Origin of the sequence: Thermobacillus sp., assembly GCF_003390775.1 — a bacterium.
GTDB lineage: Bacteria > Bacillota > Bacilli > Paenibacillales > Paenibacillaceae > Thermobacillus > Thermobacillus xylanilyticus.
Window position 1 is genome coordinate 1 of the sequence record NZ_QEWA01000058.1, and the last position, 46131, is coordinate 46131.

Consider the following 46131-nt stretch of genomic DNA (forward strand, 5'->3'; position numbering starts at 1 on the left):
GGCTTATCCTAAATTTACCCCACAAAGTGACGATTCGCTTCGAAGCGTAGTCCGATTACTTTGCGGGGGCCCCGGAAACGGGTTCAGCTTGAAGCAAATCATTCGCATCCGGTTTTCAGGGTGCAAGGCGGGGGAACCGCAGCCGCTGACAGCGGCAACGCCCCTGTAACGCGGCGGCATAGCTCAGTTGGCTAGAGCGTACGGTTCATACCCGTGAGGTCGGGGGTTCGAGGCCCTCTGCCGCTACCATACCTGGAGGCTTAGCTCAGCTGGGAGAGCATCTGCCTTACAAGCAGAGGGTCGGCGGTTCGATCCCGTCAGCCTCCACCATTCAAGTTCATTACCTATCGCGGAGCCGTGGTGTAGAGGCCTAACATGCCTGCCTGTCACGCAGGAGATCGCGGGTTCGAATCCCGTCGGCTCCGCCATTCAAATCAAGGCTCGGTAGCTCAGTTGGTAGAGCAGAGGACTGAAAATCCTCGTGTCGGCGGTTCGATTCCGTCCCGAGCCACCATGGATTGTTCATCGTGGAGGGCTAGCGAAGTGGCCAAACGCGGCAGACTGTAAATCTGCTCCCAGTCGGGTTCGGTGGTTCGAATCCATCGCCCTCCACCACTTTCACGAATGAAGCCTCTTGCGCACAGACGCAGGAGGTTTTTTGCATTTCATCAAAGTCCTCCCTTGGGTTTAGCGGTGCGGCAATAGGGAAAACTATAACCCAAACCGTGGAATCGGGGTGGGATGATGTTGCTTGCGGTCATCAGCGCATTGTTCGCTTTCTTCGCAGTGCTCCTGGTCGTGCCGTATGTTACGCGGTTCGCCTTGCGGCACGGCTACGTGGACATGCCGGGACCGCGCAAAGTTCATGCCGCTCCCGTGCCGCTGCTCGGAGGCGCCGCGATCTACGCCGCCACCGCAGCGGCGATGCTGCTCTTCGGCGGCAGATCATCGCTGTCCGTCGCCGTCGCAGTCGGCGGACTGCTCATCGTGTTCATCGGTCTTCTGGATGACACGGCGAAGGCCAAGGGGTATGAATTTCCGATCTGGCCGCGTGTGATCGTCTATCTGACGGCCGCATTCGTGCCGGTGCTGCTCGATATCCGCATCATCGGCGTATCCTCGCCCGGACCGGGCGGCATGATCATGCTGCCGGAATGGGCATCCGTCGTCTCGACCGTGGTGTGGATCTTCGCGCTTACGAACATGATCAATTTCATCGACGGCGTGGACGGGCTGGCAGCCGGCGTCTCCATGATCTCGTCGCTGACGCTGTTTCTGACCGCCGTCATTCGGCATCAGACGGATACGGCGATGCTGGCGCTCATCCTGTTCGGAGCATGCGCCGCGTTCCTCGCTTTCAACTTCTATCCCGCCCGCATTTTCATGGGTGACGCCGGGGCGGCATTCCTCGGCTATGCTTTGTCGCTGATCGCCGTGGAAGGCTCGCTCAAAAGCGCTACGCTCATCACCATTTTGATCCCGATGCTGGCGCTCGGTGTCCCGATCATGGATACCATCATCGTCATGGCGAGGAGGCTCGCCGAAGGCCGCGGGCTGCACAAGGCGGACAATCTCCATACGCATCATGCGCTGATGCGATGGGGGCTCACCCAGATCCAGACCGTATCGTTCCTCTATCTGCTGTCCATCGTATTCGCCCTGCTGTCCATCGTGCTGCTGCTCGCATGGGGCGCATGATCGACGCCGGAAGGCACCGCCTGTCCGAATTGTGCTACAATAACAGTATTCGGGTGCGGATAGGAGCGTTGCGATGGAGTTGTCCTGGAGATCGAAACTGGAATCGCTGCTGGGCGCGCCGATTATGACGGCGGGATTGCCGCTCGGCGAACGGGAATCCGCATGGCAAGACATCGGTCTGAAACCGGGTGACCGGATTCGCTCCGGAGATCGGTTCAGGCTGCCGGACGGCACGATCCGATTGATCGTCAGTGCCGACGATGAGAAAGTGGAGTATGTCGACCTCCAGCCTGGCGACCTTACCGGGCGGGAAGAGCAGCTGCTCGAATGGCTGCTGCTGGAACTGGAGCGCGACAGCCATGCCGAAGAAGGCCGGGAACGGCCGCTGAACCGGGAAATGCAAAGGCTCGGCGAATGGATTCAGGAACAGATCGGCGCCGGCCGTCTGCAGGCGGCTGTCCCGGATGAGTTCAACGCGGGCGGACGGCTCAACATCGAATGGATCCCGTTTCTTCTGCTCGCCGATCATGCGGCCAAGGCGAACGATGCGGAACTGGAGAAGCTGCTGCAGACGTATCTCGAAACGGACGTGCTGCTCGTGCCGCTCCGCGAGCAGGAGTGGCTCATTCTCGCTCCGGATTCGCTGCTCTATGAGGAGGTCGGCAGCAGGGGGGAAATCGAGGAGACGCCGGAGGAACTGCTGGAGAGCGTGGCGCGGGGCATGCACGACATGCTCACCAGCGAATGGCTCGGCGAGAACCATATCGCGGTCGCCCATCCGATCGTGCCGTCCGCTGCATTGGTCGATACGGTATACCTCCTGCGCGAGACGGTTGCTCTCGGGCGCCGGTTCCATCAAGGCGACACGGTCCATCTTCCCTGGAACATCCATCTGGAGCGGCTGCTGAACAGCATCCCGGATGAGCAGCGGCTCCGGTTCATCGAACAGGCCGCGAGCCGAACCGATTTGCTGCTTGAGCCGGAGATCGTGACGACGCTGGAGACGTTTTTCGCCATGAACTGCAATGTGAGCGATACGGCGAAGAAGCTGTTCATCCACCGCAACACGCTGCTGTACCGGCTGGACAAGCTGAAGCAGGAGACGGGGCTCGATGTGCGCCTGTTCCGGGATGCCGTGCTGGTGAAGATCATTCTGCTATTGTATAAAGTAACGAAAAGAAAGTAGTTTTTTTTGTATGGTTTGTGCATTTTCTTAGGCGGCTGCTGTACGCTAAGATGGTAATAAGCACTCCAATAAGAGCTTAGGGGGAAGAAACGCATGGCAGGCGTACGCTTGGAACACGTATACAAACGGTATCCCGGCTCCGATGTCGCATCGGTCAAGGACTTCAACCTCGATATCAAGGACAAGGAATTCCTCGTTCTCGTCGGTCCGTCCGGCTGCGGCAAGTCAACGACGCTGCGGATGATCGCCGGACTTGAAGAGATCACGGAAGGGAAGCTGTACATCGGCGACCGCCTCGTAAACGACGTTGCCCCGAAAGACCGGGACATCGCGATGGTCTTCCAATCCTACGCGCTGTATCCGCACATGAACGTCTATCAAAACATGGCGTTCGGCCTGAAGCTGCGGAAGTTCAAGAAAGCCGACATCGACAAACGCGTCCGCGAAGCTGCCAAGATCCTCGACATTGAGCATCTGTTGGACCGGAAGCCGAAAGCGCTCTCCGGCGGTCAGCGTCAGCGCGTCGCGCTGGGCCGCGCCATCGTCCGCGAACCGCAAGTGTTCCTGATGGACGAGCCGCTCTCCAACCTCGACGCGAAGCTGCGTACGCAGATGCGGGCGGAAATCTCGAAACTCGCGAAGCGGCTTGAGACGACGGTTATCTACGTCACCCACGACCAGATCGAAGCTATGACGATGGGCGACCGGATCGTCGTAATGAAAGACGGCGTCATCCAGCAAGCGGATTCGCCGGAAGTGCTGTACAACCATCCGGTCAACATGTTCGTTGCAGGCTTCATCGGTTCGCCGGCGATGAACTTCATCAAAGGCGGCCTGTACGAGCGCGACGGCGCCGTTCACTTCAAGGCGGACGGCCTCGACATCGAGCTGACGGAAGGCAAGGCGGCAATCGTCCGCGAGAAAGGCTATGTCAATAAGGAAGTCATCCTGGGCGTTCGTCCTGAAGACTTCCATGACGAGCCGGTCTTCCTGGAAGCATCGCCGAAGAGCATCGTGTCGGCGCTCGCGGAAGTCGTGGAAAACCTCGGCCACGAGAAGAACGTATATCTTGCCGGACTCGGCAACGACACCGTCATCGCCCGTCTGGACGGCCGTTCCGACGTGAAGGAAGGCGCGAACATCAAGCTGGCGATCGACATGAACAAGATTCATCTGTTCGATCCGGAAACGGAACTGAACATTTTCGAGACCTGATCCGCTGGATCAGCGCACAAGTCAACCGGGCCGCCTCATCGAGGCGGCTTTTCTGTTGTCCGCGGGTGCCGCGCGTCATCCCCGCGTTGCGCAAACCGCATCCGATCGGTTACGATGGTAACAAGCGGAAACCGGGAGCCGTCCATGGCTTTCGGTCAGTCATCAGCGCCGCGAAAGCAGGCGGCAAGGAGGCAAGACGTTGGCAAAAGCCGTTAAAGTGTCCGTATTGGTCAAGCAATATCAACTGGAGGTCGTGGCGGGTGCGGAAGGCTTAAGCCGCAGCATTACGGTGGACGACCTGCATCGTCCCGGCCTCGAGATGGCGGGATATTTCGATCATTATCCTGGCGAACGCATTCAAATCCTCGGCCGCACCGAGCTGACATTCTTCCAGACGCTCGAGCCGGATGTCCGGAAAGACCGGGTGAGCCGGCTCTGCCGGGACGAGACGCCGTGCATCATCGTCACGCGCGGCCTCGCGGTGCCCGAAGAACTGATCGAGGAGGCCGGCCGGAAGCAAATCCCCGTGCTTCGTTCCTCCATGGCGACGACCTATCTGATCAGCAAGATGACCGGCTTCCTCGAGCAGCGGCTGGCGCCGACGGCGACGATCCACGGCGTGCTGGTCGATGTGTACGGCATCGGCATGCTCATCACGGGTTCCAGCGGCATCGGCAAGAGCGAGACGGCGCTGGAGCTGGTGAAGCGCGGCCATCGGCTTGTCGCCGACGATGCGGTCGAGATCATCCAGACATCGGACGGTCATCTGTACGGGTCGGCTCCGGAACTGATCCGGTATCTGCTCGAAATCCGCGGCCTCGGCATCATCAATGTGATGACGCTGTTCGGCGCCGGCGCCATCCGGACGCAGAAACGGATCGAGATGGTCATCCGTCTGGAGAACTGGCAGCAGGAGAAGCAGTATGACCGCCTCGGGCTGGATGAGGAAATGACCCGCATCATCGAGACCGATGTGCCGCTCGTCACCGTGCCGGTCCGGCCGGGCCGCAACCTGGCGGTCATCGTCGAAGTGGCGGCGATGAATTACCGGCTGAAGCGGATGGGATACAATGCCGCGCTCCAATTCACGAACAAGCTGACGGAATCCATCGCGGAAGATATGGATGATTTCGAATAAGGGGGCGGACGGGCGATGCGTGTTTTTGAACTGGCGATTGATCCGGTCCTGCTTCGGCTCGGTCCGATCAATCTGACCTGGTATGGCACGATCATCGGCTTCGGAGCGCTGCTGGGCCTGCTGCTCGCCATCCGGGAAGGGCGCAGGTTCGGCATCTCTTCGGATTTCTTCATGGATCTGATGCTGATCGGCACGCCGTCGGCGTTGATCGCGGCGCGCGCCTACTATGTGGCGTTCCAATGGGAGAACTACAAGGACAACTTCCGGGAGATCTTCGCGATCTGGCACGGCGGCATCGCCATCTATGGCGCGCTGATCGGCGCCGTCATAAGCGGCGCCATCTACATCAGGGTGAAAGGGTATCCGTTCTGGCGGATTGCCGATATCTGCGCGCCTTCGTTTCTGGTCGGTCAGATGATCGGCCGCTGGGGCAATTTCGTCAACCAGGAAGCGTACGGAGGCCCCGTCGAAGAGTCGTTCCTGCGGGACACGCTCCATCTGCCGGACTTCATCGTCAATCAGATGTACATAAACGGAACATACTATCACCCGACATTCCTGTACGAGTCGCTCTGGAATCTCGCCGGATTGGTGCTGCTGCTCGTCCTGCGCCGCCAGTCGTTCATGCGCGCGGGCGAAGTGTTCCTCGGCTACCTCATCTGGTATTCGGCCGGGCGGTTCTTCATCGAAGGACTGCGCACGGACAGCCTGGCCTTCCAGGGGCCGGAGTGGCTGGCGTCGCTGCTGAACGGCCTGTGGTCGCCGATGACCGCCCTGTTCGAGCAAGGCTATCTGGATCCGAATTACGGCAATGTGCGCACGTCGCAGCTGCTCGCCGTACTGCTCATCGCGGCGGGCATTGCGCTCGTGATCTACCGGCGCCTCAGCGGCGCGTCGTCGGAGCGGTACGCCGATCCGATCATTGTAAGACGTCCCGATGGCGCGGCCGCATTGCCGCTCAAGGGTGATCGGATGGCCGATGAGGCGGATGAACCGGCGTCGGATGCATCGCGCGATGCGAATGCTCCCAATGAGCGCAACATTTCACGTGAGTCGGAGGCGGCGGACGAGACGGAAGCGGACAAGCCGTCAGAGGACAAGGCGCAGGATGCGGGAGATACGAAACCCGCTGACAGCACCGGGGCGAAAGGACTGCAGCACGATGACGACAGCGGCCGTACTGTTTGACCTGGACGGGACGATTCTCGATACGAACGAACTGATCATCCGCTCGTTTCTCCATGCGCTGCGCGGCGTGACGCCGCCGGAATTCGGCCGGGAGCACATCATTCCGCACATGGGCAAGCCGCTGAAGGATCAGCTCAGGCATTTCACCGGACGGGACGATGTCGACGATCTGCTCGCGGCATACCGGGAGTACAACCTGCGCGAGCATGACGCGCTGGTAAAGCCTTTCCCGCATGTGGCCGAGGTGCTGGAGCGGCTCAAGGCGGCCGGGCTCAAGATCGGCGTCGTCACGACGAAGATGCGGCTGACGGCGTCGCGCGGCATGAAGCTCGCGGGCATCGACGGCTTCATGGACGCGGTCGTCGCGTTCGACGACGTGGAGCACCCGAAGCCGCATCCCGAGCCGGTGCTCAAGGCGCTGGAGGCGCTGGACGTCCACCCGGAGCGGGCGCTCATGGTCGGCGACAGCCCTGCCGACATGCAGTCGGCCTTGGCCGCCGGCTCCGTGCCGGTCGGCGTCGCCTGGTCGCTCAAGGGCGAGCGGGTGCTGCTGGAGACGGGCGCGCGGCACATCATCCATGACATGCGCGACCTGTACGAACTTGCGGGATTGGAGCGGAGGACGCCGTGAGGAACGTGGAGCGCTATCCGGTGGAAGGACCGAATTCGCTGTGGCAGGTGTACAAGACGGTCAGCCGGATGAAGGTGGTGCGGAATTTCATTTTCATCCAGCTGGCCCGCTACTGCCCCTCGCTGCCGCTCAAGAACTGGATCTACCGGCATGTGCTCGGGATGAAGGTCGGACGGAACACGGCGTTCGCCCTGATGGTGATGGTGGATGTCTTTTTCCCGGAGCGGATCCGGGTCGGGAGCAACACCATCATCGGCTACAACTCGACGATTCTGGCGCATGAATATCTGATACGCGAGTACCGGCTCGGCGACGTCGTGATCGGCGACAACGTGATGATCGGCGCGAACGTAACGATTCTGCCCGGCGTAACGATCGGCGACGGCGCCGTCGTGGCGGCGGGCTCCGTCGTGCACAAGGATGTGCCGCCCGGCGCGTTCGTCGGGGGCAATCCGCTGCGGGATCTGCGGGTGGACAAGTGGCAGCCGGAGTAATAAAAAAATGCCGGTCGGAACGCAACGTTTGCCGGCCCCTCCGCGTCATATGTAATGAAAGCGTAAGGACGGGGAGGGGTGCGGGATGCACCGGGTTCGGACACCGGGACGGCGCGCCAAGGCGGTCATGATGGTCCTGTTGGCCGTATGGACGGCAATGCTCTTCGCGGCTCACGCATCCCGCGAAGTGGAAGCGCTTAATTTCCCAATTGAATCCCTGGATGAGCTCTCGGTTCACGCGGATATCGTGTTCGTGGGCACGGTGACGGACAGGATGAAAGACAGCGATACGGAGCATCGGTACACGTTCCGCATCGACATTCCGCTCAAGGGCGGGTTGGAGAAGAAATCGGAGTTGACGGCGCGCGTCCTGCAATTCGGCGATGAGGGCGTCCTCGACAAAGGTTCGTCCTACCTGGTGCTGCTCCAGAAGACGGCGGACGGCGGTTATACGATCGCCGGCGTTCATCAGGGCTTCATCAAACTGAAGAACGGCCGGGCCGAATCGAGATATTACAGCCAGGAGGAAGTGGACCGGTATCTCGCCCGGTACGGCCTGAAGGTGAAGACGATCTATGAACGGCTCGTGCCGCAGGACACGCCGGCCGCGACGCGCCATTCCGTGCGGGATGCGACGTCGCCCGCGGTGCTGTGGACCGGCGGCCTCGCGCTGGCGGCGCTGCTGGCCTGGCTGTTCGCACGGGCCTTCCGGCAGCGGCGGAATCGAATATGACGGTTTAGTGGTGTAATGCGGGCGGCCTCGGCTTGACGGGGCCGCCTCGTCGTGTTACGATACGGTCAATCCCTTTATTTTGGCAGTATGGTAACATATTAACGCTTTAACGAGATAAAGTAACTGCAGGTGACCCGTGCTATGGCCAAACCGAGAGGTTTCGAGAAACCGGCCGGCGTCAAGGATTATCTGCCCCATGTCGTGGCGAAACTGCGGCATATCGAGCAGCAGGTGCTCGAATGCATGAAGCGGTGGGGCTACGAGCAGATCATGACGCCGACAATGGAATATTACGATACGGTGGGCGTCGCCAGCGCGACGTCCGACAGCAAGCTGTTCAAATTGCTCAACAACCGGGGCACGACGCTCGTGCTCCGTTCCGACATGACGGCGCCGATCGCGCGCGTCGCCGCGTCGCTGCTCAAGGATGCGCCGCTGCCGCTTCGGCTTTCCTATCACGCGAACGTCTTCCGCGCCATTGAAGAGGAAGCCGGGCGGGAAGCGGAGTTCTTCCAGACCGGCGTCGAGCTGATCGGTGATCCGACGCCCGAGGCCGACGCCGAGGTCGTCGCGCTCGCGATCGCTTCGCTGCAGGCGGCGGGCGTGAGCCGGTTCAAGATTGCCATCGGCCACGTCGGCTTCCTGAACGGGCTGCTGGAGGAGAAGCTCAGCGAGAGCGCGGAGGCGCAGCGCGAGCTCAAAGCCTACCTGCTGAGCCGCGACCACGTCGGCTATCGCGAACGGCTCCGTTCACTCGGGCTGCCGGAGCAGGCGGAGAGGGAGCTCGAAGACATTCTGCGCTTGCGCGGCGGTCAGGAAACGTGCCGGCAGGCGAAGAGTCTGAGCGGCGATCCGGCGGCGCGGGCGGCGATCGACCATCTGTGCGCGATCTGGGACGTGCTGGACGCGTACGGCGTGACGGAACACGTGCTGATCGACCTGACGATGATCGGCGATTTCTCTTATTATACCGGAATGACATTTGAAGGCTACGCGGCGGATCTCGGATTCCCCGTCGTCAGCGGCGGCCGGTACGACAATCTGCTGGCGCAGTTCGGCCGGCCTTCGCCGGCGACGGGCTTCGCGCTGAAGACGACGCGCATCCTCGATCTTGTGGACGGCGGCGCGGACGAATCGGGCAGAGGCCGGACGCTGATCGGCTACGACGCTGCCGGACGAGCCGCCGCGCTGGCCGAAGCGGGCCGGCTGCGCGCCGAGGGCCTTGTTGCCGTGACGGCGCAGATGTCGGCCGAAGAAGCCGAGATGCTGGAGCGGGCGCTGCAGGCAGGCGGCCCGATCCTGCACAACGGCGCGGCTTACGAACGGTTCGAGCGCTTTGTCGGATCGGCGGGCAAAGGCGCGGGCGGAGGCGGTAAACATGCGTGACACGTTGATGGTCGCGATGCCGAAAGGGCGGATTTACAAGCAGGCGTCGCAGTTGTTCCGGGAGGCGGGACTGCTGATTCCGGACGATTTCGACGACAGCCGCAAGCTGATCTTCGATGTGCCCGATGCGGGGATGTCGTTCATCATGGCCAAGCCGGTCGACGTGCCGACCTATGTCGAATACGGCGTGGCCGATATCGGCGTCGTCGGCAAGGACGTGCTGATGGAAGAGAACAAGGATGTGTACGAGCTGCTGGATCTCGGCATCGCGAAGTGCCGGATGTCGGTGATCGGGCTGCCGGACTGGAAGCCCGTCATCCACCCGCGGGTGGCGACGAAGTATCCGAATGTCGCATCGCAATATTTCCGCGAGCGGGGGCAGCAGGTCGAGGTGATCAAGCTCAACGGCTCGATTGAGCTGGCGCCGCTCGTCGGCCTGGCCGACCGGATCGTCGACATGGTCGAGACCGGCGCGACGCTGCGCGAGAACGGCCTCGTCGAGATGGAGACGATGTTCGACGTGACGAGCCGGCTCATCGCGAACCGGGTCAGCTACCGGATGAAGAACGAAGCGATACAGGCCTTGTGCGACAGGCTGCAGCAGACGCTGCAGCGCGGTGCCCGATCGTAAAGTGTGCAAGAGGCGGACAGGAAGCGGGATGACCGGTGACCGTGGATGCAATATAGTGCAGATCTGCACTATATTGGGCGCACTCGGCGTTTCGCATGCGAATCTGGTGCATTTTTGCACTGCATCGCTGGTGACGAATTCATCGGCAGCCATATGATCTGCCTGTGCACAGTAAATGGAAAGCTTCCAGTGAGGAGTGACAGCCATGCGCATCATGGCGGCGAGCGCATTCAATCTGAAGCGCGAAGTCGAATACGGCAGCCCGGAGCAGAACGCGGCGGTCCGGGAGATCGTCGCGGCGGTGCGGGCGAAAGGCGACGCGGCGCTGCTTGAGTTCACCGAGCGGTTTGACGGCGTGAAGCTTGAGGCGTCCGGGCTGAAGGTGACGGCAGAAGAGATTCAGGCGGCATACGGCCAGGTGGACGAGGAGTTCCTCGCGGCGATCCGGGAGGCTGCCGCCAACATTCGCGCGTTCCACGAAAAGCAGAAACAGAAGTCGTGGATGGAGCCGTCGCCGGACGGCACGCTGCTCGGCCAGATCGTCCGGCCGCTGCGGCGGGTCGGCGTCTATGTGCCGGGCGGCAAGGCGGCTTATCCGTCCTCCGTCCTGATGAACGTCATTCCCGCACAGGTGGCCGGCGTGGCCGAGATCGTCATGGTGACGCCGCCGGCGACGGGCGGCCAGGCGGGGATCAACCCTTACATCCTCGTGGCGGCCGCCGAGGCGGGCGTGAAGGAGATCTACCGGGTCGGCGGGGCGCAGGCGATCGCCGCGCTCGCCTACGGCACGGAGACGATCGCGCCGGTCGACAAAATCTGCGGTCCCGGCAACATCTATGTGGCGCTGGCGAAGCGCGAGGTATACGGCGCGGTCGATATCGACAGCATCGCCGGGCCGAGCGAGATCGTCGTGCTGGCCGACGGGTCTGCCGACCCGGTCTATATTGCGGCCGACCTGCTGTCGCAGGCGGAGCACGACGAGATGGCGTCCGCGGTGCTCGTGACGTCGTCGGCCGGGCTGGCGAAGGCGGTGTCGGACGAGGTGGAGCGGCAGCTGGCCGATCTGCCGCGGGCGGCGATCGCGCGCAAGTCGATCGACGACTACGGCGCGATTCTGACCGTCGATTCGCTGGATGAAGGAATCGCGGTCGTCAACCGGCTCGCCCCGGAGCATCTCGAGATCATGACGGCGGACCCGATGGAAGTCGTGGGGCGGATCGAGAATGCCGGCGCGATTTTCCTCGGTGCGTACAGCACGGAGCCGGTCGGCGACTATTTCGCCGGACCGAACCACATTCTGCCGACGAACGGCACGGCGCGTTTCGCGTCGGCGCTCGGCGTTGACGACTTCGTGAAGAAGTCGAGCCTGATCCGCTACAGCCGGGAAGCGCTGCTCAAGCACGGCGGCAAGATCATGGCGCTGGCCCGCCGCGAGGGGCTGGAGGCTCACGCCCGCGCCGTCGAGGTTCGGCTGATGAAGGAGCAAGTCAAAGATATTGGAATGAAAGAAGGCTGAAGCGATGACGGAACCGGTCAGACGCGCGGCGGACATCGCCCGCAAAACAGGCGAAACGGACATCAAGCTGAGCTTCGCGCTCGACGGGACGGGGGAGACGTCGATCGAGACGGACGTGCCGTTCCTGGGTCACATGCTCGAGCTGTTCGCGAAGCACGGCCACTTCGAACTGAAGGTGGAGGCCAGCGGCGACGTCGATGTCGACGATCATCATACGGTTGAGGACATCGGCATCTGCCTCGGGCGGGCGATCCTCGAGGCGCTCGGCGACAAGCGCGGCATCCGGCGCTATGCGAACGTGTTCATTCCGATGGACGAGGCGCTGGCGCAGGTGGCGGTCGACATCAGCAACCGCCCGCACCTCGAGTACCGGGCGGAGTACCCGGCGCAGACGGTCGGCAGCTTCCACGTCGAGCTGGTGCACGAATTTCTGTGGAAGCTGGCGCTGGAGGCGCGCATCACGCTGCACGTGATCGTGCATTACGGGCGCAACACGCACCATATGATCGAGGCGGTGTTCAAGGCGCTTGGCCGGGCGCTGGATGAAGCGTCGAGCATCGATCCGCGCGTGCAGGGCGTCCCGTCGACCAAGGGAGTGCTGTAACATATGATCGCGATCATCGACTACGGCATGGGCAATCTGCACAGCGTCAGCAAGGCGGTCGAACGGCTCGGCTTCGAGGCGCGTGTGACAAGCGCTCCCGGTGAAATCCTCGCCGCGGACGGCGCGATTCTGCCCGGTGTCGGCGCGTTCGGCGACGCGATGCGCAATCTGCGCGAGACGGGGCTGGATGAGGCGGCGAAGGCGTTCGCCCGCTCGGGGAAGTCGATGCTCGGCATCTGCCTCGGCATGCAGCTCCTGTTCAGCGAGAGCGAGGAGCACGGCCGGCATGAAGGGCTCGGGCTGCTGCCCGGCCGCGTCGTCCGGTTCCAGGGGCCGTTCAAGGTGCCGCACATGGGCTGGAACCGGCTGAAGTTCGAGCGGGAGAATCCGCTGACGGATGGGCTTGATGCCGGCCACGTCTATTTCGTGCATTCCTACCATGTGCTGCCGGAGAATGAAAGCGATCTGCTGGCGACGACGGACTACCACGGTCCGGTCACGGCGATCGTCGGCCGCGGCGGGCTGTACGGCATGCAGTTCCATCCGGAGAAAAGCGGCGAGCTGGGCATGCGGCTGCTGGGCCGTTTCCTGTCGCTGACGATGAAAGTGCAGAATGAATAGTCGTGAGGCGGATCACAGCCTGGGGGACAGTGATCGGTCCGCGGACTGTGGACGCCCGGGGGCTGTGATCGCCCGGCGGGCTGTGAACGCCCGGGATGGGCGCGTGAGCAACCGCGGATCGAAAGGGTGCAATGCGATGCGCGGTCCGGACGGATGAGGATGAAAACCGCGATCCGGACGGGCCGGCATGCGGAAAGGAGCCATCATGTTAGCGAAACGGATCATCCCGTGCCTGGATGTGAAAGACGGCCGCGTCGTGAAAGGCGTCAACTTCGTCAATCTGCGCGACGCCGGCGATCCGGTGGAGCTTGCGGCGGCGTATGACCGGGAAGGAGCGGACGAGCTGGTCTTCCTCGACATCTCCGCTTCCCACGAAGGGCGGAAGACGATGGTCGATGTCGTGCGCCGGACGGCCGCCGAGATTACGATTCCGTTCACCGTCGGCGGCGGGATCGCGCATGTCGACGACATGAAGACGCTGCTTCGCGCCGGCGCGGACAAGATCGGCATCAATACGGCGGCGGTGCTGAATCCCGATCTGATCGCGGAAGGCTCGCGCGTCTTCGGCGCGCAGTGCATCGTCGTCGCGATCGACGCGAAGTTCAATCCCGAATGGGGAGAATGGGAAGTCTACACGCACGGGGGCCGAAAGGCCACCGGCATCCGCGCGCTGGAGTGGGCGCAGCGGGCCGAAGCGCTCGGCGCCGGCGAAATTCTGCTGACGAGCATGGACAAAGACGGCACGAAGGACGGCTTCGACATCGCGCTGACGCGGGCCGTGTCCGAGCGGGTGTCGATTCCGGTCATCGCGTCGGGCGGCGCCGGCAAGGTCGAGCATTTCCACGAGGTGTTCGCGGAAGGGTTGGCGGACGCCGGGCTGGCGGCTTCGGTGTTCCATTACAAGGAAATGACGATCGGCGAGGTCAAGGAAGATCTGCGCCGCAAGGGAGTGGAAGTGCGATGAGCGGATCAGGTTCGTTGTCGCCAGAGGCCATCCGCTGGAACGATGACGGGCTCGTGCCGGCCGTCGTTCAGGATGCGGTCAGCAAGGAAGTGCTCATGCTCGCGTACATGAACCGCGAGTCGCTGGCGAAGACGCTGGAAACGGGGGAGACGTGGTTCTGGAGCCGCTCCCGCGGGGAGCTGTGGAACAAGGGCGCGACCAGCGGACACAAGCAGAAGGTCCGGTCGATCGCTTACGATTGCGACGGCGACGCGCTGCTCGTCCAGGTGGAACAGATCGGACCGGCTTGCCACACGGGCCGGTACACCTGTTTCCACCACGAGATCAAGCCGGACGGGAACGCCGAACGAGAGCCGTCGGCGGACCGGTTCCGGATGATCGGGGAGCTGGAGAGGGTCGTCGCGAATCGTTACGCGGAGCGGCCGGAAGGCACCTATACGACGTATCTTTTTGAGAAGGGCATCGACAAGATTCTGAAAAAAGTCGGCGAGGAAACGGCGGAAGTGATCATCGCGGCGAAAAACCGGGACAACGACGAGCTGCGGTACGAGACGGCGGATCTCATTTTCCACATGATGGTGCTGCTGCGGGAGCGCGGGCTGCCGCTGGATGACGTCATGGCGGAACTTGCGAGCCGCGAAGGCAAGCCGACGACGAATAAAATGCGATGAAGATCGACTATCATACCCACCATGCGCGGTGCGGACACGCCGAGGGCTCGCTCGAGGATTATGTGAAGCGGGGCATCGGGATCGGGCTCGATCACATCGGCCTGTCCGACCATATGCCGCTCATCCATGTCGATCCGGCATCCTATTATCCCGGGATGGCGATGCCGATGGACGAGCTGCCGCGCTATGTGGAAGAAGCGTTCGCGCTGAAGGAGAAGTACAAGGGTGTCATCGAAGTCCGCGTCGGGCTCGAAGGCGACTACATCGAAGGGTACGAGGAAGAAATCGAGCGGATCGTCCGGGGATACCCGTGGGATTATGTCATCGGTTCGGTGCATTTTCTCGGCGAATGGGACATCACGGACTACCGGCAGACGGACGGTTGGAAAAGCCGCGATCCGATGGCCGTGTACGAGCAGTATTACGACGCGGTGTGCAAGGCGGCGGCGACCGGCTTCTACGACGTGATCGGCCACATCGACGTCATCAAGCGGTTCGGCGTGCAGCCGGGCGGCGATGTGACGCATCTGGAGGACATGGCGCTTGCGGCGGCGGCGAAAGCGGGCGTCGCGATCGAGCTGAACGCCTCGGGGCTCCGGATGCCGTGCGCGGAGATGTTCCCGTCGCGGCGGATGCTGGCAAAGGCGCGCGAGCTCGGCATTCCGGTCACGCTCGGTTCGGACGCGCATCAGCCGGAGCGGCTGGGGCAGTATCTCGACGAGGCGAGGGCGGCGCTGAAGGATGCGGGGTACGCGCAGCTTGCGACGTTCGAAGGACGCAGGCGGATTCTCGTCGATTTTTGAAAAAGGCCGTCGCCGATGTATAATGAAGTTGGCATGCGGCTCGAAACGGATTCGCAAAATTTCAGGAGGGTGTCATGTTCAGCGATAAGGTGCGTATTTTCTCGGGGTCGTCGAACCAACTGCTGGCGGAGCGCATATGCGCGGAGCTCGGCTGCACCCTGGGCAGAATCAAGATTTCGCGCTTCAAGAGCGGCGAAGTCTACGTTCACTACGAGGAGTCGGTCCGCAACTGCGACGTCTTCCTCGTCCAGTCGTTCTCGCATCCGATCAACGAGCATTTTGTCGAATTGCTCGTCATGATCGACGCGGCGAAGCGGGCGTCCGCGCGGACGATCAACATTATGATCCCGTATTACGGATACGCGCGGCAGGAACGCAAATCGGCGCCGCGGGAGCCGATCTCGGCGAAGATGGTGGCGGACGTGCTGACGACGGTGGGCGCAGACCGGATCATTACGCTCGATCTGCACGCTCCGGCGATCCAGGGATTCTTCAACATTCCGGTGGACCATCTGACCGCACTTGACCTGATCAGCGACTATCTGAAATCGAAGAACATCCGCAATCCGGTCGTCGTTTCGCCGGATGCCGGACGGGCGTCGACGGCGGAGAAGCTGGCAAACTACCTGCACGCGCCTTTCGCCATCATGATCAAGAAACGGCCGAAGCACAACGAATCCGTCATTACGCATGTCATCGGCGACGTCGAGGGACAGACGCCGATCATCATAGAGGACCTGATCGACACCGGCTCGACGATCATCAACGTCGTGGAGAGTCTGAAGGAACGCGGGGCGGAAGACGCGATCGTCTGCGCGACGCATCCGCTGTTCTCGAATCCGGCCATCGAGAAGCTCGGCCATCCGAACATCCGCGAAGTGATCGTGACGGACTCCATTTTCCAGCCGGATCTGTCGGAGGACCGGTTCCGCGTCATCAGCGTCGCGCCGATGCTGGCGGAAGCGACCCGAATCATCATCCAGGGCGGTTCGATCAGCACGCTCTTCAAAAATGCGGGCGTCTAGATCCCGAAAGATAAGAATGTATAAGTTTCACGCTTATCATCGGCTTATCTTTCACCGCAAAACGGACGCGCCTTCCGGAAGGACGGCGCCAGCCGTTTTTGCTTGTGTGATCTTCGGCGCACTGTGATATAATCGATGCAAAAAAATCGAAGCACGGGAGGTGCCTGATCGTATGCGCAAGAAGAACAAAGCGGCGCCCCGCGCGAAAATCATTCCGATCCAGCTGGACGCTGCCTTCTTTTACGAACGTGCGGTCCGGTCGCTGGACCGCTGCCGCTACGACAAGGCACTTCGCTATTTTCGCAAGGCAGTCGAATACGAGCCGGACAATCCGGTGAATCATTGCAATATGGCGGGCATTCTGTCCGAGATGGGCAACTACGAGGAATCGAACAACATCCTGCGAAAGGTGCTGGACGAACTCGACCCGTCGATGACGGAATGCTGGTTCTACATGGCGAACAACTACGCCAACATGGAAATGTACGAGGCGGCGGAGGAAGCTCTCGTCCAATATCTGGAGGAAGATACGGACGGCCAGTTCCTCGAGGAAGCGGAAGAGATGATGGATCTGCTTCACTACGAGCTGGACCGGCCGCTGAAGCAGCCGGTCGTGAAGGCGCGCGGCCGGCTGCACGACCATGAGCGCGCCCGGCAGCTGCTCGAGGAAGGGAAGTTCGTCGAGGCGGTCAAGCTGCTGAAGACGATCATCGAGGAGCAGCCCGAGTTTCTGGCGGCGCGCAACAACCTGGCGCTCGCCTATTATTACATGGGCCTGTTCGACCAGGCGGCGGACACCGTCCGGGAAGTGCTGAAGACGGACCAGGGCAATCTGCACGCGCTGTGCAATCTCGCGATCTTCCGCATGCAGGGCGGCGGCCGGGAGGAAGCGCTGGCGATCGTCGGGGCGCTGCGCAAGATAGTGCCGATGCAGCCGGAGCTGGCGTTCAAGCTGGCGACGACGATGGGCATTCTCGGGGAGCATGAGGCGGCGTACGGCCATTTCCGGCGGCTGATCCGCGAGATGCCCGGCCATCGGGATCCGTACCTTCTCCACTACACGGCCGTCGCGGCCAGCAACATCGGCCGCCTGGAGGAAGCCGGACGGCTGTGGAAGGAGGCGGCGCAGCTCGATCCGGAGGCGGGCGTGGCCGACTATTATTTGCAGCATCTGGACGATCTGAAATCCGGCAGGATGTCTCCGCCGTCCAGCTATCACTATCATCTGCCGTTCGAGGAGCAGCTCCGGCGCTGGGAAGGCTCGGGCGACGAGCTGCCCGAACGGATGAAGCGGGATCCGCTCGTCCGTTCGTCGTTCTTCTGGGCGCTGCGCCACGGCGACCGCAGGATGAAGTTGCAGGTCATCCAGGCGTTCAGCCTCGTCGGGGACGACGAGGTGAAGGAGGCGCTGCGCGAATTCTTGAGGCAGCCCGAGGAAGACGACATGCTCAAGCGCGTCGCAATCTTCGTTCTGCGCGGCATCGGGGACACCGGGCCGATCGAGGCGGTGCTGGGCGGAGAGCAGGTGATCGTCGAAGCGAACCGGATGCCGATCCGGATGCCCGCCGCGAACGCGCGGTGGCAGGCGGTCATCGAGGCGGCGATGCAGCGCATGCAGAACCGCTTTGACGCGGTGCAGCAGCACGATCTGCTGACGCTGTGGGCGGAGTTTCTGCAGCGGCTGTATCCCGAGACGCCGGTTATCCGCAAGGCGGAAGGGTGGGCGGCGGCGCTCGAGTATCTGACGGCGAAAATGCACCGCAAGGGGATCACCTTCGAGGAGGCGGCGATGCGCTACGGCGTGTCGGCGGCGACCGTATGCAAGCATGTTCGCCGGATTGACGAGGTGTGCGGCATCCGGGACAGGATGAAGGCGGCGCACATGCAGGGCGAGGTCGAGGGCGATTAGCGCGGGTGCTCGGGAACGGTTTTTTATCGGGCGTCATCGTCGTTGGAAGGATAGACAGGATTTGAGCGGGCAGATTAACGGCAGGCGGCGTGCGGATCGCGAATTCGCCGGCCATGCCGGGAAGCAGGAGGGAGACCAGAATGACGGTATATCGATCGATCATTATCGGCACGGGGCCGGCGGGCCTGACGGCGGCGATCTATCTGGCGCGGGCGAACTTGAACCCGCTCGTCATCGAAGGGCCGGAACCGGGCGGGCAGCTGACGACGACGACGGAAGTCGAGAACTTCCCGGGGTTCCCGGACGGCATCATGGGCCCTGAACTGATGGCGAACATGCGCAAGCAGGCCGAGCGGTTCGGCGCCGTGTTCAAGACGGGCTGGGTGAACCGCGTCGATCTGTCGAAGCGGCCGTTCACGCTCGAAGTCGAGGGCATGGCGGAACCGCTGCAGGCGGAGACGCTGATCATCTCGACCGGGGCTTCCGCGAAATATCTCGGCATTCCGGGCGAGAAGGACAACGTCGGTCGCGGCGTCAGCACGTGCGCGACTTGCGACGGGTTCTTCTTCCGCGGCAAGAAAATCGTCGTGGTCGGCGGCGGCGACTCGGCGATGGAAGAAGCGAACTTCCTGACGCGTTTCGCGACGGAAGTGAAGCTGGTGCACCGCCGGAACGAGCTGCGCGCGTCGAAGATCATGCAGGACCGCGCGCGGGCGAACGAGAAGATCAGCTGGCATCTGAACCGGACGCCGCTTGAGGTGGTAGCCGGTCCGCTCGGCGTCACCGGGCTGAAGGTGCGCAACAACGAGACGGGCGAAGAAGAGCTGATCGAGGCGGAAGGCATTTTCGTCGCGATTGGCCATACGCCGAACACGAAGTTCCTGGACGGCCAGATCGAGACCGACGAGCAGGGCTACATCATCGTGAAGCCGGGAACGACCGAGACGAACGTGCCGGGCGTGTTCGCCTGCGGCGACGTGCAGGACAAGAAGTACCGCCAGGCCATCACGGCAGCGGGCAGCGGCTGCATGGCGGCGCTCGAGTGCGAACGTTTCCTCGAAGGCAGCGCCGTGCACGATTGGAGCAAGACGTTGTAATCCATTAATAATAAGAAATGAGCGTTGTCCGCGAATTGCCGCTGACGGAAGGAGCAACCAGCCGTCGGCGGCTTTTGGCGTGGCATTGGCGCGAGTGTGGAGTGTCGGTGCGACGCGGGGATCGAGCGAGCGGGGAGGTTGGCGAAGATCCTGCGCTTATTTTGCACAGGCTGCCGAATCTTGTCTGAACAGGACACTAGCGTTGCATCAAACTTCACATCAAGAAAGTTAGGTTGAATAAATTCCTATTTCTGCAAGATAACGATGCATTTCACCTGCTCAAGGCATAAAAAACTCCTATTGTTGAGATGTAGGCATGTTACCCTACTCCACAACAAAGGAGTCAAACGCATGGGTAACATACCAAGCGACCAGGTGATTTGTATATGTCTCGATTTGCTCGACATCGATAGCAAACGCCATGATTTCTTGGATTTTCGCACGCAGAAGCTCACGGTCGCAATTTTCGTGAAATTGATGATCGAAGCTCAGTTGAAGCAACACAGCAGCTATGCGGTCATCACCGAACATCTCTGCGTTCCTCAAGCGTGCTTCAAGAGTACCTCGGGCTTCCGTCGATCAGCGAGTCCCAAATCTCCCGCAAGCTGCGGACCTTGCCGTACATCTACTGCCAGCAGTTGTTTCTAAATGCCGTTTGCAAACTGCAAGAGCTCACCCGAGACGGCAAGGGCATCCCGGGACTCGGCCGACTGCGCATCATCGATTCCACGGAGCTCGCTCTGCCGGAAATTGTCGGCCGCTGGGCGTACTGCTCGAAACACAAAAATGCGGTGAAGATGCATACCCGGCTCATCGTCACCGATCCCGACACGGTTTACCCGGAGCGAATCATCGCTTCCACGGCGGATGTAGCCGACTCCGAAGTCGTGATGGATCTGGTGGCGGACGATGATGCCATCCATGTGATGGACCGCGGGTATATCGTGTACGGCAACTTCGCGCGCTGGACCGAGCAAAACAAGCGGTTTGTGGCGCGCATCCAGCAGCGCAACAGGGTGGAGATCCTGCGCGAACGGCCGGTTCCGGAAGGGGCGAAGGTGCTGCGCGATGCGGATGTCCGCATGGCGTTCCGATGGAACCACGAGGTGAAAACAGCGGACCTTCGCCTGGTGGAATTCACCAATGACCAGGGCAAGACGTACACCGCTGGATGATCGAGCTGTTCTTCAAGTGGATCAAAGGCCATCTGAAGCTGGTGAAACTGTACAGCTATGATCCGGAAGCGGTCTGGACGCAGATCTACCTTGCCCTGACGGCCTACGCGCTGGTGCTCATCGTCAAACACATGACCGGAACAACGCGTACACCATGGCAAGTACTCCGGTTGCTCAGGCTTTACATGAGCCTGAGTTGAGAAGCGTTTCTGCAGGCGTTGAATCGTCAGCCGAGTCGCACCAGCAGAGGGCGCGTGAAGAAAGGCAAGCGAGGCCGACCACGCAAGCATCCGCTGAAGCTAAAACCGGCACGACTGATTGTGAAATAGCACAACCGAGATTTGCATTTCCTGGTAACATGCTCTACGTTTATGGCGTCATTCGCCTTTTGGCGCTGGACCAGGAAATGCAAATGTAAATATTTTGCTCTCTTTGTTGGTATAGAACCTCCTTTATAAGGAATCCAATGGCAGCTTTAGTGCAACGCTAGTGATTAAAGGAAATTAATTCTTCAATACACTTCCTCATGCTTGTCCGCGGACGGACTTGTGCCGCATGTCCCATGGACCGCCCGCATTCTTGACCTCGACATACCGTTCGCTTATAGTGGGAAAAGAGCAGTTAACACAGTGATTGAGGTGGCCTTGTCATGTCGGGTAAGCTTTACGTCGGCCTGGATGTCGGCGGTACAGCGATTAAAGCGGGCGTATGCAGCGAAGACGGCAAACTGCTGCATACCTTCGAAGGACCGACCGAGAATGAGAAAGGCAGCGACCGGGTAATGGCCAATATGGCCCAATATGCCCGTACCGTTGTTGAGCAGATGTCCGCTTCCTGGGACGACGTCGAAGGCGTCGGCCTCGGCGTACCGGGATTCCTGGACATTCAGAACGGCGTTCTGCTCACCTCGCCCAACCTTGTTTTGCGGAATGCGCCGCTGAAGAGCTATCTCTCCGAACAGCTCGGCAAGCCGGTGCTGATCAACAATGATGCCAACGTGGCGGCGCTCGGCGAAGCGTGGGGCGGCGCCGGACGCGGCGTGTCCGATTGCGTGATGTACACGCTCGGCACGGGTGTCGGCGGCGGCATCATCATCGGCGGCCGCATCGTCGTCGGCTTCAACGCGATGGCCGGCGAGCTCGGGCATATCGCCATTGTGCCCGATCTGGAAGCCATTCAATGCGGCTGCGGCAAGAAAGGCTGCCTGGAGACGGTATCGTCCGCTACGGGCATCATCCGGATGGCCAAGGACGCGGTGGCACGGGGTGACCTGGCACCGCTGGCCGGTCTGGAGACGATTACGGCGAAGGACGTCTTCGACGCGGCGAAAGCCGGCAATGAGACGGCGGCGCGCATCGTGCAGCGCGCGGCGCACTATCTCGGCAAGTCGATGGCCCTGGTGTCGGTCGTCGTCAATCCGCAGCGGTTCATCATCGGCGGCGGTGTTGCCAAAGCGGGCGAGTATCTGTTCGAGCAAATCCGCGAAGCGTATTTCAAGCATGCTCTGGAAGCTGCTTCGAAGGGCGTGGAAATCGTGCCGGCCGAACTCGGCAACAACGCGGGGGTCGTCGGCGCAGCAGGGCTCATTCTGCGTTCTTGACGAACGTGCAGGCCGGTTGCGACCGGCCTGTTCGTTATTCCCGGCCGCCATTCGCCTGCGGTGATGGGGCGCCCGGGCCGGTCATACGCTATAAGATAAGCATTGGGAAGTTTCGACGCAAAGCGGATGCGCCTTCCCGGAAGAAGGATGGCGCGGGCCGTTTTACTTGATTCGGGGGAGGGGATGCCGCCATGACCGGCGGAACGGCAGTCCCAAAACTGATTATCATTACGGGCATGTCGGGCGCGGGCAAGACGATCGCGGTCCAGAGCTTCGAGGATCTGGGCTTCTTCTGCGTCGACAATCTGCCGCCCGTGCTCATCCCGAAGTTCGCCGAGCTGATCGAGTCGTCCAGCGGCAAGATCGGCAAGGTGGCGCTCGTCATCGATCTGCGCGGCCGGGAGTTCTTCACCGCGCTGTCCGAATCGCTGGCCTACACGAAGGAACATTTCACGATCGGCATCGAGATTCTGTTCCTTGACGCGACGGACAGCGTGCTCGTCCAGCGGTACAAGGAGAGCCGGCGCCGGCATCCGCTTGCCGACGGCGGGGTGCCGCTTGAAGGCATCCGGCTGGAGCGCCGGCTGCTGGAGGACCTGAAAGGGATCGCAACCCATGTGATCGATACGAGCAACCTGAAGCCGGCGCAGCTCAAGGCGCTCATCGCCGACCGGTTCTCCGAAGCGAACCGGGAAACGTTCGTCGTGAACCTGACGTCGTTCGGCTACAAATACGGGATTCCGATTGACGCGGATCTGATCTTCGACTGCCGGTTCCTTCCGAATCCGCATTATGTCGAGCATCTGCGACCGAACACCGGGAAGGATCCGGAAGTGTACGAATATGTCATGAAATGGCCGGAGACGCAGACGTTCTTGTCGAAACTGGTCGACATGCTGCAATATCTGATTCCGATGTACAAGAAAGAAGGCAAAAGCCAGCTCGTCGTCGGCATCGGCTGCACCGGGGGCAAGCATCGATCCGTCGCAATCGCCGAGTACCTCGCCCGCACGCTGGGCAACAGCGAGACGGAGACGGTGCGTGTCGGCCACCGGGACGCCGAGCGCGACCGGCGCTGACGGGGTGAAGACATGAAGTCCCGCACCCCGTCCGTGTCGCCCCCTTTGCCGAAAGTCGTCGTCATCGGCGGCGGCACCGGGCTGTCCGTCATGCTGCGCGGCTTGAAGGAGAAGCCGCTCGATCTGACGGCCATCGTCACGGTTGCCGATGACGGAGGCAGTTCCGGCGTCCTGCGCCAGGAGCTGCAGATTCCGCCGCCGGGTGACATCCGCAATGTGCTGATGGCGCTCGCGAATGTGGAGCCGCTGCTCTCGCGGCTGCTCCGCTACCGTTTTCCCGCCGGCAGCGGATTGGCCGGCCACAGCTTGGGCAACCTGATGTTGGCGGCGATGACCGATATCGCCGGCGATTTCGTCACAGGCGTGCGCGAGCTGAGCCAGGTGCTCGCCGTGCGCGGCCGGGTGCTGCCCGCCGCCGCGCAGGGCACCGTGCTGAAGGCGGTCATGGAAGACGGCAGCATCGTCGTCGGCGAATCGCAGATTCCGAAAGCCCGCGGCAGAATCCGCCGCGTTATGATTGAACCGCCCGGGGTCGAGCCGCTACCGGAGGCGGTGGAGGCGATCCGCGAGGCGGATTGCATCCTGATCGGCCCGGGAAGCCTGTATACGAGCATCATGCCGAATCTGCTCGTGAAGGGACTTGCGGAAGCCATCGTCGCTTCCGATGCCATGAAATTGTTCATTTGCAACGTCATGACCCAGCCGGGCGAGACGGACGGTTACACGGTGAGCGACCATCTCGACGCCATTGAGGCGCATGTCGGCGCGCCGCTCTTCCACGGGGTCATCGTGAACAACGGCGAGATTCCGCCGGATGTGCTGTCCAAGTATGCGGAGGAAGGCGCCTCGGTCGTCGTCTGCGACGAAGAGGAGCTGCGGCGGCGGGGCATCCGCGTCATCGCGGATCGGCTGATCAAGGTGCAGACCTATCTGCGGCACGACGCCGCGAGGCTCAGCCATCACATCGAGCGGCTGGTTCAAGATTGGATATCCGGGAAGAGGTGATGCGGATGTCTTTCGCGGCCCAGACCAAGAAAGAACTGACGATGATCGAATCTGCGCCTTGCTGCGAACTGGCGGAGCTCTCGGCTCTCATCCGGATGAACGGTACGGTGCAGGTGTCGAATCGGAAGGTTGTGCTGGATGTCTCGACGGAGAACGCGGCGATCGCGCGGCGCATTTTCACCCTGCTCAAGCGCCGGTTCGGTATTCAGGCCGAGCTGCTGGTGCGGAAGAAAATGCGGCTGAAAAAGAACAACGTATACATCGTCCGCGTTCCGACGATGGTGGAGGAAATTCTGTCCAAGCTCGCCATCGTGTCGGAAGGGTTCGTGTTCCGCCAGGGAATCGACAAGAACATCGTGCGCAAGGCATGCTGCAAGCGCTCCTACCTGCGCGGCGCGTTTCTGGCCGGGGGATCCGTCAACGACCCGGAAGGTTCGTCCTATCACCTGGAGATCGCGACACAGTACGAGGAGCATTGCCGGGCGCTGGTGGAACTGGCGAACAAATATCGGCTCAACGCGCGCTGCATCGAACGGAAGAAGGGTTTTATTTTCTACATCAAAGAAGGGGAGAAGATCATCGAGCTCCTGGGCATCATCGGCGCGCACCAGGCGCTCTTCAAGTTTGAGGACGTGCGGATCATGCGCGACATGCGCAATTCGGTGAACCGGATCGTCAACTGCGAGACGGCCAATCTGAACAAGACGATCGGCGCGGCGGTCCGCCAGATCGAAAACATCAAGCTGCTGCAGAAGGTGATCGGCCTCGAAAATCTGCCCGAGAAGCTGCGCGAAGTGGCGGAAGTGCGGCTTGCCCATCCGGACATCAACCTGAAGGAAGTGGGCGACCTGCTGAAGGGCAATGTCAGCAAGTCGGGGGTCAATCACCGGCTGCGGAAAATCGACGAATTGGCCGAAAAAATCCGGAACGGCACGCTCTGACGGCGCAAACCTAGTCTGCCGCGCCCAATAATGTTATAATACTTGCATGATCTATGGGCCTCCGCAGGCACGGGAAGGTGCGCTTGTGAGGAGCGAGCCGAGCATCGGGCCGATAATTTCTGGACAGGGGGAAAAAGTGCATGATCAAGCAACCGGTGGTCGTTCGTCTGAAGACGGGCCTTCACGCACGGCCGGCTGCGCTTTTCGTACAGGAAGCGAACAAATTCTCAGCTGAAATCTTCGTGGAGAAGGACGACAAAAAAGTAAACGCGAAGTCCATCATGGGCATCATGAGCCTCGCGATCAGTTCGGGCACGGAGGTTACCATCAGTGCGGACGGTTCCGACGCAGAACAGGCTGTAAACGCTTTAGTCCAACTGGTCAGCAAGGAAGAGCTGGAAAACCAGTAACGGGGCTTGAAAGGACAAAAGGGGCGGATCCCGGCGGATCCGTCCCTTTGCCTTGTTAACGGGGTGTCGAAAGAAGCAAGCCGGACGGCGCAACCGCCGACCGGCCCAATAAAGACAAAAACTGCCGGATCGGCAGCCAGATCAGAGAGAGGTTTTCGGGTCCAGATTGCGCGAACGAATCGCTTCTTCGATCAATTGAATGAATTCGGCAGACAATCCCATCGCGACAGCTTCGTGGTACACTTCGAGCAGATGCTCGTCCGTGAGCGGCCGAAGCAGGATCATCTTGTCGTGCACTATGGGATATTCGCCGTCAGGCAGAGTGGTGTGCGTCGATCGCGTGGCTGCCACGTTGATCACTCCATCCAAATTTCTCAGAACTCGCCTTCATTTGTAGGAATTTGGAACTTGCTGTGTCTTTATCATAACACGGTTTTCGTTTGGAGTGGTTTGCCATTCACACATGCAAATTGTGGTTGACAAATGTAAGGATTTGTGATATTAAGACAAAAACATCCGCCGTCCGGGCGGATGTTTTTGTAATTAAAGCAATGCGCGGATTATACACGCTCGATGACTTTGTCCACAAGGCCGTAGTTCTTCGCTTCTTCAGCGCTCATGAAGTAGTCGCGGTCCGTATCTTTTTCGATCCGCTCCAGCGGCTGGCCGGTCCGCTCGGAGAGAATCTTGTTCAGCTTGTCGCGCATCTTCAGAATCCGGCGGGCACGGATTTCGATGTCGCTGGCTTGTCCTTCGGCTCCGCCGAGCGGCTGGTGAATCATCACTTCGCTGTTCGGCAGGGCGTAACGCTTGCCCGGAGCGCCCGCAGCCAGCAGGAACGCGCCCATCGAAGCCGCCATGCCGACGCAGATCGTCGAGACGTCCGGCTTGATGTACTGCATCGTGTCGTAGATCGCCATGCCGGCCGTGATGGAACCGCCCGGGCTGTTGATGTACAGATGGATGTCCTTCTCCGGATCGTCGGCGGCCAGGAACAGCATCTGGGCGATCACCGAATTGGCGACGACATCGTTGATGCCGGTGCCGAGGAAGATGATGCGGTCCTTGAGCAGGCGGGAGTAAATGTCGTAGGCGCGCTCGCCGCGGTTGGTCTGCTCGATCACCATCGGAACGAAATTCATGTCCATGTCGGAATCCTCCTTCTGCCCTTATGATACTCGATCTCTCGACAAAAGTCAAAAAAGGTCAAAAAAGTGGTGCAAAAAAGCGGCTCTGCCCGAATGGTGAAAGCCGCTTGCTGCGTTGTATGGCGCGCCCGCCAGGAATCGAACCTAGATCTCAGGCTCCGGAGGCCTGCGTCATATCCATTGGACCACGGGCGCATGATGTCAACGATAACAGCGAAAATCATTATAGGATACACGGGATGAAAAAGCAAGTGCGCGGCAAAAAAAAGTTGCGGGTAACGGCTGGAAATGCGGAGGGATTAGCGGGGAAAACGGCGGGGTTGCGGCGGGGCATCGGCGGAATTGCGGCGATCCGGCTGGGCGGATTAGCGGAACGAGGTTCCGTTAGAGGTGGGTTGGTGGCGTGTCGGCGGTGGCGCTAACGGAATGTGGTTCCGTTAGCGGACTGGCGGACATGCTGAAGCGGGGGTTCGTGCCGCGCTAACGGCACAAAACACCGTTAATTGGCCGCCGGATCGGGTGCAGGTTCGAATTAACGGCACGAGATGCCGTTAAAGACGGTCGTTGACCCGGCAAGGAGGGGCAAAGCGGCTATTAACGGCACGAAATGCCGTTAATCGGCTGCCGGACCGGGATTGAGCACGCATTAACGGCACGAGGTGCCGTTAATAATGATCGTTGGCAAAACCGTCGACCGTAGATGCCGATCGCTCTTGCGCATCGTGAAAAAGTTGGTTACAATGAAAGTGGGACTTAGAACGTTCATCCGGGATAAAATGCGTCCAACTGGATGGAGTGAGGTGCGCGATGCGCGAGTGGATTGAGTTGCAGCAGCGCCTTGTTCCGGATCTGCTTGAAGTCATGGCGAAGCGCTATGTCATTCTGAGTCAGGTGATGAAGTCGGAGTCCATCGGCCGCCGCGCACTGGCGGCTGCCTTGTCCATGACGGAGCGAACGCTCCGGGCGGAGGCCGATTTCCTGAAAGCGCAGGGTCTGCTCGAGGCGAACGCGGCGGGCATGCGCATCACAGACGCCGGCCGGCGGCTGGTCGAGTCGCTGGCGCCGTTCATGAGCGAGCTGTCCGGCCTGTCGGAGCTCGAACGGCTGATCCGCGATCATTTCCGGCTCCGGGAAGTGATCGTTGTGCCGGGTGATGCGGATGAGGTGCGGGAGACGAAGCGGGAGCTCGGCCGGGCGGCCGGGCGGGTGCTGATCCGGTCGCTTCAGGGCGGCGACGTGGTCGCCGTGACCGGCGGCACGACGCTGGCGGCGCTCGCGGAAACAATCACGGTGGATCAGCCGCTGAAGGGCGTGCTGTTCGTGCCGGCCCGGGGCGGCTTCGGCGAGAGCATGGACTACCAGGCGAACACGATCGCCTCGACGCTGGCGAAGCGCACCGGCGCCGCGTACCGGCTGCTGCACGTGCCGGACCATCTCAGCGAGGACGCGTACCAATCGCTCATGCATGAGCCGAACGTGCGGGAAATGGTAGAAGTGATTCGCAAATCCCGTATTGTGGTACACGGGATCGGAGACGCTATGGTCATGGCGCGCCGGCGCAAGGTGGATGCGCGGACGATGGATGCGATGCGCGCGGAAGGCGCGCTGGCGGAAGCGCTCGGCTACTACTTCGACAAGAGCGGAACCGTCATCCACCGCATGTCGACCGTCGGCCTCCGACTCGATGATCTGGAGACGGCTGAGCACGTCATCGCCGTGGCAGGCGGCAGCAGCAAAGGAGAAGCGATCGCCGCGGTGCTGCGGTACGGCCAGGACGACGTGCTCGTGACGGATGAGGGCGCGGCCCGGCGGCTGGAAGCGATCATCCGGCAGGAACGGCAGCAGGCAGACTGCTGAATGGCATCTGAATCAAGGCATGCAAGGTTATCCTGACGCAGGGCGCTGCCCGCGGGCGAGCGCCGCGTCTTGCGATATAAGCAAGATTACAAGGAGGATGTAACCATGGTGAAAGTAGGCATCAACGGTTTCGGCCGCATCGGACGCAACGTGTTCCGCGCAGCGCTGAACAACCCGAACGTGGAAGTCGTCGCAATCAACGACCTGACGGACACGAAGACGCTGGCGCATCTGCTCAAGTACGACACGACGCATGGCACGCTGAACGCAACAGTCGAAGCGAAGGAAGGCGCAATCGTCGTCAATGGCAAGGAGATCAAGGTCTTCTCCGAGCGCGATCCCGGCGCACTGCCGTGGGGTGAGTACGGCGTTGAAATCGTCGTCGAGTCGACGGGCATCTTCACCGCGAAGGAAAAAGCCGAAGCTCACCTGAAAGGCGGCGCGAAGAAGGTCATCATCTCCGCGCCGGCAACGAACGAAGACATCACGATCGTCATGGGCGTCAACGAAGACAAATACGATCCGAAGGCGCACACGATCATCTCCAACGCATCCTGCACGACGAACTGTCTCGCGCCGTTCGCAAAAGTGCTGAACGAGAAGTTCGGCATCGTCAAAGGCATGATGACGACGGTTCACTCCTACACGAACGACCAGCAAGTGCTTGACCTGCCGCACAAGGACCTGCGCCGTGCGCGCGCCGCTGCGGAGAACATCATCCCGTCCACGACGGGCGCCGCGAAAGCCGTTGCGCTCGTGCTGCCGGAGCTGAAAGGCAAGCTGAACGGCATGGCCATGCGTGTGCCGACGCCGAACGTATCCGTTACGGACCTCGTCGCCGAACTGAAGGTCAATGTCACGGTCGAGGAAGTAAACAAGGCGCTGAAGGAAGCCGCCGAAGGTCCGCTGAAAGGCATTCTCGCATACTCCGAAGAGCCGCTCGTTTCGTCGGACTACAAAGGCAACCCGCATTCCTCGATCATCGACGCCCTGTCCACGATGGTCGTCGAAGGCAACATGGTCAAGGTCGTCTCCTGGTACGACAACGAATGGGGTTACTCGAACCGCGTCGTAGACCTGGCTGCCTACATCGCCAGCAAAGGGCTGTAATATACGGAATCCGTCGGTTCAAGAGGAGCAGCAGCTGCTGTCTCCTCTTGGCGCGCGTATAGGAGACGCCCTGCGGGGCAATTACGAGGAGGAGCCTTCATGAGCAAAAAGAGCGTCAGAGATGTAGACGTCGCCGGCAAGCGCGTATTCGTGCGCGTCGACTTCAACGTGCCGGTCGAGAACGGAGCCATTACGGACGATACCCGGATCCGGGAGACGCTGCCGACGATCCAATACCTGGTCGAGCGGGGCGCGAAAGTGATTCTGGCGAGCCACATGGGCCGGCCGAAAGGGCAAGTGGTTGAAGAGCTGCGCCTCAATCTGCAGGCCAAGCGGCTGAGCGAACTGCTCGGCGGCAAGCCGGTCGCCAAGGCCGACGATTCGATCGGCGAAGCGGTGAAAGCGCAAATCGCCCAAATGAACAACGGCGACATCCTGCTGCTGGAAAACGTCCGCTTCCACCCGGGCGAAGAGAAGAACGATCCGGAGCTGGCGAAGGCGCTCGCCGAGCTGGCCGACCTGTACGTGAACGACGCGTTCGGCGCCGCGCACCGCGCCCATGCGTCCACGGAAGGCATCGCGCACCATCTGCCCGCCGTGTCCGGCCTGCTGATGGAGAAGGAACTCGAGGTGCTCGGCAAAGCGCTGAACAACCCGGACCGTCCGTTCACGGCCATCATCGGCGGCTCGAAGGTGAAGGACAAGATCGACGTCATCAACAAAATGATCGAGATCGCGGACAACATCATCATCGGCGGCGGCCTGTCGTACACGTTCTTCAAGGCGCAGGGCGTCGAGATCGGCAAATCGCTGCTTGACGAGAGCAAGCTGGACGCGGTGCTCGGCTTCATGCAGAAGGCGAAGGAGCTCGGCAAGAACTTCCGCCTGCCGGTCGACATCGTCATCACCGATGAATTCAGCGCCAACGCGAAGACGAAGGTCGTCGACATCATGAACGAAGGCATCCCGGCCGATCATGAAGGCATCGACATCGGGCCGAAGACGCGCGAGATCTACGCGGACATCATCAAGAACTCGAAGCTGGTCGTCTGGAACGGACCGATGGGCGTGTTCGAGATCGAGCCGTTCTCGCACGGCACGCGGGCGATCGCCGAAGCGTGCGCGGCCACGAGCGCCTATACGGTCATCGGCGGCGGCGACTCCGCGGCAGCGGTCGAGAAGTTTGGCCTCAAGGACAAGATGGACCACATCTCGACCGGCGGCGGCGCGTCGCTCGAATTCATGGAAGGCAAGAAACTGCCGGGCGTCGAAGCGTTGAACGACAAGTAAGAGGGAGGCTGGAACATGCGGACACCGATCATCGCAGGCAACTGGAAAATGTTCAAAACAGTCTCCGAGGCCGAAGCGTTCTTCGCGGAAGTGAAGGGCAAGGCGGAACGGCCGGGCGTGGAGAGCGTCATCTGCGCGCCGTTCACGAACCTGCCCGCGCTCGTCAAGGCGGCCGCCGGCACGACGATCGCGATCGGCGCGCAGAACATGCACTTTGAAGACAGCGGCGCGTTCACGGGCGAAATCAGCGGACCGATGCTGAAGGAACTCGGCGTGAAATACGTCATCCTCGGCCACTCCGAACGCCGGGCGTACTTCGCGGAGACGGACGAGATCGTGAACAAGAAAGTGCACGCCGCGTTCAAGCACGGCCTGACGCCGATCATCTGCGTCGGCGAGAAGCTGGAAGAGCGCGAGGCAGGCAAGACGAAGGACGTCTGCAAGACGCAGACGGAAGCCGCGCTCAAAGGCCTCACCGCGGCGCAGGCGGCGCAGGCGGTCATCGCCTACGAGCCGATCTGGGCGATCGGCACCGGCAAGTCGTCGACGGCGGACGACGCGGAAGACGTCATCGCCTACATCCGCGGCGTCGTGCGCGGCCTGTTCGGCGAAGCGGCGGACAAGATCCGCATCCAATACGGCGGCAGCGTGAAGCCCGACAATGTCCGGGAGTTCCTGAGCCGGCCGAACATCGACGGCGCGCTGGTCGGCGGCGCCAGCCTCGAACCGGCCTCCTACATCAAGCTGATCGAGGGGGCGGTCTGACATGGCGGCGCCGAAACCTGTCGCCCTGATCATCCTGGACGGCTTCGCGCTCCGCGAAGAGACGAAAGGCAACGCGGTCGCGCAGGCGAAGAAGCCGAACTTCGACAAGTACTGGGCGGCGTATCCGCATACGACGCTGACCGCCTTCGGCGAAGCGGTCGGCCTGCCCGACGGGCAGATGGGCAACTCCGAGGTCGGCCATCTGAACATCGGCGCCGGCCGGATCGTCTATCAGGATCTGACGCGGATCTCGAAGTCGATCCGCGAAGGCGAGTTCTTCCGGAACGAGACGCTGCTCGGCGCCGTCCGCCACGCGAAGGAGAAGGGCAGGAAGCTGCATCTGTACGGCCTCTTGTCCGACGGCGGCGTGCACAGCCACATCGACCACCTGTTCGCGCTGCTCGAGCTGGCGAAGCGCGAGGGCCTCGCCGAAGTGTACGTCCACGCGTTCCTGGACGGCCGGGACGTGGCGCCGGACAGTGCGAAGCGCTATATCGAGGCGCTGCAGGCGAAGATCGCGGAGCTCGGCGTCGGCAAGATCGCAACGGTGCAGGGCCGCTACTACGCGATGGACCGCGACAAGCGGTGGGACCGCGTGGAGAAGTCGTACCGCGCGATGGTGTACGGCGAAGGTCCGAAGTACCGCGATCCGATCCAGGCGCTCGTCGATTCGTACGAGCAGTCCGTTCTGGACGAGTTCGTCGTGCCGACGGTCATCGTCGATGACGCCGGGGAGCCGGTCGGGCTGGTGGAATCGGAAGATGCGGTCATTTTCTTCAACTTCCGTCCGGACCGGGCCATCCAGCTCTCGCAGGTGTTCACGAACGACGATTTCCGCGGCTTCGACCGGGGCGAGAAGTTCCCGAGGAACCTCCATTTCGTCTGCATGACGCTGTTCAGCGAGACGGTGGGCGGCTATGTCGCCTACGCGCCGAAGAGCCTCGACAATACGCTCGGCGAAGTGCTCGTCCAGCACGGGAAGAAGCAGCTGCGCATCGCCGAGACCGAGAAGTATCCGCACGTGACGTTCTTCTTCAGCGGCGGACGCGATATCGAGCTTCCGGGCGAGAAACGGGTGCTCATCCCGTCGCCGAAGGTTGCCACGTACGACCTGAAGCCGGAAATGAGCGCCTACGAAGTGGCCGACGCGGCGGTCGCCGAGATCGAATCGGGCGTCCATGACGCGATCATCCTGAACTTCGCGAACCCGGACATGGTCGGCCATTCGGGCATGCTCGAACCGACGATCAAGGCCGTCGAGGCGACGGACGAATGCCTCGGCCGCGTCGTCGAAGCGGTGCTCGCGCAAGGCGGCGTCTGCATCATCACGGCCGACCACGGCAACGCGGACGTCATCATCGACGAGAACGGCCGCCCGCACACGGCGCACACGACGAACCCGGTGCCGTTCATCGTGACGAAGCAGGGGCTTGCGCTGCGCGACGACGGCATTCTGGCCGACATCGCGCCGACGATGCTCGAACTGCTGGAGCTGCCGCAGCCCGCGGAGATGACCGGCAAGTCGCTGATCCGCAAATAAAGACCGCCCGCACCGCCTGAAAACGGCAGGAAGGGTTGGCCGGATGTCGAATAGGGAAAGATGCGGCTAAACAGGGTGCTGACAGCTGCGGCCGTTCGGGGAGCCAGACGGCTGCCCGGACGGCCCGCCGCATGTCAGGGACGAGCCTGTGCGGCGGCCGCACGGGACGTTGGAAGTGGAAGTTCGGAAGTTTATTTTCAAGCCAGAAGGAGTGCTGCAGTTCCATGACGATGATTACCGATGTCTATGCACGCGAAGTGCTCGATTCCCGCGGGAATCCGACCGTTGAAGTGGAAATCGCCCTCGAATCGGGCGGCAAAGGCCGCGCGATCGTGCCGTCCGGCGCGTCGACCGGCGCTTATGAAGCGGTCGAGCTGCGCGACGGCGACAAGAGCCGTTACCTGGGCAAAGGCGTCCTGAAAGCGGTCGAGAACGTGAACACGATCATCGCGCCGGAGATCATCGGCCTCGACGCGCTCGATCAAGTGGCGATCGACCGGAAGATGATCGAGCTCGACGGCACGCCGAACAAGGGCAAGCTCGGCGCGAACGCGATTCTCGCCGTGTCGATGGCCGTCGCCCGCGCCGCTGCCGACGCGCTGAACGTGCCGCTGTACACGTACCTCGGCGGTTTCAACGCGAAGACGCTGCCGGTGCCGATGATGAACATTCTGAACGGCGGCGCGCATGCCGACAACAACGTCGACGTGCAGGAGTTCATGGTGCTGCCGGTCGGCGCGTCCAGCTTCCGCGAAGCGCTGCGCATCGGCGCCGAAGTGTTCCACAACCTGAAGGCCGTGCTGAAGGAGAAAGGCCTGAACACGGCTGTCGGCGACGAAGGCGGCTTCGCGCCGAACCTCGGCTCGAACGAAGAGGCGCTGGAGACGATCATCGCCGCGATCGAGCGTGCAGGCTACAAGCCGGGCGTTGACGTGTACCTCGGCATGGACATCGCATCCACCGAGTTCTTCAAGGACGGCAAGTATCACCTCGAAGGCGAAGGCAAGTCGTTCACGTCCGCGGAGTTCGTCGACCTGCTCGAGTCCTGGGTGAGCAAATACCCGATCATCACGATCGAGGACGGCTGCTCCGAGGACGACTGGGACGGCTGGAAGCTGCTGACGGATCGTCTCGGCGGCCGCGTGCAGCTCGTCGGCGACGACCTGTTCGTGACGAACACCGCCCGCCTGTCGCAAGGCATCGAGAAGGGCGTCGGCAACTCGATCCTCGTCAAGGTGAACCAGATCGGCTCGCTCACCGAGACGTTCGACGCGATCGAGATGGCGAAGCGCGCAAGCTACACGGCGGTCATCTCGCACCGTTCCGGCGAGAGCGAAGACAGCACGATCGCGGACATCGCGGTCGCGACGAACGCCGGTCAGATCAAGACGGGCGCACCGTCCCGCACGGACCGCGTCGCGAAGTACAACCAGCTGCTCCGCATCGAGGATCAGCTCGGCGCCACCGCGATCTATGCCGGCAAGTCGGCGTTCTACAACCTGAAGAACTTCAAGTAAGAAGACGCGTCCGGGTGACGGATCGCCGCCCGGCATCCATCAAGCCCGCCGCAGAGGGTAGCTCTGCAGGCGGGCTTGGCGTTTGTTTGACCCGGGACGGCGGATAACCTTTGATTTTCTTGAACAATTTGCTGAAATGGTAGACGTCTTTGAAACCGCACAATTCCGCGGCTTCCGTCACGGAGAACTCCCCGCTGAGCAGCAAATTTTCGGCCTGGTTCACCCGGTAATGGTTGATGTAGCTGTACAACGTCTGCCCGACGCATTTCTTGAACAATCCGCTCAGATAGGAGGCGTTCAGTCCGACGCTGTGCGCGATCTGGGCCGCCTTCACCGGTTGGTGATAGTGCAGCTGGATGTACTGCATCGTTCTCTGGACGGCCGGATGCCAGTTCATCGCGTGATGCTCGTACACGAGCATCCGGAACAGATCGGACAAGATCCACAGCATCAGCCCGCGCACCTTGAACTGGAAGCCGTCCGCCTTGTTCGTCCATTCGTCATTGAGTTTGCGGAACAGGTGCTCCAATTCGCTGTGATAGCCGATATGACTGAGAACGGGGAAAGGCAATGCCACCTCCCGTTGGCTCGCAAACTCATGAATCGTCAGATTGACCGCATAGGCCGTCATCGGGTTGGCGCTATGGATATGGGCTTTCCGCAGACTCCCCTTGGGAATGCAGATGAAATCCCCTTGCTTCACCCGGTAGGCCTCGCCGTTCACATAGTAGGTCGCTTCCCCGTCCAGGACATACGTCAGATCGATGAAGCAGATGCGGGATTCCGCAATGCGCCAGTCTTTGGTGCATTTCCGGTAGACGAAATATTGGATGTCCGGAAACATCGCATCAAAGTTTACGCTGCTCATCCATCTCACGTCCTCCCCGCAAAAATAAGCGAAATGTACAAACCATTCAGAAAATTTCCATTGTTCCCCTGATCGGAAGATTCCATAATGATCCAAGCAGCTGCAAATCAATCAAGGAGGCAGAGGAAGGGATGAATCCGCTTTCAAAAAAGCTGTCATGGATCTGCGCTTTTCTTGTGTTCTGCTCGCTGTTTCCGAGCTCTATACTAGCATCGGCCGATGAAATATGGCAAGGTTACAAAGGAGTAGATCAATTGCCGGAAATGGATACCATCCCGAATCCTTTTCAGTTTTTCGACAAACGCAATGATCCGGACGGAGACGGGCTGGTGACCACGCCGCGGGAATGGGAACACCGCAGAGCAGAAATCCGCGATCTGGTTCAACGTTACTGGCTCGGCTATCGCTGGGAAACGCCCGGGGAGAGCGTGACCGGCGCGACCTATCACACCGTTGAGCCGAATGACATTGTCCTGGGATTCGATTGGCCGCCTTACTTCACGGCCACCCGCTACAATCTCGGCGAAGAATTCCGGAAGCTTGCCGAACGGCTGTTGACGGAAACGGTCGAGGTTCGGGAGATTAAGGACAACGGGCCGGGCGATGTCATCGCGAGCGCGGGTCCGGCGCGCAACGAAGAGGAAGCGGAGGATCTGGCAATCGAACTGTGGAATGCGGGATATGCCGTTCCTTATACGTCCTTCGGAACGACCGCTTATGCGAGACTGGTGGATCATACGGGACCGATCACGGAGCCTCCGGGGCTTGAGCGGCCGGCCACGTATTATTATGTGAATATCCGACGCGAGGAGACGAAGGTTCAGGAGAAGTTCAGGATCTACCTGGATCTTCCCGACCACGATCAGAGACGGCTAGCCTGGGGAGATCCGAACGCTGCCGTGCCCGTTGTGATGGATATCGGGCGGACCCTCTCCGCCGCGCAGGTTCAGGTGCTGAATCAGCAAGGCTACGGCTATGTCCGGTTTAACCCGACGGATATCTATGCCGACAGTCAATCCTCGACACCCAACCGCGACGGGGTCTATACCCGGCTGTATCCTTACAATAAAGATGAATATGAATACGCTTCCGGAGCGTTGATGGCGTGGGGCTGGGCGGTCAGCCAGATCATCACGGCCCTGGAAAGACCGACGGCGTATGATCCGGAATCGACCTGGGGCGCGGAACTGGGAATCGATCCGGCCAGGACGCTGGTCACCGGGCATTCCCGTTACGGCAAATCCGCGATCTTCGCCGCCGCCTTTGACGACAGGATCGGCATTGTGGTGGCAAGCGAACCGGGCGGGTCCGGCATCCAAAGCTACCGGTACAAGGTGGAAGGCAAGATCTTCAACTTCAACGTCTATCCGAAGGCCGACCGCGTCTACGGCAAGACCGAGATTCCGACGGTCTCCTACGGCGGCGGCACCAGCTGGTTCCCGGAGACGGCCGGGCATTTCGTCAACAAGGACAATCGCCTCCCGTTCGACTCGAGCGATATCATCGCGCTGGTCGCGCCCCGGCCGTTCTTCGCCACGACCGGCATCGACGCGCACTGGCTGGGGAACGAAGGGGCGGTCGCGGCGATCCAGGCCGCGGCCGAGGTGTACGAGTTCGTCGGCGCCAATGACAGGGAGCGCTACAATATCGCGATCCGGGCGCGGCAAAGCGATCATCAATTCTATAACCGGGATGTGCCGTTCATGATCGCGATCATGGACCGGGAATTCAAGCAAGGACCGGAAGACCAGACGCTCCACCTGCAAGATCTGTTCCCGACCGGTGAAGACACGCTGGGGAACATCTCCTACCCTGCCCGCGATTATGCGAATGTGAGCGCGATGACTTCGCATCCCTTCGATATCAACAGCTCGTATCTGCCCTGGTCGCATCCGGGCAAATATACGCTGTGGACCCGGCAGGAGACCATCCTGGCCGGCCATCCCGCGGTGATCGAAGCGCATTCGGACGCGCCGTCGGTTGTGCTGGTCTTGCCGGACAAGCGGCAGATCCACGGCGTCTCCGAAGGAGAGGGCACCTTCGTCTTCCGGCTGACAGGGGACGAGACGCCGTATGGGCGATACGAGCTCAGAACCGCGGGAGACGAGAAGGCGAACAAAAGCGTGTTCTTCTCCGCGGTCAGCCTGGCGGACGCCCTGCGGCATGCGACTTCCAAAGGCGATGAGGGCGAGGAGAACCGGCTGATCGGCTTCTCGAGCCGGCTGGCGAACGACAAGCAGGATCCGCCGGTCATCCTGGTGGACGGGAAGCCGGTTACCTTGAGCTTCACGCCGGAGCGTTTCAAAGAAGAAGAAACGACGCTGCTGGAATACGGGATTCAGTTCCACGACAAGCTGTTCGCGCGGATCGCCGGTGAAGGCTGGGATGCGTCGAAGACGTTCCATATCCGCAATCTGAAATTTGTGCCGATACAAGGCTTCACGTTCGAACTGTCGTTCGGCAACATCTACGCTTCCGCGCTCAACAACGGGAAAGAAGGGGCAAGCTTGTTCACGCAGCCGATCAGCTGGAATGTGGAGCGGTTCAACAACGGACCGGCCGCGGTATGGCCCGAAATTCCCGACAACCTGGCAGAGAAGCAGGCTCTGTTGAACGGCGGGGAGATCGTCCGTCCCGACGCTCCGCAGCCGAAACCGAGCGACTTCAAGGTGGGGATCGAGAAGGCGGAGTTCGTCCGCGATTCGGGTTCCGCGGCCATCGTCATCACCTTCGATGACGCGCTCGATACGCGGGAATTCGGCATCGGCATGGATCAGCCCGCATGGACAACGACCTGGGACGAGGAAGGCCGGCAGCTCAAGCTGGCGCTGGAAAACCCGGATCCGAATGCGGACGAGATCCATCTCATCCTGTTCCGGCTCAAGGATCTCGAGGGCCATCTGCTGCCCGGTCCGAAGTATCTCACGGTCGAGGTTCCGCCAAGCGGCGGGGGTTTGCCGCGGGGAGGCGGCATCGGTTATCTGCCGGGAGGCGGCAGCAGCGGCCCGCAGCCGACGGTCATCGATCCGGACCGGCTGCCGGAAGCGGAGGACGGCAAGCGCATCGTGGTACTTCCCCCCGAACAAGATACGATTCGCATCCCCGGGAAGCTGGCCAGCGCATTGGGCGGCGATTCGCTCGTCCTGCAATACGGCGATTGGCGTCTGGAGCTGGACCGCGAGCGTCTGAAGGCGTGGGCCGGCGTGCAGGACGATCAGGATGATCTCCAGTTCGAGATCCGCCTGAGCACCGTCCCGGAGGAGGAGATGGAGGCGCTATTAGCCGATGCCGATCTCGGATCGGGCGGTTCGGTCGTCATTCGTCCTGCCGGACCGGCGTTTGCATTCGCCGTTTATCGGCTGAAGGGGGATGAGGCGGAGGAATTGGCCGCACTCCCGGCTCCCGTGGTGCTGTCCACGTCGGGACCGGACGACGCCGACCCGGATCTCCTCGGGATCTACCGGGTCACGGAGGATGGCCGGCCGGCATATGCGGGCGGCGAATGGCGAGACGGCGTGCTGACCGCGGAGGCTGACCGGACAGGGCGATACGTCAAGCTGGAATATGAACGCTCGTACCGCGATGTCGCAGCGTCGCACTGGGCTTACAAGGCGATCCGCGCCGCAAGCGCCAAGCATCTGATGAACGGGATGCCGGACGGATCGTTCTCGCCCCGGGAGGAGATGACGCGGGCACAGCTCGCCGCGATCCTCGCAAGGGCGCTCAAGCTTGAGGCTTCGGGCGACGGGCCTTTCCAGGACGTGGAGGCGGGAAGATGGTATGCGGAAGCCGTTGCCGCCGCATTCGAAGCGGGGATAGTGAGCGGCAAGAGCCGGGAGCTCTTCGGTCCGGATGAGACGATCACCCGTGAACAAGCGGCCGTGATGTTCGTAAGGGCTTATGAGCAACGGTTCGGCGAGATCCCGGCAGCTTCCCGGCCTGCGTATGAGGATGCCGATCAGATCAGCCCGTGGGCGCTGGATGCCGTCGCGAAAGCCGGGGAGCTCGGTCTCATGATCGGCAAAGCTCCGGATCGCTTCGACCCGCAAGGCCGGTTGACGCGGGCGGAGGGTGCGCAGTTGATTATGAATTTCATCCACATCCTGTTTGAATCATGACAAGCAAGCCCGCCGCGGGAAAGTTCCCGGAGGCGGGCTTGGCTGTGGATGCGGCATCATCCCATTCGGGGTCAGAAACGGCTGAGGTATCGTTCCTTGATGATTCGGATGTGATGCATCTCGTGGCCGATGCTGACGCAGGCGGCGGCGAGAGCGGTCAGCCGGCCGCCGGCGAACGAGCCGGCGCGGTGCCACGCTTCCGCCGGCAGATGGCGGAGCAGCGTCAGCGACGCCGCGCGGACGGCATCGTACTCCGCGATGATCGCGTCCAGCGGCATCCGCTCGTGCGGCGCGTGCTGGGCAAAAATCTGCTCATCGTACCCGGGCAGCTCCTGCGGGTCGTTCCGCGCGATGCGCAGCAGCCGGTACATCCAGACGCGCTCGTTATCCGTGAAATGGCCGACGACCTGGCGGATCGACCATTTGCCTTCGGCGTAGCGGAAGTCCGCCTGCTCGTCCGTCAGGCCGGACAGGAGCGCCTTCGTCTCTTCGCGCTGGCGCTCATAGATCTCCAACAGATCGCCCTCCGGCACGAGCTGGACATATTTCCACGGCGCGGGCGGGCAGTCGCTTGCGGTCGGTCGTTCGAACATGATGCGTGCCTCCTTGCGGTTCCTTTTTGGCTTGAATATGAAGGAAAAAGGTTCCGCCGTCAAGCGCAAGTTCCACCTCGAGCCCGCCGAATGCGCCAAAATCGCGAAAGGTTTTCCCCAAATCTGTACCTGTGTGCCGCCGGCCCAAGGGGTATAATAGGGACGAAAGCGCTTGAAGCGGCGCGGCGGCGGCATCGGCCGGCAGGAGGCGCGGCTTCGCAACAATTCCAGTCAATGGTGGTGGCAGGCATGACGAAACCGGTAATCGGCATTCAACTGTATACGTTCCGCGACGTGACGAAGGACGATCTGCTCGGCACGCTGAAGAAGGTTGCCGAAATCGGCTATCAGGCGGTCGAATTCGCGGGCTTCTTCGGCCATTCGGCGAAGGAAGTGCGCAAGGTGCTCGATGACAACGGGCTGAAGGCGCCGTCCGCGCATATCCCGCTCAATTTCCAGGAGCCGGACAAGCTCGAATCGGATCTGAAGCAACAGATCGAGTACGCGCTCGAGCTCGGCCTCGAATATGTGATCACGCCGTGGGCGCCGTTCCCGGAGACGCCGACGGAAACGGATCTCGAATCGTTCATCGAGAAGATCGACAAGGCGTCGCAGCTCGTGACGGCGGCCGGCCTGAAATACGGTTACCATAACCACGATTTCGAGTTCAAGCAAGTCGGCGGCAAGACGATCATGGACCACCTGCTTGAGCGCATTCCGGCGGACCGGCTCATCGCCGAGTTCGACCTCGGCTGGGTGCATGTCGGCGGGTACAAACCGGCGGATTACCTGGAGCGCTACAAGGGACGCGTGCCGATCGCGCATTTCAAGGACTTCGTGCAGGGCCGGGAGGACACGGAGATCGGCTACGGCAGCGTCGGGTACGACCAGGTGCTGCCGGCGGCGCTGGCGGCCGGCGTGAACACGATCATCGTCGAGCAGGAGCAGTTCAAGTCGTCGCCGTTCGAGAGCGCGGCGATCAGCCTCGAGTTTTTCAAGAAACACGGCGTGCTGTGATGGGATTTGTGCGGGCCCGCGGCGGGAAGCTGCCGGGCCTGTTATATTTTGTGCCGACGCTTGTAACAGACCGGGCGATATGGTACAATATCAATACTGTGTTTACGTACCCTCTGTTCGGGAGGTGGAAGCGTGGAAGTCTTCTTCAAAATTTTGCTCATCATTTTCTCGCTCGGATTGATCGGTGTCGTCCTGCTCCAGAAGGGGAAGAGCGCCGGGCTGTCCGGGGCGATCACGGGCGGCGCGGAGCATCTGTTCGGCAAGCAGAAGGCGCGCGGTCTGGATCTGTTCCTGCAACGCGTCACGGTCGGCCTTGCGGTCGGTTTCTTCCTGCTGGCGCTGGCGGTTGCATATTTCATGGAATAAGCGACGAGGGAAACGGGCAAACTGCCCGTTTTTTTGTTAAGCACAGGGAAATGGAGCCGGGTCTTGCGGTGTCGGCCGGACGGATGCGCGGGTGGATTTTCGTATATACTATATGCGATATGGGAATCTATCACAGTTCTGCACGGCGGATTCATAGAGGTCCGGCCAGACATGAGGTGAACCGCAATTGGTAACGGAAAAACAGCTGCTTGATTTCATGCGGGAACTGGCGTACAAGCCGATGACCGTACAGGAATTGGAGCAATCGTTCGGGCTGGAGGGCGCGGAGGAATTCAAGACGTTCCTCAAGCTGCTGAACGAACTGGAAGAAGAAGGAAAAATCTACCGGACCCGCAACAACCGCTACGGCGTGCCGGAGCGGATGAATCTGCTGCGCGGGCGGGTGCAGGCGCATCCGAAAGGGTTCGCGTTCCTGATCCCGGACGAGCCGGATCATCCGGACGTGTACATTCACGCGAACGATCTGAAAAGCGCGATGAACGGCGACATCGTGCTGGCGCGCGTGACGTCGAAGAGCAGCGCGGGCGGCCGCCTGGAAGGCGAAGTCGTTCGCGTCGTGCAGCGGGCGATCACGCAGATCGTCGGCACGTTCGAGCATCACGAATCGTTCGGCTTCGTCATTCCGGATGACAAAAGGATCAACCGCGACCTGTTCATCCCGCAGGAAGGGTTCAACGGCGCGGTGACGGGGCAGAAGGTCGTCGCCCGCATCGTGACGTATCCCGAAGGGCGCTCGGCGGCGACGGGCGAGATCATCGAGATTCTCGGCCACAAGGACGATCCCGGCGTCGACATTCTGTCGATCATCCGCAAGCACCAGCTGCCGGAAAGCTTCCCGGACGAGGTGATGGCCGAGGCCGAGGCGGTGCCGGACCGGATCTCCGAGGAGGAGATCGCCGCCCAGGGACGGCGCGATCTGAGACCAAAGACGATCGTCACGATCGACGGCGAGGACGCGAAGGACCTGGACGACGCGGTGTGCGTCGAGCGGCTGCCGAACGGCAACTATCTGCTCGGGGTCCATATCGCGGACGTCGGGTACTATGTCAAAGAAAATTCGGCGCTCGACCAGGAGGCATACCGCCGCGGCACCAGCGTCTATCTCGTCGACCGGGTCATTCCGATGCTGCCGCACCGGCTGTCGAACGGGATCTGTTCGCTCAACCCGCAGGTCGACCGGCTGACGCTGTCGTGCGAGATGGAGTTCGAAGCGGAGACGCTGCGGGTGGTGCGGCATGATATTTTCCCGAGCGTCATTCGGACGACGGAGCGGATGACCTACACGAATGTGCGCAAAATATTGGTCGACGACGATCCCGAGCTGAAGGAGCGGTACGCCGGCCTCATCGACATGTTCAAGCTGATGGAGGAGCTGGCGCTGAAGCTGCGCGACAAGCGGATGAAGCGCGGCGCCATCGACTTCGACTTCCAGGAGTCGAAGATCATCGTCGACGAGAACGGCAAGCCGGTCGATATCGTGAAGCGCGAGCGCTCGATCGCCGAGATGATCATCGAGGAGTTCATGCTGGCGGCGAACGAGACGGTGGCGGAGCATTTCTATTGGCTGAAGGTGCCGTTCCTGTACCGGATCCACGAAGATCCGGACGCGGAGAAGCTGCTGAACTTCGTCCGGTTCGTGGCGAATTTCGGCTATATCGTGAAGGGCAAAGGGAACAAGGTGCATCCGCGCGCGCTGCAGGATCTGCTCGAAGCGATCCGCGGCACGAAGGAAGAGACGGTCATCGCGACGATGATGCTGCGCTCGATGAAGCAGGCGCGGTACGAGGCGGACAGCCTCGGGCACTTCGGGCTGGCGGCAGAGTTCTATACGCACTTCACGTCGCCGATCCGGCGCTATCCGGACCTCGTCATTCACCGGATCATCCGCGAGGTGCTGACGAGCGGCGGGACGCTCTCCGCGAAGCGGATCGACGAGCTGGCGGCGAAGCTGCCGGACATCGCCCGGCAGTCGTCCGAGCGCGAGCGCGTCGCGGTCGAGGCGGAGCGGGACACGGAGCAGCTCAAGAAATGCGAGTTCATGTTGGACAAGATCGGCGAGGAATTCGACGGCATCATCAGCAGTGTGACGAGCTTCGGCATGTTCGTGGAGCTTGAGAATACGGTCGAAGGTCTGATCCGGCTCAGCGATCTGACCGATGACTATTATCATTTCCATGAGGAGCATATGGCGCTGATCGGCGAGCGGACGTCGAAGATTTACCGGATCGGCGACGAGGTGCGCGTCCGCGTCGAGCGCGTCAACATGGAGGAGCATCAGATCGACTTCGCGATGGTCGACATGAAGCCGCGAGCGGCGGCGCCGCGCCGGAGCGAGGGCGGCCGCAAGGCGGAGCGCGGCAGACGCCGCGGCGAGGAAGGCGGCCGCGGGGGGCGCGGCCGCAAAGGCGGGCGCGGCGGAGACGCGGAACCGGCCGTGGTCCGCGTGGACATGTGGGGGCTGCCGGTGACCGGCAGCTCCGGCGCCGCGGGCGAGGCGGGCGCCGGCGGGCCGCGCCGGCAGCGCGCGGCGAAGCGCGCCGCCTCGGGGAACGGCGGCCCGGGCGGCAAGGGCCGCAAGAAGAAAGCTTCCGCGGGAACGACGCGGAAGCGGAAACGGTAGGGGTTTGCGGTTTTGTGAGCCCCGGCCGCCGGGGGCGGCCGGGGCGTCGCATTTTTGGCGGGAAAGCCGGGGTGCGGCGGGTGATTTTTCTGACAGGGGACCGGCTTGAACTGCGGAGCGGATCTTGCTATAATAGTCGTCTGATCGAGTGGAGCCGCATGCGGGAGGTGGGTGAACATGGCGAAGTCGAAACACGATGAGAAGCCGCTGGCGCAGAACAAGAAGGCGTCGCACGACTATTTCATCGAGGAGACGTATGAAGCGGGCATCGTGCTGACCGGCACGGAGATCAAGTCGATCCGGCAGGGCAAGGTCAACATCAACGATGCGTTCGCGACGATCCGGGGCGGCGAGATGTTCATCCACAACATGCATGTCAGTCCGTTCGAGCAGGGCAACCGGTTCAACCCGAGCGACCCGACCCGGGCGCGGAAGCTGCTGCTGCACAAGGCGCAGATCCACAAGCTGTTCGGGCTCGTGAAGCAGGAAGGGTACACGCTGGTGCCGCTGAAGATTTACACGCGCAACGGCTTTGCGAAGCTGTTGATCGGCCTGGCGAAGGGCAAGAAGCAGTACGACAAGCGCGAGGCCGCGGCGAAGCGCGACGCCCAGCGGGATATCCAGCGGGCGCTGCGGGAGAAGCAGAAGATCGCGCGGTAATGCCGTGCGGGCGGCCGTGGGTGCGGTGATCCCGGCAATTCGGGAATTCGGCAGCACCGTTCCCGGGCGTTCCCTGCAACCTTCGGGGCGCGTGCGTGGTATAATGGTATCAGGAACGAACGATCCGTGTTCAGCCGAACCGGTCGGATCGTGCCTTCCGATTTTGATTTTGGGGGCGTTTTTGGATTCGACGGGGATAGTTCGAGCATGGGTTGCGGGTAGCGGGGACGCGTCCGCTTCATCAACGCTAAGGCCAATTAAATGGCAACCAACGTACTTCCTACGCTGTAGCAGCCTAAAAAACTGCTCGCGTGCTCTTACCCTCCATCGCCCATGTGGCGGGATAAGGGCTCAACCTTAGTGGGCTACGCCGTCTGGTCTCCGCCTGGGGCTAGCGGAAGAAGACAATCAGGCTGACCCTTGCGAAAGCCGGTTACGGGGCGGTCGCTCGGGTGACAACAGTACCGTGACTACACCCGTAGAAGCCTGTGTGGCGTTATCTTCGGACAGGGGTTCGACTCCCCTCGCCTCCACCAATACCATCAGAAAAGACACCGTGTTAGGTGTCTTTTCTGCGTTTTCGGTAATTGTGGCGGTTCAAAAATCTTGTGGTTATTGGGTTTTTGCCTTTTCTGACTATGAATAAGAAATATCTCTGATGGTGTACGGGGCGGTGCCACACTGTATACCAGTTTTAATGTCATCCAATAGACGGGCTCGCTCCTTCAACCGTTCCGTTAGAACGCGTCTTGGTCAAACTGGGTTTTCATTTGACAGATTGTAATATGAAGTGCGACAGATAAAAATAAAGGAGCCCATGGATGGATTCGTGTAAAATGGAAGTCACCACAACACCCATTCGTACAGGAGGATCCATTCATGAGCTACTCCCATCTTAGCATAATTGAGCGCGGACAAATA

42 protein-coding genes, 6 tRNA genes and 1 other RNA gene are annotated in these 46131 nt (G+C 61.3%); 43 read left to right on the forward strand and 6 right to left on the reverse strand.

What is annotated here, in order from left to right; translation table 11 throughout:
- Positions 1-172 precede the first annotated feature (172 nt).
- The 24 genes from C6W55_RS16335 (at position 173) to trxB (ending at position 19510) form a co-directional block, all read left to right on the forward strand.
- A tRNA-Met gene (locus C6W55_RS16335) sits at positions 173-249 on the forward strand.
- 5 nt (positions 250-254) lie between these two features.
- Positions 255-330 (forward strand) — tRNA-Val (locus C6W55_RS16340).
- Positions 331-351: 21 nt separating this feature from the next.
- A tRNA-Asp gene (locus tag C6W55_RS16345) sits at positions 352-428 on the forward strand.
- Positions 429-438: 10 nt separating this feature from the next.
- Positions 439-514, forward strand: a tRNA-Phe gene (locus tag C6W55_RS16350).
- Between the two features lie 15 nt (positions 515-529).
- Positions 530-615 (forward strand) — tRNA-Tyr (locus C6W55_RS16355).
- Positions 616-741: 126 nt separating this feature from the next.
- Positions 742-1698 carry an MraY family glycosyltransferase gene (locus tag C6W55_RS16360; RefSeq protein ID WP_353682051.1) on the forward strand — a complete coding sequence of 319 codons (957 nt, stop codon included), beginning with the start codon at positions 742-744 and terminating at the stop codon, positions 1696-1698.
- 73 nt (positions 1699-1771) lie between these two features.
- Positions 1772-2884 carry a PucR family transcriptional regulator gene (locus tag C6W55_RS16365; protein ID WP_286893870.1) on the forward strand — a complete coding sequence of 371 codons (1113 nt, stop codon included), beginning with the start codon at positions 1772-1774 and terminating at the stop codon, positions 2882-2884.
- A gap of 93 nt (positions 2885-2977) precedes the next feature.
- Positions 2978-4099: an ABC transporter ATP-binding protein gene (locus tag C6W55_RS16370; RefSeq protein WP_286893871.1), complete on the forward strand. Its 1122-nt coding sequence runs from the start codon at positions 2978-2980 to the stop codon at positions 4097-4099.
- Between the two features lie 199 nt (positions 4100-4298).
- On the forward strand, positions 4299-5237 hold the full coding sequence (gene hprK, locus C6W55_RS16375) for an HPr(Ser) kinase/phosphatase (RefSeq protein ID WP_286893872.1): 939 nt from the start codon (positions 4299-4301) through the stop codon (positions 5235-5237).
- Positions 5238-5252: 15 nt separating this feature from the next.
- Positions 5253-6425, forward strand: a complete 1173-nt coding sequence (gene lgt / locus C6W55_RS16380; protein ID WP_286893873.1) for a prolipoprotein diacylglyceryl transferase — start codon at positions 5253-5255, stop codon at positions 6423-6425.
- The gene (gene ppaX, locus C6W55_RS16385) at positions 6400-7056 is read left to right on the forward strand and encodes a pyrophosphatase PpaX (protein WP_286893875.1); all 657 of its coding nucleotides are present in this window, start codon (positions 6400-6402) and stop codon (positions 7054-7056) included. The genes lgt and ppaX overlap by 26 nt, the downstream gene beginning before the upstream one ends.
- A complete protein-coding gene (locus tag C6W55_RS16390; protein ID WP_286893876.1) occupies positions 7053-7550 on the forward strand; it encodes an acyltransferase in 498 nt (165 codons plus the stop codon). Before ppaX ends, C6W55_RS16390 begins: the two co-directional genes overlap by 4 nt.
- Positions 7551-7635: 85 nt before the next feature.
- Complete coding sequence (locus tag C6W55_RS16395) at positions 7636-8283, forward strand: hypothetical protein (RefSeq protein ID WP_015256275.1); 648 nt, start codon at positions 7636-7638, stop codon at positions 8281-8283.
- Positions 8284-8424: 141 nt separating this feature from the next.
- Positions 8425-9669 (forward strand): ATP phosphoribosyltransferase regulatory subunit, encoded by a 1245-nt coding sequence (locus tag C6W55_RS16400; RefSeq protein WP_286893877.1) that lies wholly within the window; start codon positions 8425-8427, stop codon positions 9667-9669.
- Complete coding sequence (hisG, locus tag C6W55_RS16405) at positions 9662-10300, forward strand: ATP phosphoribosyltransferase (protein ID WP_286893878.1); 639 nt, start codon at positions 9662-9664, stop codon at positions 10298-10300. The genes C6W55_RS16400 and hisG overlap by 8 nt, the downstream gene beginning before the upstream one ends.
- 205 nt (positions 10301-10505) lie before the next feature.
- Entirely contained in the window at positions 10506-11816 is a 1311-nt protein-coding gene (hisD, locus tag C6W55_RS16410; protein WP_286893879.1) for a histidinol dehydrogenase, read from the forward strand.
- 4 nt (positions 11817-11820) lie between these two features.
- Positions 11821-12420, forward strand: a complete 600-nt coding sequence (gene hisB / locus C6W55_RS16415) for an imidazoleglycerol-phosphate dehydratase HisB (RefSeq protein WP_286893880.1) — start codon at positions 11821-11823, stop codon at positions 12418-12420.
- 3 nt (positions 12421-12423) lie between these two features.
- Positions 12424-13041 carry an imidazole glycerol phosphate synthase subunit HisH gene (hisH, locus tag C6W55_RS16420; RefSeq protein WP_286893881.1) on the forward strand — a complete coding sequence of 206 codons (618 nt, stop codon included), beginning with the start codon at positions 12424-12426 and terminating at the stop codon, positions 13039-13041.
- A gap of 205 nt (positions 13042-13246) precedes the next feature.
- Positions 13247-14005, forward strand: coding sequence for an imidazole glycerol phosphate synthase subunit HisF (gene hisF, locus C6W55_RS16425; RefSeq protein WP_286893882.1), 759 nt, complete (start codon positions 13247-13249; stop codon positions 14003-14005).
- A complete protein-coding gene (hisIE, locus tag C6W55_RS16430; RefSeq protein ID WP_286893883.1) occupies positions 14002-14676 on the forward strand; it encodes a bifunctional phosphoribosyl-AMP cyclohydrolase/phosphoribosyl-ATP diphosphatase HisIE in 675 nt (224 codons plus the stop codon). Before hisF ends, hisIE begins: the two co-directional genes overlap by 4 nt.
- Complete coding sequence (hisJ, locus tag C6W55_RS16435) at positions 14673-15479, forward strand: histidinol-phosphatase HisJ (RefSeq protein WP_286893884.1); 807 nt, start codon at positions 14673-14675, stop codon at positions 15477-15479. Before hisIE ends, hisJ begins: the two co-directional genes overlap by 4 nt.
- A gap of 74 nt (positions 15480-15553) precedes the next feature.
- Entirely contained in the window at positions 15554-16504 is a 951-nt protein-coding gene (locus C6W55_RS16440; RefSeq protein ID WP_286893885.1) for a ribose-phosphate diphosphokinase, read from the forward strand.
- 172 nt (positions 16505-16676) lie between these two features.
- A complete protein-coding gene (locus C6W55_RS16445) occupies positions 16677-18413 on the forward strand; it encodes a tetratricopeptide repeat protein (protein WP_286893886.1) in 1737 nt (578 codons plus the stop codon).
- Between the two features lie 140 nt (positions 18414-18553).
- The gene (gene trxB, locus C6W55_RS16450) at positions 18554-19510 is read left to right on the forward strand and encodes a thioredoxin-disulfide reductase (RefSeq protein ID WP_286893893.1); all 957 of its coding nucleotides are present in this window, start codon (positions 18554-18556) and stop codon (positions 19508-19510) included.
- A 324-nt stretch (positions 19511-19834) separates the two neighbouring features.
- On the opposite strand, the gene C6W55_RS16455 is transcribed toward trxB, so the two are convergent.
- A complete protein-coding gene (locus tag C6W55_RS16455; protein ID WP_286893894.1) occupies positions 19835-20041 on the reverse strand; it encodes a hypothetical protein in 207 nt (68 codons plus the stop codon).
- Between the two features lie 17 nt (positions 20042-20058).
- Here C6W55_RS16455 and C6W55_RS16460 point away from each other — a divergent pair, with 17 nt between their 5' ends.
- From C6W55_RS16460 to C6W55_RS16490, 7 genes are all read left to right on the forward strand, one after another.
- Positions 20059-20685, forward strand: a complete 627-nt coding sequence (locus C6W55_RS16460; protein WP_286893895.1) for a transposase — start codon at positions 20059-20061, stop codon at positions 20683-20685.
- Positions 20682-20885, forward strand: coding sequence for a hypothetical protein (locus C6W55_RS16465; protein WP_286893897.1), 204 nt, complete (start codon positions 20682-20684; stop codon positions 20883-20885). Before C6W55_RS16460 ends, C6W55_RS16465 begins: the two co-directional genes overlap by 4 nt.
- Before the next feature lie 449 nt (positions 20886-21334).
- Positions 21335-22285, forward strand: a complete 951-nt coding sequence (locus C6W55_RS16470) for an ROK family glucokinase (RefSeq protein WP_286893899.1) — start codon at positions 21335-21337, stop codon at positions 22283-22285.
- Between the two features lie 191 nt (positions 22286-22476).
- A complete protein-coding gene (gene rapZ / locus C6W55_RS16475; RefSeq protein ID WP_286893901.1) occupies positions 22477-23364 on the forward strand; it encodes an RNase adapter RapZ in 888 nt (295 codons plus the stop codon).
- A 12-nt stretch (positions 23365-23376) separates the two neighbouring features.
- Positions 23377-24369: a gluconeogenesis factor YvcK family protein gene (locus C6W55_RS16480; protein WP_015256259.1), complete on the forward strand. Its 993-nt coding sequence runs from the start codon at positions 23377-23379 to the stop codon at positions 24367-24369.
- A gap of 5 nt (positions 24370-24374) precedes the next feature.
- Positions 24375-25310, forward strand: a complete 936-nt coding sequence (gene whiA, locus C6W55_RS16485) for a DNA-binding protein WhiA (protein WP_286893903.1) — start codon at positions 24375-24377, stop codon at positions 25308-25310.
- 140 nt (positions 25311-25450) lie between these two features.
- Positions 25451-25720, forward strand: coding sequence for an HPr family phosphocarrier protein (locus C6W55_RS16490; protein ID WP_015256257.1), 270 nt, complete (start codon positions 25451-25453; stop codon positions 25718-25720).
- A 141-nt stretch (positions 25721-25861) separates the two neighbouring features.
- Here C6W55_RS16490 and sda read toward each other — a convergent pair whose 3' ends face one another.
- The 3 genes from sda to C6W55_RS16505 form a co-directional block, all read right to left on the reverse strand.
- Positions 25862-26071, reverse strand: coding sequence for a sporulation histidine kinase inhibitor Sda (gene sda, locus C6W55_RS16495; RefSeq protein ID WP_015256256.1), 210 nt, complete (start codon positions 26069-26071; stop codon positions 25862-25864).
- Between the two features lie 209 nt (positions 26072-26280).
- The gene (gene clpP / locus C6W55_RS16500; RefSeq protein WP_286893905.1) at positions 26281-26868 is read right to left on the reverse strand and encodes an ATP-dependent Clp endopeptidase proteolytic subunit ClpP; all 588 of its coding nucleotides are present in this window, start codon (positions 26866-26868) and stop codon (positions 26281-26283) included.
- A gap of 120 nt (positions 26869-26988) precedes the next feature.
- Positions 26989-27063 (reverse strand) — tRNA-Arg (locus C6W55_RS16505).
- Between the two features lie 612 nt (positions 27064-27675).
- Here C6W55_RS16505 and C6W55_RS16510 point away from each other — a divergent pair.
- The 6 genes from C6W55_RS16510 to eno all read left to right on the forward strand — a co-directional run bounded on the left by C6W55_RS16510 (position 27676) and on the right by eno (position 34947).
- Entirely contained in the window at positions 27676-28725 is a 1050-nt protein-coding gene (locus tag C6W55_RS16510) for a sugar-binding transcriptional regulator (RefSeq protein ID WP_286893906.1), read from the forward strand.
- Positions 28726-28830: 105 nt separating this feature from the next.
- Positions 28831-29835 carry a type I glyceraldehyde-3-phosphate dehydrogenase gene (gene gap, locus C6W55_RS16515; RefSeq protein WP_286893907.1) on the forward strand — a complete coding sequence of 335 codons (1005 nt, stop codon included), beginning with the start codon at positions 28831-28833 and terminating at the stop codon, positions 29833-29835.
- A gap of 99 nt (positions 29836-29934) precedes the next feature.
- The gene (locus tag C6W55_RS16520) at positions 29935-31125 is read left to right on the forward strand and encodes a phosphoglycerate kinase (RefSeq protein ID WP_286893909.1); all 1191 of its coding nucleotides are present in this window, start codon (positions 29935-29937) and stop codon (positions 31123-31125) included.
- Between the two features lie 15 nt (positions 31126-31140).
- Complete coding sequence (tpiA, locus tag C6W55_RS16525) at positions 31141-31890, forward strand: triose-phosphate isomerase (RefSeq protein ID WP_286893910.1); 750 nt, start codon at positions 31141-31143, stop codon at positions 31888-31890.
- A gap of 1 nt (position 31891) precedes the next feature.
- Complete coding sequence (gpmI, locus tag C6W55_RS16530) at positions 31892-33430, forward strand: 2,3-bisphosphoglycerate-independent phosphoglycerate mutase (RefSeq protein WP_286893911.1); 1539 nt, start codon at positions 31892-31894, stop codon at positions 33428-33430.
- A 224-nt stretch (positions 33431-33654) separates the two neighbouring features.
- Positions 33655-34947: a phosphopyruvate hydratase gene (gene eno / locus C6W55_RS16535; RefSeq protein ID WP_213484901.1), complete on the forward strand. Its 1293-nt coding sequence runs from the start codon at positions 33655-33657 to the stop codon at positions 34945-34947.
- Here the strand turns inward: eno and C6W55_RS16540 are convergent.
- Positions 34940-35815: a helix-turn-helix domain-containing protein gene (locus C6W55_RS16540; protein ID WP_286893914.1), complete on the reverse strand. Its 876-nt coding sequence runs from the start codon at positions 35813-35815 to the stop codon at positions 34940-34942. The two genes, eno and C6W55_RS16540, sit on opposite strands and share 8 nt — an antisense overlap.
- A gap of 263 nt (positions 35816-36078) precedes the next feature.
- Here C6W55_RS16540 and C6W55_RS16545 point away from each other — a divergent pair, with 263 nt between their 5' ends.
- On the forward strand, positions 36079-39933 hold the full coding sequence (locus C6W55_RS16545; RefSeq protein ID WP_286893925.1) for an S-layer homology domain-containing protein: 3855 nt from the start codon (positions 36079-36081) through the stop codon (positions 39931-39933).
- Positions 39934-40004: 71 nt separating this feature from the next.
- Here the strand turns inward: C6W55_RS16545 and C6W55_RS16550 are convergent, their stop codons facing one another.
- Entirely contained in the window at positions 40005-40526 is a 522-nt protein-coding gene (locus C6W55_RS16550) for a DinB family protein (RefSeq protein ID WP_286893915.1), read from the reverse strand.
- A 249-nt stretch (positions 40527-40775) separates the two neighbouring features.
- Here C6W55_RS16550 and C6W55_RS16555 point away from each other — a divergent pair, with 249 nt between their 5' ends.
- The 5 genes from C6W55_RS16555 to ssrA all read left to right on the forward strand — a co-directional run bounded on the left by C6W55_RS16555 (position 40776) and on the right by ssrA (position 45746).
- Positions 40776-41543 (forward strand): sugar phosphate isomerase/epimerase family protein, encoded by a 768-nt coding sequence (locus tag C6W55_RS16555; protein ID WP_286893916.1) that lies wholly within the window; start codon positions 40776-40778, stop codon positions 41541-41543.
- A 132-nt stretch (positions 41544-41675) separates the two neighbouring features.
- Entirely contained in the window at positions 41676-41909 is a 234-nt protein-coding gene (gene secG / locus C6W55_RS16560; RefSeq protein ID WP_213484897.1) for a preprotein translocase subunit SecG, read from the forward strand.
- 187 nt (positions 41910-42096) lie between these two features.
- Positions 42097-44550 carry a ribonuclease R gene (rnr, locus tag C6W55_RS16565; protein WP_286893919.1) on the forward strand — a complete coding sequence of 818 codons (2454 nt, stop codon included), beginning with the start codon at positions 42097-42099 and terminating at the stop codon, positions 44548-44550.
- Positions 44551-44727: 177 nt separating this feature from the next.
- Positions 44728-45210: an SsrA-binding protein SmpB gene (smpB, locus tag C6W55_RS16570; RefSeq protein ID WP_286893921.1), complete on the forward strand. Its 483-nt coding sequence runs from the start codon at positions 44728-44730 to the stop codon at positions 45208-45210.
- Between the two features lie 171 nt (positions 45211-45381).
- Positions 45382-45746: a transfer-messenger RNA gene (gene ssrA, locus C6W55_RS16575) on the forward strand.
- Positions 45747-46131 lie beyond the last annotated feature (385 nt).

Coding starts and splice junctions, on each gene's coding strand:
- C6W55_RS16550 (WP_286893915.1), bottom strand. CDS start 40,526: ATGTTCGAACGACCGACCGCAAGCGACTGCCCGCCCGCGCCGTGGAAA.
- C6W55_RS16470 (WP_286893899.1), top strand. CDS start 21,335: ATGTCGGGTAAGCTTTACGTCGGCCTGGATGTCGGCGGTACAGCGATT.
- rapZ (WP_286893901.1), top strand. CDS start 22,477: ATGACCGGCGGAACGGCAGTCCCAAAACTGATTATCATTACGGGCATG.
- hisG (WP_286893878.1), top strand. CDS start 9,662: ATGCGTGACACGTTGATGGTCGCGATGCCGAAAGGGCGGATTTACAAG.
- gap (WP_286893907.1), top strand. CDS start 28,831: ATGGTGAAAGTAGGCATCAACGGTTTCGGCCGCATCGGACGCAACGTG.
- C6W55_RS16480 (WP_015256259.1), top strand. CDS start 23,377: ATGAAGTCCCGCACCCCGTCCGTGTCGCCCCCTTTGCCGAAAGTCGTC.
- C6W55_RS16445 (WP_286893886.1), top strand. CDS start 16,677: ATGCGCAAGAAGAACAAAGCGGCGCCCCGCGCGAAAATCATTCCGATC.
- smpB (WP_286893921.1), top strand. CDS start 44,728: ATGGCGAAGTCGAAACACGATGAGAAGCCGCTGGCGCAGAACAAGAAG.
- hisH (WP_286893881.1), top strand. CDS start 12,424: ATGATCGCGATCATCGACTACGGCATGGGCAATCTGCACAGCGTCAGC.
- ppaX (WP_286893875.1), top strand. CDS start 6,400: ATGACGACAGCGGCCGTACTGTTTGACCTGGACGGGACGATTCTCGAT.
- hisD (WP_286893879.1), top strand. CDS start 10,506: ATGCGCATCATGGCGGCGAGCGCATTCAATCTGAAGCGCGAAGTCGAA.
- gpmI (WP_286893911.1), top strand. CDS start 31,892: ATGGCGGCGCCGAAACCTGTCGCCCTGATCATCCTGGACGGCTTCGCG.
- C6W55_RS16540 (WP_286893914.1), bottom strand. CDS start 35,815: ATGAGCAGCGTAAACTTTGATGCGATGTTTCCGGACATCCAATATTTC.
- C6W55_RS16465 (WP_286893897.1), top strand. CDS start 20,682: ATGATCGAGCTGTTCTTCAAGTGGATCAAAGGCCATCTGAAGCTGGTG.
- tpiA (WP_286893910.1), top strand. CDS start 31,141: ATGCGGACACCGATCATCGCAGGCAACTGGAAAATGTTCAAAACAGTC.
- C6W55_RS16520 (WP_286893909.1), top strand. CDS start 29,935: ATGAGCAAAAAGAGCGTCAGAGATGTAGACGTCGCCGGCAAGCGCGTA.
- hisF (WP_286893882.1), top strand. CDS start 13,247: ATGTTAGCGAAACGGATCATCCCGTGCCTGGATGTGAAAGACGGCCGC.
- C6W55_RS16365 (WP_286893870.1), top strand. CDS start 1,772: ATGGAGTTGTCCTGGAGATCGAAACTGGAATCGCTGCTGGGCGCGCCG.
- eno (WP_213484901.1), top strand. CDS start 33,655: ATGACGATGATTACCGATGTCTATGCACGCGAAGTGCTCGATTCCCGC.
- C6W55_RS16510 (WP_286893906.1), top strand. CDS start 27,676: ATGCGCGAGTGGATTGAGTTGCAGCAGCGCCTTGTTCCGGATCTGCTT.
- C6W55_RS16455 (WP_286893894.1), bottom strand. CDS start 20,041: ATGTTCGGTGATGACCGCATAGCTGCTGTGTTGCTTCAACTGAGCTTC.
- C6W55_RS16360 (WP_353682051.1), top strand. CDS start 742: ATGATGTTGCTTGCGGTCATCAGCGCATTGTTCGCTTTCTTCGCAGTG.
- whiA (WP_286893903.1), top strand. CDS start 24,375: ATGTCTTTCGCGGCCCAGACCAAGAAAGAACTGACGATGATCGAATCT.
- hisIE (WP_286893883.1), top strand. CDS start 14,002: ATGAGCGGATCAGGTTCGTTGTCGCCAGAGGCCATCCGCTGGAACGAT.
- hisB (WP_286893880.1), top strand. CDS start 11,821: ATGACGGAACCGGTCAGACGCGCGGCGGACATCGCCCGCAAAACAGGC.
- trxB (WP_286893893.1), top strand. CDS start 18,554: ATGACGGTATATCGATCGATCATTATCGGCACGGGGCCGGCGGGCCTG.
- C6W55_RS16400 (WP_286893877.1), top strand. CDS start 8,425: ATGGCCAAACCGAGAGGTTTCGAGAAACCGGCCGGCGTCAAGGATTAT.
- C6W55_RS16490 (WP_015256257.1), top strand. CDS start 25,451: ATGATCAAGCAACCGGTGGTCGTTCGTCTGAAGACGGGCCTTCACGCA.
- C6W55_RS16440 (WP_286893885.1), top strand. CDS start 15,554: ATGTTCAGCGATAAGGTGCGTATTTTCTCGGGGTCGTCGAACCAACTG.
- clpP (WP_286893905.1), bottom strand. CDS start 26,868: ATGGACATGAATTTCGTTCCGATGGTGATCGAGCAGACCAACCGCGGC.
- lgt (WP_286893873.1), top strand. CDS start 5,253: ATGCGTGTTTTTGAACTGGCGATTGATCCGGTCCTGCTTCGGCTCGGT.
- hisJ (WP_286893884.1), top strand. CDS start 14,673: ATGAAGATCGACTATCATACCCACCATGCGCGGTGCGGACACGCCGAG.
- C6W55_RS16370 (WP_286893871.1), top strand. CDS start 2,978: ATGGCAGGCGTACGCTTGGAACACGTATACAAACGGTATCCCGGCTCC.
- C6W55_RS16555 (WP_286893916.1), top strand. CDS start 40,776: ATGACGAAACCGGTAATCGGCATTCAACTGTATACGTTCCGCGACGTG.
- C6W55_RS16545 (WP_286893925.1), top strand. CDS start 36,079: ATGGATACCATCCCGAATCCTTTTCAGTTTTTCGACAAACGCAATGAT.
- C6W55_RS16395 (WP_015256275.1), top strand. CDS start 7,636: ATGCACCGGGTTCGGACACCGGGACGGCGCGCCAAGGCGGTCATGATG.